The following is a 53419-nucleotide window of genomic DNA, read 5'->3' as shown; positions in this document are numbered from 1 at the left end:
CAGGCTCATAACCTGAAGGTCACAGGTTCAAATCCTGTCCCCGCAACCAAATAAACGCTGATTAATCAGCGTCTTACGAAAAAGCCCCGATCTCCGGATCGGGGCTTTTCTCGTTTTTGGCACATTCTTGGCACACTCAGACCCAAGCTCCTGCCGCCAGCGGCAACGAATCTCAACAGCTCGATAGTCGTCGCCGATCATCGGCAGCAGCGGCTCACCCCCAAAGGGCTGCGCGTCAGGGTCTGCTGAGATTTTATATTTCATGCGGAAAGGCGTTGAAAAATCAATTTTCATGGCTCATCATCGAAATTCACGGAAGGCAACATTCATCAACAAGCCTCAGGGGCCGTCAGCAATTTTCATGAATGCCGAGCCACAGCACCAATTCTCAGGGCCGGTCAGCGTTTTTCACGACCGACGCCTGCCCGAGCGGGCGACACCCGCCGGCTATGCGGCGCTGATCGGCGCCTACGCTCTGGCTGTACCCTTGCCGGCCCGGCTCGCAGCCATCGGCGAGAAGCATCGTGTCTTCGAGGCCGAAGCCTGGCGGCTCTTCACACCGCGCCACGCGCCAGAACCGACTTTGGAAGGCCACCTCGTCTTCGCCCTCAAATATGAGGGGCTCGACCTTGCCGTCCTGCGCCGTCTCTTTCTGGCAACCGGGCCGGAGGCCATCGCCCAATTCGTCCGCGCCAAGCCGACCAGTGCGTATGCCCGCCGCCTTTGGTTTCTCTACGAATGGCTGCTGGGCAAACGTCTCGACCTCGCGGATGCCGACAGGGGCAGCTATGTGCCGGTTGTCGATCCCGAACAGCAGTTCGCCACCGAAGGCGTGCTCTCCCAGCGTCACCGCGTCCGCGACAACCTGCCCGGCACGCCGGACTTCTGTCCCCTGGTCTTCAAGACAGAGCGCCTCCAGGCCTTCGTGGCGCGCGGTCTCAAGGAGCAGGCGCTGCAAGCGGTCGCGGCCGTTCCGAAAGACGTGCTCGCGCGCGCAGCAGCCTTCCTGCTGCTTAAGGATTCCAAGTCGAGTTACGCCATCGAGGGCGAACGCGCACCGCAAGACCGCATCCAGCGTTGGGGCCGCGCCATCGGCGAAGCCGGTCAGAAGCCGCTCGACCTCGACGAGCTGCTGCGTCTTCAGCGCATCGTCATCGAGGACGCCCGATTCGTCAGGATGGGATTGCGGACGGAAGGCGGCTTTGTCGGGGAGCATGACCGCGACACGATGGCGCCGCTTCCCGATCACATCAGCGCCAGGCATGACGACCTCGCCGTGCTGATGAACGGCCTCATTGCCTTTGCAGGTGGAACGGCCGGATCGCTCGACCCCGTCATCGCTGCCGCCGTCCTCGCTTTCGGCTTCGTCTATGTCCATCCCTTCGAGGACGGCAATGGACGGTTGCACCGCTATCTCATCCATCATGTCCTGGCCGAGCGCGGCTTCAACCCGCCGGGCGTCGTGTTCCCGGTCTCGGCCGTGATGTTCGACCGGATCGCGGATTACAAGGCGGTTCTGGAAAGCTACTCGGCCCGCATGCTGCCGCTGGTCGCGTGGGAGCCGACCGCGAAGAGCAACGTCCACGTCCTCAACGACACGCTCGACTTCTACCGTTACTTCGACGCCACGCCGCACGCCGAGTTCCTGTTTGAATGCGTGGCCCGGACCATCGACGAGGATCTCCCGCGCGAAGCGGACTTCCTTCGGCGGCACGATCTGTTCAGGGCGGAGGCCACCGCCATCGTGGACATGCCGGATCGCCTCCTCGACCTTCTGTTCCGCTTCCTGCAACAGAATGACGGCTCTCTGTCGAAGCGGGCGCGGGACAACGAATTCGCCGCCTTGCGGCCGGAGGAGCTGCTTGCACTTGAGGCCAGCTACCGGCGTCTTTTTGACGGCGAGGCCGTGTCTTCGGGTTCCCAGTGAACCCAATCGGCGCAGTCAGCGAAGTGCCGGAATGCGCCCGAGATCAGCGCAGCGGAAAAATTTCCGCCGTGTAAGAATCCGCCCATGGTAAATTACTAGACAGACATCAACCAAAGAGGTGCTGCTATCGAATGACGGTCGCGCGTCCGCCAGCGATGATCATTGAGTCCTGTTCCCTCAAACAGGCGCTCAATCGTCTGGGCGAGACCCTCGAACAGGCAGCACCGCGTTCTTCAATGCGCCCCGCGCCGGCGAACGACAACCAGCCGGACTTCTTCGTTCCCTCGCTGTACGACATCCCGGTCAAGGACGGGGTCGATCTGATGGACGTCGCCGTCTTCAGGTTGTCCAAGCGCCATCAGCGCAAGGGCGATGTGCTGCGATACCAGCTTCACGGCGCCCAGGTCGAAGTGACGGCAGGCGGTTACGGTATGGCCTCGGTCTGGGATTACGACCTGGTGCTGATGTGCATCTCGCACCTGGCTGAAGCCGTAAGGCGTCATCGCGACGGGAAAGGGAAGCCTCCCACGCGCACGTTCCGCCCGCACGTCAAGGAGGTGCTGAAGTTCTGTCGGCTCAGTGATGGCGGCCAGCAATACGAGGCCGTCGAGAAATCGCTCGACCGGCTCAAGAACACCACCGTCAAGATCACGCGCACCAATCGGAACGCAAAGCTCAGGGCAACCGCTGGCTTCGGCCTGATCGAGACCTATAAGGTGATCAGCCGAACCGATACGGGCTGCGTTTCCACGATCGAGATCGTCATCCCCGAGTGGATTTACGAAGCCGTCGTGACCCACGACAACCCGCAAATCCTCACAGTGAACCCCGACTATTTCCTCATCGATAAAGGACTGGCGCGCTTCGTCTATCGCCTCGCGCGGAAAAGCGCCGGCACCGACCGGGCGCGCTATCTGTTCAAGACCATCTACGAACGCAGCGGCAGCGCCGCCAGCTTCAAGGAGTTCTGCCGGATGATGCGCCAGATCGTCGTTGCCAACGACCTGCCGGACTTTCATCTTGCCGAGGAAGTTGGCAAGGACGGCCCCATCCTCTGCATGACGGCTCGCGCGCTCCTCGCGCGGGTTGCCTGACGAATCCCTGTCAAATCAGACGACGAGACCTCAGGCTCTTGAGCGGTCGGTGTGTAATGTACGGATACGGCCCGTTGCCGCCCGATCCTGTGGATGATGCCGTACATTACACACCGGAACCCGTACATTACCCACCATTTTCCGTACATTGCCCACCATTTTCCGTACATTGCCCACCATTTTCCGTACATTGCCCACCATTTTCCGTACATTGCCCACCATTTTCCGTACATTGCCCACCATTTTCCGTACATTGCCCACCATTTTCCGTACATTGCCCACCGGGTGTTTCGCGGAACCGCCCGGATTGCTTCGGGATTTGGGCGGTTAGCCCGGCCTAAAACTACTTAAAACAGATTCTAAAACACCTAAAACGCATCGGCCTGTGGATAGAGCGCCGCAATCGCGGCGCAATACGAATTGCATGGAACGCGCTTTGCCGGACACCGAGGCGAAGCTGCGCCATCGGCAAGGGGCTCCCGAAAGGGGCGGAGTGGTGAACTCCGTTCCTCACTTCCGCTCAATCGACGGCAGGACTGCACCGTCGGTTCAGGAGCCCTTGCGGGTTTGCCCGCCCGCTTCCCGGCGTGCGCGCTTTTCAGCCTCGATCCGGTTTCTCTCAGCGTTGAAGGAATCGGCGTACCTTTTGCGCATCAGCCAGAAGTACAGCCCGACCACCACCACGCCGAGGACGATGATCGTCGTCAGGTTTTCATTTATCCATCTCATCGGCACTGTCCTTTCTTGTGGCGGTTCGGTTTTGAAGGGGCGTGTGGCGCGCTGGGAGCCGCTTCTGTTCATTCGTCGAAGTTTGGAGGAGCCGGAGGGCGGCGCGGCGGCTCGGATGATTCCACGGGCCGCTCAGGCGTTCTGGTAATCTCATCACGGCCGATGCTTGTGGGGGAAGCCGGTGGAGCCGCAGTTTTGCGCGCGCGCATGCGCGCTTGAAGGGCTGCCAACTCCGCCTGGTATTCCGCGTCGCCCGCCAGGTCGGCGTCGGCGGTCGGCGGTTCTTCCGGTTCTGGTTCTGGTTCTGGTGCCGGCGGCGCTGCTTCGGGCCGCGGCGCGCGGATGACCTCGTCGCCGAACTCGGCTTTCTTGGTCTTGACCCACGCGCGCAGCTCATCATTCGCGTAGAAGGGATCGTACATCGTGGCGCGGATTAGATGGCCGTCCTGGACAATCACGCACTCATCCCGGAACTCCTGCCCCATGAGCTGCTGGGGCGAGGCCACCCAGTCCTCGCCGCCCCAGATGTCCTTCCGCTTGCCGAGGCGGTCGGCGATATGGTCCGCCGTATTCTTGTCGTTCGGGCGGAAATAGATCTGGCAGCGGCAGTTCGCGATGAGGCTTCTCCACTTCGGATAGACCTCTTCGAGCTGGGCCATGTCTTGCGTGAACAGCCATAGGCGGATGCGATAGCTCCGCGTGATCGCCACCGCATCCTCGATGATGCGCATGTAGCCGAGCTGTGGCAGCTCATCGAGATAGAACATCATCGGCCAGTCGAGATACCTCTCTGGCAGATTCTTATCCTCGGCATTGCCCTCATCCAGCATCTTGCGGACGCGGATCGCCTCGCCGAGGTGCTGGCCGAGCAGGACGCGCATCACCGAGCGCATCGCCGACATCCGCTCCGGCGAGACCACCAGGTAGATTGTCGCTGCGCTGCCGCGCGTGACGCCGCCGTCCTGCCGTTGATGCCAACCGGGCGCGCGGCCTTCCTTGGCCGCGAAGGTGACGCTGATGTTGTCGCGCACGAGGATGTCCTCGACCGACCAGCCCGGCGTGGAGGTGGAGGTCACCGCCATCACATCATCGGACCGCCAGATGGCGAGTTGCGTGCGCAGGGACGTGGCGATCGAAGCGCGCAGCGCCTCTGACTGGGTCTCGATGATGTTGCCCAACTCGCGCAGCCGCTCATCCTCGGCCGCCTGTAGGTCTTCAATCATGTCATTGAGATCGGCCTTGCTCATGGCGAGCAATCGGCACACCTCGCGCATGTTGCGCCGTCCAGGCGGCCTGCGGCGCTGGACGTAGAAGATGAGGCCCGTGAGCAGGTCGCGAGCGGCATCGTCCCAGAACGGCTCCTTGCTCTGCGGTATGACCAGCAGTTCGGCAAGCAGCCGGGCATCGTCCCAACCCTTCACGCGGTCGAGCGGGTTGTAGCAATCGGAATCCGGCTCACCCGGTGCCCATTTGAAGACTTGCCCGAACAGGTTTCGGCGCCACGCCGTCGCCTTGTAATTCTCACCCTTCGGATCGAGGACGATGGCCGGTCCCTCGAACTCCAGCAGCGTGCGCAGGATGAAGCGCTGCCCTTTCCCCGAGCCCGTCGGCGCCACGGTCAGCAGGTGGCCCTCACCCTGGAACCACAGAGGTTCTCTCGCCCGCTCGCCATTGCCGTCGAATGTCGGCAGGTAGGCCAACTCCAGAGCGTCCATCGGGAAGGGGGCGTTCTTCGGGATGACGATACCCGAACCCACCAGGTCTTCGGCTTTGGCCCAACTCTCCGACTGGCCGGCATACCGAAGACGCTCGCGTTCCTCCTCGGATAGCTGCGGGAAAACGACCCGCCGCAGTACCCGCCGGGCCTCTTCCTGGTCGCCGCTGTAAACCGCCTTTCGGAAGGTGATCCTGTCAACGGAATCGATGTTGCTCGATCCCTCGACCACCCGCACGGCATCCCGCCACATGCGGTCCAGGCTGGCGAACATCTCCTGCAGCAGCTCTGGGTCTGACTTTCTGCCGTTCCCGAACCAATTGCCCCAGACCATCTCACCCCCTGCCGCTAACCGGTGTCCTCCTTGCTGACATTCGGTTGTACCCCGATTTTCCCGATCTTCCTACGCTCAGGCGCGGCCTCGGCTGAGCCCCGTTTAGGGCCGCTCATCGTCAACTGCCGACTATCGCGGGCGGCCATAAGTCTCTGACGCCGCTGACAGGAAGTCATCGAAGTCTCCATTAGCGCGGCCCTGCTTCCTCTTTGGCGGGGTCGTTCTGTTTCTGGGCAACGTGCTTCCCGTTGGCGCGCTTCCTCTCCTTGTCACCGCCCGCAGCCCACGAACCGTCCTCATGGGTTGGCTGACCTGGCAGGGGCGCCAGGTGGCGCAACGGCGTCCGGTCAGTTTCTTGGGCGCTGCGCTACAACAAACAGCCCTCCCGCCGTCTTCCGTTCCTCCAGCCCTGTCGGGTGCGCCGCCCGTCTTGCCCCTGCCTCTCCGGTCGCCATCGGACGGCCGCGATGGGCGCGGTCGCCGGCAAGACAAGGAGAGGAACGATGACCGCACAACGCTTCGACGTTTACACCCAGGTCACGAACAACATCATCGCCGCCATCGAGGCGGGTGCGGGCGGCTGGCAGATGCCCTGGCACCGCAGCGGCGAGGGTCTGAATCGCCCCGTCAATATCGACACCGCCAAAGCCTATCGCGGCATCAACGTCGTCAGCCTCTGGGCCGCCGGCCAGGCCCGAGGCTTCACGACCGGCACATGGGGCACCTACCGCCAATGGCAGAACAAGGGCTGCCAGGTCCGCAAGGGCGAGAAATCCAGCCTTGTGGTCTTCTACAAGGAGCTGGACGTGGAAGAGCAGAACGCCGAGACCGGCGCGACCGAGCACGCCACGCGCCTCATGGCCCGCGCGAGCTGGGTCTTCAACGCCGACCAGGTGGACGGCTACGAGGCCCCCGCGCTCCCCGAGCCCAAGGACCCCGTGCAGGTCATCGACGCGGCCGAGCGCTTCGTCGGCGGCACCGGCGCCATCGTCCGCCACGGCGGCAGCCGCGCCTTCTATCGTCCGTCCGACGACATCATCCAGATGCCTGAGCGCGAACGCTTCCTCGGCACCGGGACCAGTTCGGCGACCGAGAGCTACTACGCCACGCTGCTGCACGAGCTGACCCACTGGACGGGTCACGACCGCCGCTGCGATCGCCAGTTCGGCAAGCGCTTCGGCGACGACGCCTATGCGATGGAAGAACTCGTGGCCGAGCTGGGCGCGGCGTTCCTGTGCGCCGACCTGGGCGTGACGCTCACCCCGCGTCCGGACCACGCCGCCTACATCGACAACTGGCTGAAGGTGCTCAAGGCCGACAAGAAGGCCATCTTCACCGCCGCCTCTCAGGCAGCCAAGGCCACCGACTTTCTCGGTGGCCTGCAATCCGCCGAAGCGGAGGAGGCGGCCTGACGGCCGCCTCTACCTCTTCTGGCTCTATGGTTCACTGGCGGAGCGCGACCATGGTTGAACAATCACGGTCGCCTCGGAAGTAGCAGCGCTTGGTCTCGATGCCCAAGCGGCTCGGCAGATTGCCGCACGCCGTACCGACGAACAGCACGCTGAAGCGGCTTTGGCCATTGGCGGGGATGTTGGAATCCCCGCCATGGATGCTGCGCCGTTCGCCCGCTGTCAGGTCGAACTCGATCCGGCGCAACTCCGCGCCTTCGTTGTTCTTGAGCGTGCCCTTGATTTCGCAGGATAGCTGACCGCCCGGATACACGTCGCGACGCTCCGTCACGGTCAGCTCCACCTTGCCGCTGTCGCCGCAGGCAGCAAGCGCTGTCACTGCGGCGATGGCAAGAATGCTGGCGCGGATGTTCATGGCTTCCACACCAGCTTGTCGTTCTCGAAGAAGATCACGCAGGGGTTCGCCGCGTTGTACTCCGGCTTCTTCTGGCAGCTCTCCAGCGCTTCCTTCTTCACCTGCTCCATCGACAACTGTCGATGCCAACGCGCGCCATAGGCGCCGTCCTTGGACACGGCGAACGCCTTGGGCTGTTCGGCGGGCGCATAGCGCTCCAGGAAGCAGCTCACGCAGGTTTTGGCTCCGCCCGCCTGTTCGAGCGCCGGAACGGCAGCCTTGTAGGCGTCCTGGGCGAGGGCGGGCGAGCCGCCGCCGACCAGAAGCAGGGCGGTCGCGGCGACGAAAAGCTGCGGCGCATGGCGCCGCACAGTGTTGATGATGGTCATGGGATTCTCCTCAGCGAAGATAGGCCGGCCAGTACCGGCCGGAGCGGTCGTGCCAGTACCGGTAGCCGTCGCCGTCGCGGTAGAAGGTGTAGCAAGTCCGCAGTCCCGAACCGGCGTTGGACGTGCAGAGCACGCCATCGTCGCCGATCTGGTACGTGCCGTTCGCGCTCATCCGGTTGTCGGCGTAGCGGTAGGAGCCGTCCTTCGCGAACATGAAGGTGCCTTCGCCTTGGCTCCACTCGCGGTCGATAAAGGTGCTGCGGACCTGATCCGCCGTCAGCCGATTGGCATTGTCTGCCGCCGTGGTCTGGCAAGCCGTAAGCGCGAGCGCCACCAGCATGCCGTTAAGCGCCGCGAGAGCGCGGCGCCGAGAGTGAGGGACAATCAACATTTGAAACCTCCTGAGCAGGGGTAGAAGAACGGCGCCGATCGACCTGCACAGGATGGTGTCGTCACTAATTTGCGTTGCCCCTGTGCCACAGGCCCTCCGGCAAACCGAGTGACAGAATGGGCAATACTGTCGCTCGCTCGGGCGGCCCTGCGTTACGATTCGGAAGCTGAAACAGCCACGGAGGGACGGCCTTCATTCACGCGCGAGGCACTATGGATTGGAGCCTGTTCGACCCGACGGGCCACCGCAAATATCTGACCGCCGCCGAACGGCGCGCGTTCATCAAGGCCGCGATGGGTCAGGCGCCTGAGGTCTACACCCTGTGCCTCGTTCTCAAGGACACGGGTTGCCGCCTATCTGAGGCACTCGCCCTGACGGCCGACCACATCGACACTCGGACAGGCACCATCGTCTTCCGAAGCCTGAAGAAGCGTCGCTTGGGCGTGCATCGTGCGGTTCCGGTGTCCCCAACGCTCTTGAGCGAACTGGAACGAGTACACGGCCTGCGCAGGCTTCAGGATGCACCAGACGGCGGCGCGTCAGTGCGGTTGTGGCCGTGGCACAGAATGACTGGGCATCGGCGCGTGAAAGAAGTGATGGCGGTTGCCGGTGTTCACGGGCCGCATGCAACGGCGAAGGGTTTGCGCCACGGCTTCGGCGTCGCTGCGCTGGAACGTGGCATCCCCATTACGCTGCTCCAGAAATGGCTCGGTCACGCCAAGCTCGCCACCACGGCGATCTATGGCGATGTCGTCGGGGCGGAGGAGCGCCGAATGGCGCGGAAACTCTGGGATTAGCAGGGATTTTTGACGCTTGATTTCTGTGACGGAATTGCCCATTCGGTCACAGAGGGGAAGAGGCCGGCTTCGCTGCTCGGCTCGGGCGAACATCATTCGCGGGAGGTCAGCTACGACAGGCATTCGCCCTTGGCCGGCCAAACGTCAGTTTGATGCAGCGCGAAATTTGTGGCCGACCGCATAATCAAAAGTAAGAACAACAAAAGAGGTTGCGACTGGTGATTTTGGTTTTGAGCAAAGCATTTCAGCGCGGGTGCGCTGCCCAGGCATTTTCAAAAAGATTGACGGCTTTCGGTTTCCTTCTTGCATCGGCCGGTGCATGCCCTGGCTTCATTCCTGATGCTTCCGCTCAGTCGAAGTTCTTCGTCACACCCGGCCGCGGCGGCGGAGAGAGTGCAAAGGGGATGGCTATCATCCAGTTGCTCCTTGAAGAGAACAAACTGCGAAAGGAAGAAACGACCGAGAACCGTGGGAGCATCGAAGCCCTCGATCTTCGCGTTGGAACCACCGAAGACGATATTTCAGACCTTCAGTCAGAGATGGAGGACATAGAGCCACACGCCAAGGAGGCGCTCAGTGCCTGTGCCGCTTCCGGCAAAGTGTTGCATTGGGATGGCGGATCGTGGGTTTGCGCCAACGAGGCGGACCCGACGGTGGGCGTCCATTCACGGGCGACCCACACGCCGCCCTTCTGTCATGAAACGAACGCCAAGCTGATCTGGTCGGTTGAAGGTGGCGGAAGCTGGAAGTGTGCTGCCGACCAGAAGGGCGATGGATCGGCCTACATCACCTCGGAAAGCGACCCCACGATACAAAGTGTCTCGGGCGGGCGCCTTTGTTACGGAACCGGCGCGAAGATTGCCTGCGACAGCGCGGCGCCAACGCTGAACGCTGGCACTCTAAGTGTGAACAGCCTGGCAGCGTCTGGAGACATTACCGGGGCGGCTGCGCACTTTACCGGTGCCGTAAGCGGTGCCCTGCCGACAGCAACCAATCACCTTGCGACAAAGGCCTACGTGGATAGCGCTGTCGTGGCGGCAGGTGGTGGCGGCGGTTCAGCGTCGTTTCCCCAGTGCGCGATTACCAATAGCATGTATGCGGGCTCGGATCTCGGAGGACTGGCAGGCGCCGATCTGAAGTGCGCGGCTGAACTGGGCACTGGGTTTCGACTAGCGTCGGTCGGCCACATGGGCCACTTCGCTGCTCGTACTTCCAACGCTCAAGGACTAGGGCTGGGTTGGTGTGGCGACTACTGCATGAGTGGAGAAGCCAAAGGGAAGCGCTGTGATGTAAGGGGCACAAGCACTGGTCTTATGAACGTCACGATATTCTCATCAGACTATGCGTGTACGAGTGCTGCTCCCCTACTGTGCTGCAATTTCTAGGACGCGGGGAATGGCAAGTCCCCTCCTAGCGGTACCATTGGCCTTGGTCTTGGTAGCGTCCAGTACAGAGCATGCGGCATGGGCGGGCTGTGAAGCGCGTGCGATGCGGGTTCTCGGTACGTCGCTGGAGCCGCGCATCCATAATGGTGCCACTGTGGATGCACTCATCGGTGAGGACTGTGCATTCAGGACCACGAAGGGGAACATCCTACTGTTCGTCAGCGGTGCGCAATCCATCCCGCTTGCGAAAGTCGTAGCCGCGGAACCTGGCGACAGGTGGTCGGTCGGGGCCGATGGCGGCATCATCGTCAACGACGAGCCGTTGCGGAACAGCGCAGGCGCGCCGTATCGCCTCACGGCCGACCGCTCCGCCCTGCTGCGGCTTTACCAGACGGAATATGCCGGCGTCATTCCCGAAGGCACCTACCTGCTGATGGGGGAGCGCCCCGACGGCTCGCTCGACAGCTCCCAGCTCGGGCTTGTCCACCGGAAAGACGTGATTGGAAAAATAGAGAGGGTACATGAGTGAACGCGGCTGCCTCTGCATTGCTTACTGTTTTTCTGGGCGTTTCCGCTAACGCGCAGACACTGACGACGCGCGGCCAGGACCCGGTCCTGACCAATGCGCAACAGGACCACAAGCTCGACCTGCTGGATTCCTTGACCTCGCGCCTCGTGGAGGCGATCGACCAATTGACGCCCCGGGTCGATCAGGCCGAGGACGTTTGCGCCGGCAACGCCCGGCGCCTGACGGTGAATGCGGCCGACCTCGATCAGCTCAGGGCGACCCTTCAGGCCATCCGTGGCGAGGTTAGTGCGGCGCGTGCGCTCAACGACAAGCTCAATGCAACGGTCAAACAGTGCGTCCAGGAGCGGGACGGCTACTACCGTGCCTATGTGGCCTGCACCAACAATCCGCCATGTCCCACCGTTTCCTGTCCCCCTACGACGGGGAGGCGCTGACCATGTGGACCTGGCACCTTGTACTTTCAGTGACGGCTTTCTTTCCCGCCCTCGCACCCGCCGCTGCGCTGGCTCAATCGCAGCCTTCGACGCAACGCGCCGGCCAGATTATGCCCACCGGCACTTTCGCGATTGACGATACCCAGGGGCAGACAATCCAGCATCTGTCCGTATTGGCGACCCAACAGACGGGCCGGGTCGTCCGGTTGCAGACGGACCTTGATGCGGCGTTCCGGGAGGGGCGGGCCGTGGCGCTGGCACTGTCGAATGTCGAGACGGAGGCGGCGCTGACGCAGGAAGAAGCTGCCCAACTCCTGTGCGACATCAAGGCCGTTCGCGGGGAACCCTGCACCGCCCAAACGGCGCGGATCACTTGTACGGGCAGCGCAAGCTGCCGTCAGTGGGTGTCGTCGTTGAGCACGGGCGAACAGTTCATCCTCACCGAGGTGGAACGGCGGCAGATACTCGATGCCATGGGGTACGACTTCATCACCGGAGACCAGCGTGTATTCGACTACCGCACCGCCGACCCGGAGGTGGCTGCCCTGTGGGACAAGCTCGTTAAAGAGGTTCTGGTCAGCCGCCAGAACGGCGAGATCGGCACGGGCAAGGTGAGCAGTACGCAGGCAGTCACTGGCGCGACGTTTTCCGACCGCCAGGTCTGTACCGGTGAGGCCTGCGAGCACACCCTTACCCGCGCCGAGCGGGAGGAGGTGGCCAATCGGATGGGATTCGATGGCGCCTTCGGCCTGGGTCGTTTCGAGGAGTGGCGGAACGCAACACCAGCACGGCAGGAAGAGTTCCAGCGCCTAGTGGATGAGATGGGGCGTTCTGCACGCTGATTGGAGAGGGGGAAGGTCTTCCCCTGCCTGCAACCGCCTGCGGCGTTTTCCGTCACCCCTTCGAGCGGGGATACCCCCAGGCTGTGCAGAAACTCGCGACGGCCCGCCGAAGACACGGCGCAAATGGCCGAGCGGCTCAGGCGGCGCGGACCATTTTCCAGTATCCGAAAGCATTCACAGCATGGAGGACGTTGAACGCCAAGATCGACAGAGCCGCTTCCGCTTTTACCGCCCTTAAACCCCGTGTCAGGAACCGCCCGCCGCCGGACATTCGTTTAATTGTGCCAAACGGGTGTTCGACAGTGCAGCGCCTGATTTTCATCAGATCTGGATCGGCATATATGCGGGCTTCCATCCGATCGAGCGCCGCCTGATCGAACAGGCGATGGATCGTGCGCTGGGCGCCCGGGGTGCATTGCGATTTTATAGTGCACTTTTTGCATGCGGACGTCCGATATCGGATGGCCCTATTGCGAGTATGCTTTCCCGACGGCCGCAGTGTTTCGCCTGCGGGGCAGCAGATGGTGTCGGTGACTTCGTCATAGACAAACTGAGTGGGCCGGAAGTGTTCACTGTTCATCGCGCCGCGCTTAATCGGTGCTGACACCGTGACGGCGTCACGCTCGCACCGGGCTACTTCCTCAGCGTTAGAATAACCCCCATCGGTCAAGACATGGAGCTCGTCGGTATCGAGTACTCGCCGAGCACCCGTCGACATCGGGTAGAGAAGATGACTGTCATTCGCGTCATTGAAGACGTCGTGATGGACGATCAGGCCGCTCTCGACATCGACGACGCTCTGAAGATTGTACGAAGGCACCTTCGGAGCCCGTCCATAGTCCATCGGCTTGGCGTCCGGTTCACCGAAAACGAGCACCTTCTCTTCCCGCTTTTCCAATTCGATCTGACGCTTGGCCAAACGCTCTCGACGTCGCTGTAACGCTGCGACCGCACTCCTGAACGCCTCACGGTGAGCGGGCTTGTCACCAAACCCCTGTTCGACCTGATCGTCGATCGTGTCCAGTCGATCCAGATAATAGCTGATTTCGCGTTCGGTATGCGCGAGGTCCCGCGCCAACCGCTCGGCTCCCGCGATATTTTTGGGACTGGCCACGGCGCGCATCTTCGTGCCGTCGAGAGCGACCGTTTGACCGCCGATCAGCCCGTGATCCCGGCAGAAATGCACAAACGCGGCACTCGCGGCGACGATCGCTTCGGGATTGTCATGCCGGAATGCCGCGATTGTTCGATAGTCCGGGGTGAGCCGCCGCATTAACCAAAGCGCTTCAAGATCACGATGACAGGCGCGCTCAAGCAGGCGGGAAGAGCGCACTTGATTGAGGTAACCCCAAATATAGAGGCGGAGCATATCGGCGGGGTGATAGCCAGGCCTGCCCGTGATAGCGCTAACCGCGCGGTCGAACCCAAGGTCGGCCAAGTCGAGACCAGCGACGAAGGCATCGACCACTCGCACCAGTGCTTCGGGCGCGACATAGTCCTCAATGCAGGGTGGGAGCAGCGCTTGCTGCCCGCGATCCACGCCCTCGATAAACCCCATTCTCGCCTCCCTCCGGTGAGCGCCGGCATACAGAATTGGTCTCTCTAGAACCGGTTGTGCAGACCAACCTCAGTCAACGGTAGTCGAGACGATCTATTACGTGCATTCCCACTTTCGAGGGAACGAATACCCCTATAGGGTATTTATAGAATATGCCGACGGAAAAGGACAGGACAGCCGTTATCAATCGCCTGCGCCGGATCGAGGGGCAGGTGCGCGGAGTCGCGCAGATGCTTGAGCAGGACCGCTATTGCATCGACATCCTGCACCAGATTCAGGCGGTGAAGGCGGCGCTCGCCAAAGTCGAGGACAAGGTGCTGGCCGATCACACCGCCTGCTGCGTCAACGAAGCGATCGCCTCAGGCGATCCCAAAGCTCAGCGCGAGAAGTTCGCCGAGTTGGTCAATTTGTTCGGAAAGATGAAACGATGAACGATATGAGCAACAAGCCCATCGCCGACCCGGCCTCAACCGAAAAGCGGGCGACCGTTTACCGGATGGTGATGGACAAGCATATTTGCCCCTGGGGCCTCAAGACCGTGCATTTGCTGAAAAGCGAAGGCTACGAGGTCGATGACCGCTGGTTGAAAACACGCGAGGAAACCGACGCATTCAAGCAGCAGCACGACGTCAAAACGACACCGCAGACTTTTATCGGTGGTGAGCGCGTTGGTGGCTATGACGACTTGCGCCGCTTCTTGGGCAAGACGGTCAATGACCCCGACGCGACGACCTACACGCCGGTCATCGCGATCTTTGCTATGGGCGCGGCGCTGGCCCTCGCCGTCAGCTGGCTGATGGGAAACGCTCTGCTCAGCGTGATGAGCGCAGAGCTCTTCATTTCAATCACAATGTGCCTGCTCGCGCTGCAGAAGCTGCGCGACGTCGACAGCTTTGCGACGATGTTCCTCGGCTACGACCTGCTCGCGCAACGCTGGGTGCCTTACGCCTATCTCTATCCTTTTGGCGAAGGCCTCGCCGGCGTCCTGATGACCGCGCACGCGCTCAATTGGTTGTCCGTGCCGGTCGCACTGCTGATTGGTGGCATTGGCGCGGTCTCGGTGTTCTACGCGGTCTACATTCAAAAGCGCGAGCTCAAGTGCGCCTGCGTCGGCGGCAATTCGAATGTACCACTCGGATTCGTTTCGTTGACCGAGAACGTAATGATGTTCGCCATGGGCTTGTGGATGATCTTCGCCTGACAGTCTCCAAAAGGAACATGACTGGAAAAACAGATATCTGAGGAGAATAAAATGAATGAGCCGATGTCCGACCACCAGATGATGAAAATGGGTTGGGGGCGCTTCTTGGCGATGATCGCCGTTTCGACGCTTGTGATGTTCCCGCTCATGTACCAGCTCGTCTATAGCGCCGATCATGCGACCTTCAGCCTTACCCGGCTCGTCTCGTCGGTCGTGATGGGCTGCGTGATGGCGGTAATCATGCTCGCCTTCATGTGGAAGATGTATGAGGGCCAGGCGATAAAGCTTGCGGTGTTGATCGGTGCGATCGTGGTCGGCGTCGTCGCGTTGGCGATCAATCGGCAGCAGATGCTGATCGGTGACGTGGACTTTATGAAGTCGATGATCCCGCACCATTCAATTGCGATCAACAACGCCCGGAAGGCTGACATCCGCGACCCGCGGGTGCGTAAGCTAGCAGACGGCATTATCAGAGCCCAGGTGATGGAAATCGCCGAGATGAAGCTGCTGGTCGCCGATATCGAGAGAAGTGGCACTCGCGGCACCACCCCACTGCCGCCCCGTACGGCCGAACAGACGCAGGATATGCAGCCGGAAATCGACGCGGCGGTTAAATAATTCAGGACTCATCGCTCCACCGCGAACCACCTGGTCAGAGGCGATCGGTGTGGAGCACTCGATGCCGAGCTGGACGGTTTTCGCACACCCTGCCCCGCAACGCCCCGGTAGCCGCCGCGCCGGGGCCCGCGCTGCGCTGCCCGTCACGGCGGTATAGGGACGGCCCTCCAGGCCGGCGTTGATTCCTCTTCTTCGCGCTGCGCGCGAGAACCCCTCTGGCCAGCTTGTGCCGACCCCGCCGGGCTTGCCCAAGGTCGCCGTCCGGCCTGCCCGCTCCGTTCCCCCGGATCAAGTCCGGGGTCCCGTGTTGGCCGGATTGCACCCCCTGCGGGGGCGGCTCTCTTGGAGCCCGTCGGATGTCGGCGCGACGCCGCCAGGCCGACTTCGCTAACGCTTCTTCACTGGTTCTCCTGTCGTCGCTCGCCGCTGGGCAGAGGTTCATGCGCGGGGCGTGTGTGCCCTGTGCAGATACCAACGACTGCACGGAGGATTGAAGCGAATGAACGACACGACAACGAACCTTGGCAGCGCATCGGCGCTGCTGACTGACGAGCAACGCGCCCGGTTGCTGGCCAATGGCCATGCCAACCGTGAGCGCATCAGCAAGGGTTTGGACGAACACGACTGGCAGCCCGTGGTGAAGCTGTTCTGCCCGTGGGGCGCGGCAACGTGGCTGTTGTCGGAGCTTGACCCCGAGGACGAGGACATTGCCTTCGGTCTTTGCGACCTGGGCATGGGCTGTCCCGAACTGGGCAGCGTGCGCCTGTCGGAGCTTGCCGCCGTCCGTGGCCCCGGTGGGCTGACCATCGAGCGCGACGAGCACTTCAAAGCCACCAAGAGCCTGTCGGCTTATGCCGACGAGGCCCGCGAACACGACCGCATCCAAGCCTGACCAACCCGCGCCCGTGCTTCGGCGCGGGCGCTCATCCCTATGAAAGGAAATCGACCCATGACCATCCAGACCATCCCCCTGAACAAACTCACCGTTGCCGAGGGCGGTAATCCCCGCCGCAGCATGGATGCCGCCGCGCTTGAAGGGCTGGCCGCTTCCATCAAGGCTGACGGCCTGTTGCAGAACCTTGTCGTCCGTAAGGACGGGCGCAAGTTCCGCATCGTGTCCGGCGAACGGCGCTATCGTGCCCTGTCGCTGTTGGCCGAGCGCGGCGACATCGAGAAGGAGTATCCCGTGCCCGTCGAGGTGCGCGGCGGCCTATCCGAGGCGGACGCGCTGCGGCTGGCCACCGTCGAGAACATCCAGCGGGAGCAGTTGGCCCCGATGGACGAGGCCGAGGCGTTCGCCACGCTCTTGGGCGAGGGTGCCAGCCTTGAGGACGTGGCCGCCAAGGCGGGCGTGTCCGTGCTCACCGTCAAGCGGCGCTTGGCGCTGGCTTCCCTCTGCGACGAGGCAAAAGCCTTGGTGCGGGAGGGGGAGTTTTCCCTGTCGGTGGCCGAGGCGCTGACGCTGGCCACCCATGACCAGCAACGCGCCATCATCGAGCGATTGGAGCAGGACTATCATTACGATGCCGATGACATTCGAGGGATGTTGACGCGGGAGAAGCCCGCCAAGTCCCTCGCCATTTTCCCGCTGGAGCAATACACGGGCACCTTCACCGCCGACCTGTTTGCGGACGAGGACGGCACCTTCTTTGACGATGCCGAGCAGTTCCACCGCTTGCAGGCCGGAGCTGTGGAGGCGTTGGCTGCGCACCACCGTGAGACGGGTGCTGCGTTCGTCGAAGTGCTGACTGAGAGCTATGCCCCATGGTGGCAGTACCGTGAGGCCGGCACAGAGCAGGGTGAGGCGCGCGGCGTGGTCATTCACTTCAAGCCGAGCGGGCGTGTGGAGGTGCGGGAAGGGCTGGTCAGGAAGGACGTGCGCCCGAGCGTGGCCGAGGCGACGGCGCAGGCTCCCGCCGCGCCGAAGCCCCAGTCCGAATACACCGGCCCAGTCGTGCGGATGGTCAACGCCCACAAGAGCGAGGCCATGATGGATGCCTTGCTGGCCGATGCCCGCAAGGCCAAGGAAGTCGCCGTCATCCAGATGATGCGCGGCATCCGCTACAACGGGCGCGTTGCGGTGGATGCCCACCCCGCGCTGGCGTTCTTTGCCGCCAGCGACAAGCCGCCCGTCAGTTACAGCGCCATCGAGCGGACCGCGCAGGAGTTCGTCGCGGCGCTGGGCTTGGAAGGTGGCAAGCGTCCTGCCTACGCCCGCCCGAGCCGGGGTGCGTGGGACGCGCTCTTGAATGACGACAAGAGTGGCAGCCAGCTTTATGCGGCAGTGAAGAGCCTGTCCGACACCGAGCTTGAGCAGCTTCATTTGCTGCTGACGGTTCTGGCCTTCGGGCAGGAGAGCATGGAGGTGCTCGATACCATCGACAGCCTGTTCAATCAGGTGGCGGCGGATTTGGGTGTGGACATGCGGGGCCGCTGGGTGCCGGATGAGGACTTCCTCACCCGCCGTCGCAAAGACCAGCTTGAGGCCATCGCCCGCGAGAGCGGGGCGGTGTCCCGTCTGGGCAAGCTCAAGGACTACACCAAGAGCAAGCTGGCGGATGCGCTGTCCCGGCATTTCCGCCGTTGCGCCGAGGACGACACGACCCTGTCCGCCGACCTGCGGGAGCGGGGCCGCGACTGGCTCCCCGGAGCCATGCTGTTCCCCGCCGTTACGTCGGACGTGCCCGCGCCGGAGGCCGAGGCCGTCGAGGATGCCGACGAAATGGAGGAGCCGTCTGACATCGAGAACGACGAGGAGGAGTACACGCAGGCGGCATAACCAGCGCCGCCCCGCCAGTCATCGCTGGCGGGGCGGACGCCTTGCGACATTCTCAGATCGAACGGTGGATGCGCATGTTAAAATTCATGGAAAACAAGGAAAGTATATTGGACGTGGCGTTTGTAGATGTTGGTTTGTATTTCGACATAGTGAGGTTCCTGGGGAACCACAAAGACAAGATAAGCGGCGACGAACTCACGACGCTACACATCGTATCGGGCGCCTACCTCCTGAAAGAGGATGTGAAGCGTAAAGTCATACTCGATGCGCTGGATATCATCGCGCGATACGAAGGAGCGCAGCAGGCGGTCAGCGTCTCCGATTTCGACCCAGACGACCGCGCTCTCATAGAATCCGCGCTTGCAAACCCTGCCCCGGACGATCCAACGGCGCGGGCAATCGCGGAACGCATTAAAGAGGCGATGGGCCGCTACTGGCGACAGGCCGAGAAACAGGGCCGCGCGCCGACGGAACTGATTCTTGTCCGTCCGAAAACCGCACTCGATGATGTTGCCTGTCGCCTGTTCTTGCAGGCGATCGCCGACACGCTTGGCCACAAGCTCACCATCGTCTGGGTAGACGATCTGCCGCGCGAGCCCGCCCAGCCCGTCGAGTAGCGGCCATCCGGCTGGTTCCTTTGAGAAAGGAGGGTTGTGCCAGTGCCAACGGTTCTCGGCGGTATCGCCGTTCTCATTGTTGCGGCCTACGTTGCCAACGTCACAGGCAGTCCCGACGCCGTGGGCTGGGTGCTCCTCGCCGCGCCGTTTGCGCTTCCAGTCGGGGCGTTTGTCCTTTGGCTGGTTGCGTCGATATTCCGGTTCGTCTTTGTCGGGCCGCGTGCGCGTGACCGATAGCATCTGCACCCTGACATGCCGGTGCGGCCCTGGACTTCTCCGATGCTGCCACCTTGCCTTTGTGCGGGCGGATAAGACTTCTCGCCGCCAGGTGCCTGCGACCGTGGCCTGTGCCTGCCGCCCGTAACTGGCGCGGCTTCGCCGCCATGTCAGGTGAGGGACCACCGAGGCAGCCAAGGCTTCCGCTCCATTGTTTGGGTCGGTCAGCGACCCCTCTGCGTCCTTTCCTGTATGGCCACATCTGAGCCCGTCGCCCGTCCCCGCAACGGCGCGCGGTCAGTTTATTCCCCTGCGGCTACGCCGCATTCCACGCCGACGCTGCGCTCCAACAAACAGCCCGCTTGCCGTCTGCCGCTTCGCTTCGCCCGCTTCGGGGTGCAGGGACGGCCTGATCCGGTCTCCGTCATGGGCCATGGAAAGGTCGCGATGGGCGCGACCGCCAGAACCAAGCAAGGAGACTTTCATCATGGCTACCATCGGCACCTTCACCAAGACCGACAGCGGCTTCACCGGCACCATCCAGACCCTCGGCGTCAAGGCCACCAAGGTCGCGATCAGCAGCGTCGAGAAGACCAACGATTCCGCCCCTGACTTCCGCGTCAAGGCGGGCACCGTCGAGATTGGCGCGGCCTGGCACCGAACCAGCAAGGGCGGCAACGAGTACATCTCGGTCAAGCTGGACGACCCGAGCTTCGCCGCTCCGATCTACGCCAACCTGGTCGAACAGGACAAAGGCTTCGCCCTGATCTGGAGCCGCTGACCACAGGCGACGCCGCCCGCCTCACGGCGGGCGGCACTGCCGCCAGAACATTTTAGCGATTTAACGAAAGGACGTTTTCATCATGATCACTTTGACCAACATCCATATGCAACGCCTGCACGCCGAGGCGGCTCGCCTCGCCGAGGACGCCGAGCATCGGCTCGCGTCCGCCGAGAAATCCGATGATCCCGACGACTGGGATGCGTGGAAAGAGGCCGATGGTCTCGCGGCCGGTTTCAGGCTCGCATTGCAGGAGGTTGTCCGCCAGGCGGCGATCCCCGAGCTTCCCATGTCTGCGCTGAGTTACGATGACTGGCATGCCCAGTACCGGCCCATCGACAACGCCGTGGATCTGATTGCGCCGTTTGAAGGTACGCTGTTTGGAACCTTCGGGCCGGAACTGGATGCTGTGCGCGCCGCCGACCCTTTGTGCGTCTGGACTTTGGTGGAGTGGGGGGATGCCGACAACATGTACGTCCTGAGCGGCTGCCACCTCGTCAATCGTGTTGGTTACTTCATCACCGACCGCCCTCGGGTTGGTGACGAGCCGGTGGGGATTTTCGTCGATTGATGCCCTCCCGAAAGCCTCTGCCGGTCCGCCGGCAGAGGCTTTCGTCATGCCGCTCGCTGCACGCGGTGGCGAGCGTCCTCTCCATCCCGACCCATCGTCCGTTGCTGCCTCCCTCGGATGGTGCGCGTTCGTGGCGGACGGCGCCTAGCCGTCCATGACCAGCCCGCGCCGGCGGGGCGGTGCCCCTCCCGTGTTGGTCAGGACGGCGGCGGCTCATGCCGCCCGCCCTTTCGGTCGCGTCCTTCGGGACGGACATCAACGAACGAAAGGGTATTCTTTATGGGATTGGATATGTACGCCTACGCCACCGCCGACACCTTCGACGCGGAAGTGGACTTCATCCCGAAAACGGCGGCGGAGATCGCCTACTGGCGCAAGCATCCCAACCTGCACGGTTGGATGGAGAAGCTCTATTACGCCAAGGGCGGCCACGACATCGACTTCAACTGCGCCAATGTCGCGTTGACGGTGGAGGATCTGGATCGGCTGGAAGCCGACATCCGCGCCAAGGCGCTGCCATTCACCGAGGGCTTCTTCTTCGGCGAGAGCGACGGGTCGGAGGTCGAAGGCGACCTCGCCTTCATCGTAGCCGCGCGCGCGGCCATCGTTGAAGGGAAGACGGTGTTCTACACAGCCTGGTGGTGAGCCGCGTCGGCCAACGGCGAGCCGCCCGGCAACGGGCGGCTCTGCAGTGCAATCGCGTCCGGCTCAGGCAGGTGTGCCACCTGGCGCGACGGACATCGAGCAGTCGGACAAGCCGCTCTGCCTCAAGCCTCGGTTCCTGAAGACGGCGTAGTTCGGCTCCGCCGAATGGTCGCGGCTTGCTCAGAGAACTAACCTCGATGCCCTGTCCGGCAAGTCCAGATGAGAGGCTGCCGGCATGTTCAGCCGGGGCTTTCCTCCTTCCTCTGGCCGTGACCGGCGGGCCTTCCTGAACTGGGCGAACGTGGCGTCGGCGGCGACCGCCGCAACGGGTCGGGCCGACTTTCTTGTCACTGCGTTCCAACAAAGTCGGCCCTCACCGTCCTCCACTTCGTTCCGTCCCTACGGGTGCGGCTGGTCGCCTATGCCGCCGCCTTTCGTCGCCCATGGAAGGCTGCGGTCGCGGCCAGGACAACGGAAGGAGCAAAGACCATGAACCGACTGAACACCACCGACAACCTCTTGGACCTGACCTGGGACGAATACGTCATCGAGGTCGAGGACAATTATCTGATCGAGACCGGCGACGACATCGACGAAGGCGACTACGCCGACATCGTCCACGCTTACGACCGAGGCATGAGCCCGATCGGTTGCGTGATCGCCCTGATCGAAGGTCAGCGCCGCGCAGGCCGGCCGTTGGCCGCCTGAGCCGGACGCGACCGCACTTCAGCCCCGCCGGCGAACCGGCGGGGTTCGTCGTCCCAGAGCACGGTCAATGACGCGGAAGGGGCGGCAGCGCCCGGCGGGCGGAAACGCGAAGCCCCGCCGGAAAACCTGCGGGGCTGGAGGTAGTGCGGCGGCAGTCTTCGCCCGCAGGCAGGGGCAGCGGTATCCGTCCGGACACTGACGGTACCAGAACGGAGCCGACAGCGTATCCGGGGCGCCAGTCGAGACCTCGGCGAAATGCGGACGCGCCGCTATACTGCCAGAAGGATCAGCCCTGGCCGATCGGTGTCGGCGGCCCCTGTCCGGCCTCTTCTTGGGGAAACAGCAGCCACACCGGCACGGGCCTTCGATAGGGGGCCAATCTGGCATCGGCGTCGCGCGCCGCAATGGGTCGGCCCGACTTTCTTGTCACTGCGTTCCAACAAAGTCGGCCCTCGCCCGTCCTCCGCTGCGCTGCGGCCCTCCGGGTGCGGCACGCTCCTGCGCCGCTGCCTGATCTTGGCCACGAAGGCCGCGCGGTGCGGCCCAAGAAACCCCAAGAGGAGACCGACCATGAGCAAGCCACACGCAATCGACATCTGCCAGAGCATCACACCCGCAGAATACATAGCTTTCGTACTGAGCGATTTCACCGACGGCTACGACCGCGCCCCCAACAAAGACGCAACCGGTGTGCTCCGCTTCTGGCACTCGATCAACGTCCATCCGGAGTGCGCAGCGGACATGCTGGCAGTGTCCGGCTACTGACAGCCGTCGCGCTCCGTCGCGCCAGCCCCGCAGGTTGTCCTGCGGGGCTTCTCGCGAGTCTATCCTGCGGCAGGTTACGGGCGGGCATAGACGGCGTTGGCCCGCCCGCTGGCGCTGTGCCGGTTCCGGCAGCGGTTGTCGTTGATGGCCATTGGCGGGTGTTGTGGCTTGTGGCAGGGGGCGGTTTTGGCTAGTATGGCGTTGTCCATTTCTGGCATTAAGTGACTGTACTGTCAGTCTGAATCGCTGCCATCCTGTGGTCCGACCCCATAAGCGGGGGAGGGTTTGCGTGTTACAGGGTGGAGGCAAGATGGATGTTGTGTTACAAAAACTCCCGCGTCGAGGCTGCCGCCCCGACGCCGGCCGCGGCTTCGCCGGCCGGCCCGACGGGAGTTTCTTCCACCCAACAGGGCGCGCATTCGACCCACTGAAGGGGTCTCAAGCAGCAGCCATCTTGCTCTGCGAGGCCCAAGGGAACGCCACTGAGACGGGGGGTATCTGAGCGATGGCACGGCCAACCCTCGACCCCCAGCGCAGGCGCTCCGAGACGCTCAACCTCCGGCTCGCTCCGACCGAGATGTATGACCTCCGGCGTCGCGCCGCCGAGGCTGGCGTGACGCTCGCCGAGTATGCCCGCGCCACCCTGACCGGACGGCGGCCGAAACCGAAACCGGTCAAGGACCGGATGATGTCGGCGCTCCTCTACGAGCTGTCCTCCATCGCCACGAACCTCTCCCAGCTTGAGGACGTGACCGGCGATGCCAACTTCGCCAAGTGGGCGCGCTATGTCGGCGGTGACCTGGTGGAGCGGGTGACGGACCGGCATGACCTGGCGCTGCTCATCGAGGAGCACCTGGAGGCGATCAACGGCGTGGGTCACATGATCAATGCCATGGCCCGGCGCGCCAATGTGGGGAAAGACCCAGACCCCGGCGAGGTCGAGGAGACCCTCTCCATTCTCGGCCGCGTGCTGGAACCCATCCACAAGGCGGTGAAGCGGCCGGCCGGCGGCAGGGGCAAGGAGCCAGATCCCGGGAGCGGTCGGGATGCGCTTTAAGGTTCCCCAGCGCCAGCCGGAGAGCTTCCGGGCCTCCGCTCTCTATCTTGCCGGCCGCGTGAAGGGCCTGTCGCCCGACCGGGTCGAGTTCGTCGAGCGGCGCAACCTCCATACCGACGACCCGCGCGCGGCGGCGGCCGTCATGGACGCCACCGCCCAGAAGTCGGCACGATGCAAGCGGCCGGCCTACCACTTCATCATCACCTTCGACCCGAACGACGCGGCCGCCGGGAAGGTGACGCCGGAGGTGAAGCGGCGGGTCGCGCGGGAGGTGATCGAGCGGATGGGCCTGACCGAGCACCAGCTCCTGGTCTATTCCCACAAGGACACTGACCATCCCCACCTGCATTTCCTGGTCAACCGCATCCACCCGACCCAGCACGTCGCCTTCAACCGGCACCAGGACGGGCGGAAGCTGACCGGCATCGTGCAGGAGCTGGCCTTGGAACTCGGGCTGAACGTCCTGCGCAACCGGGACCATGAGCGCCAGCTCGACCGGGAGGTAGTGGAGGATTTCGGTCCCAGCGTCTCCGATGCCGAATACTGGCGGGCGCGGCGGGAGGAGCGCGAGGCGCAGCTTCCCTTCGGCAAGGACGCCGTCGCCGACCTGCGCCGCCGCCTGAAAGACGACTTCATCCGCGCGCGGGACTGGGATGATTTGGCCGGGCGGCTGGCGGCCAAGGGCATCACGCTGGAGCGCAAGGGACAGGGACTGATCCTCACCGACGGCGAGCGCTTCGCCAAGCTCTCCGAGATGGGCAAGGGCGTCCGCTTCCTTGTCCTGGAACAGCGCTTCGGAGAGAGCTTCGACGACCACATGGCCCGTCAGGCCGCGCGGGTCGCGCAGCGGGACCGGAACCGCGATGCCGCCGTGCCCGACACTGCCGGCATGGCGCCGGCCGATCGTCGCACGGTGCAGGGAATGTTCGACGAGGAGCCGGACCGCGACCCGGCCGAGAATGCGGTTCGGCGTCTCGACGAGGCGGACATGGATTTCCGCTACTGGAGCCAGATCGAGGCGTCCTATCGGACGGCCGCCGGCAAGGTGCGCTACGCCGAGCGCCAGCAATCGTTCTCCGAGAAGCAGGTTCACCGCGACGAGGCATGGCTTGGCAAGCGCAGCCAAAGTCTCAACGACATCCTTGGGAAGGTTTACCGGGACGCCGCCAAGGCCCGCGCGCTCTGGGACGAGCTGGAGCAGAAGTTCGGCATCCGCGACGCCGAGCGGATGATCGAGAAGGACCCCTTCATCCTCGGGGCGGTGCGCGGCATTCGGCTCGGCGACACCCGCACGGCCGAGCGGCAGGAAGCCAAGCGGTACTACCGCTACATCGTCGAACGCCGGCGCCGGTGGCGGGATGCCCAGAACCGGCTTGAGCATACCCGCGCCGAGATCGAGCGCGCGCGCCAGCGGGTGAAGCTGGCCGTCCGGGACTATGAGATGCTCCAGCAGATCGCCGGCACGCCGCAGGTGCTGCGGGAGGTTGTTCTGGAGAAGATGAAGGCGCGTGCGCGCGCCCTGGCGCGCGTCACTGAGCGCGCGATTGAGAGGAGCCGCCTGTCAGACGAACGGCGCGAGCAGCTTCATCGCGCCTGGCGGCTGGCGAAGGAGCGGCGACTTGAGCGGGAGCGCAAACGCGAACGAGGCCGGGCGTTTGGGCTCGACCTCGATCTGTTCGATGAGTGATCTTCAATCCGCAGTGTATTTGTCAGCCACGCTAATGACGTCAATGTCCCTGCATTCCATTTTCGCCACCGCAGCGCAGGCTATTGAATTTTTGGGCGCCAAGGCTATATTGGATGTATGGAAATCGCTGGCCATCTGTTGAGCAAAAACCTCCGCCGCCTCATCGGCTTGGTGCTTGCAGCAGCTTTTCTCATGGCAAGTTTCGGTTTCGCACATGCCATGCCGATGTCCAGTTCCCATCAACATCCTGTCGAACGCGCGTGCCTTCAGGAAGGGCTGTCCCATCATGCAGACCTCTCCCAAGCGCCGGATTGCGCTGAAAACGCCGCTCAAAAGGATCAAGATGAGCCCACGAGGCATGGCGCCATAGGGAGCTGCTGTGTTGTTACTTGCTCCCCCACGATTCCGGTCGCCGTTTTCTCGGAGTTCGTGATCGTTAGCTTTTCAATGATACGGCTCAGTGCTCATGTAGACCGGTTCGCGGGCTTGGATGCCCCGGACGGTCTTTTCCGTCCGCCCCGCGCACGCGCCTGATCTCCGCGCGGCTGCCCTGGTTGGGCGGGAGTCGGACAACAAGAACTTCACGTTCCTGCTGACCTACGAATTGTGCTCGTTCGAGCGTAGCAGGTTCGGAAGTGCGCTATGGCGCGTTCTGTTTCCCTTCCGATCCGCTTGTCGCGTTCGCCGGTGAATAGCTCCCGGTCAAGGAGGTCTGTGTCCTCAAGCAGCCTCGCTTCTCTCGATGTGACAAATAGGACTCGAAAAATGTCGAAAACATTCCCGAACTTGTTCCGCGTTTCTCTCCTCGCCGGCTTCACGATGACCGCCGCTGCCGGTGTCGCGTTCGCCTCTCCTGGTCATGGCTTGCCGTTCGGCGAGCCAGCCAAAGCCTCGCAGGCGACCCGCACTGTGACGATCACCATGCGCGACAATCTGTATGAACCCGAAAGTCTGACCGTGAAGTCGGGCGAGATTGTCCGCTTCGTACTCGTGAACAAGGGTGAACTGCTTCACGAGTTCAACATCGGTACCGCCGCCATGCACGCCAAGCATCAGGAAGAAATGGCGATGATGATGGAACACGGCATGCTGACGCCGACCGGTATGAACCATGACATGGCGAAGATGGATCATTCAAAGATGGGCGGCATGAACATGGGCGATATGAAGCATGACGATCCCAACAGCGTCCTTGTCGAGCCCGGCAAGACGGCGGAATTGGTCTGGAAGTTCACCAAGCCGGCCGAACTCGAATTCGCCTGCAACATCCCTGGACACTACGAATCCGGGATGGCTGGCCTAATCAAGTTCACGAAGTGAAGGGGAGGAGCAGGCAATGAACAAGCCAATCTCTGGCTTCTCCCGGCGGGACGCGCTCAAACTCGCCGGCGCTGCGGGAATCGCTGGCACCCTCGCGGTCTATCCGGGGCGTCGCAGTTTCGCTTCCTCGACGAAGGAGTACACACTGAACGTAGAAGCTGGCCGCATTGCCGTCGATGGCGTCAGCAGCAACGCCATCCTGATGGGCGGTTCCGTGCCAGCGCCGACAATGCGCTGGCGGGAGGGTGAAGAGATCGTGGTTTATGCGACCAATCGCCTGGCCGTGCCCACTTCCATCCACTGGCACGGGCTCCTCATCGAAGGCGTCATGGACGGCGCACCCGGCTTCAACGGCTATGTCGCCATCCAGCCTGGCGAGACCTACACCTACCGCTTCAAGCTACGTCAAGCCGGCACCTATTGGTACCACAGCCACTCCGCGATGCAGGAGCAGCAGGGCATGTACGGCGCGATTGTCATCGAGCCTTCCGGGCGTGAGCCGGTGCGCGCAGACCGCGACTATGTCGTGGTTCTCTCGGACCATACCCAAGAAGACCCAAAACGCGTGCTGTCCAACCTGAAGGCCGATGCCGGGTACTACAATTACGGGAAAAGGACCCTCATCGACTTCTTCCGGGACGCAAACCGCTACGGGTTCAATACCGCTCTGAAGGACCGCATGGAATGGGGCGACATGCGTATGGACCCGACCGACCTCGCGGACGTCACCGGATACACCTTCCTGATCAACGGCCGTGGACCGAGAGACAACTGGACCGCCCTGTTCAATCCCGGTGAGCGAATCCGGCTCAGGTTTATCAACGCATCGGCCATGAGCTTCTTCGATGTCCGCATACCGGGACTTCCCATGACCGTGTTCTCGGCCGATGGACAGAATGTCCAGCCAGTTCGTGTCGACGAGTTCCGTTTCGGCGTCGGCGAGACGTACGACGTCATCGTGCTTCCACGGGATGACAAGGCGTTCACGATCTTCGCAGAGCCGGTCGATCGTTCGGGCTATGCCCGGGCTACGCTAGCGCCGCGTGAGGGTATGGAGGCTGTTATCCCCGAACAGCGACCGCGCACGATTCTCAGCATGGCAGACATGGGCATGGCACACGGTGGCATGGACCACAGTTCGATGACAGGGATGGACCATGGCTCGATGGCGGGCGGTGCCATGTCCGGTGGCGCCATGGGTGGCATGGACCATAGCAAGATGGGCGGAGCGCCCATGGCTGGCATGGACCACGGCACCATGGGTCATGGCGGAGCGGCGGCCGAGGGCGGAGAACGCCGTCCCTTCGGCTGGGCCGACGCAAGCACGCCGCCGGGGTCGAAGGCTCTGGACTACGCAGACCTGAAAGCGTCGACGCCGAACTCGGACGGCCGTGAGCCGAATCACGAGATCGAAGTGCGGCTGACAGGCATCATGGAACGGTACATGTGGAACCTGAACGGTCGTCCCTTCGGGAAGGACGAGCCGATCCGTGTGGCCTATGGGGACCGGGTACGCTTGAAGTTCGTCAACACGACGATGATGGCGCACCCCATGCACCTGCACGGCATGTTTGTCGAACTGGAGAACGGCCAGACCGACAGGAAGCCGCGCAAGCACGTCGTCGTGGTGCCTCCCGGCAAGACCGTCTCTGCGCTCTTGACGGCGAACGAGCCGGGCGATTGGCCGTTCCATTGCCACCTGATCTATCACATGGAAGCTGGGATGATGACACGTTTCATCGTCGAGCCGAAAAGCGCGTGAGGCAGAACGATGAAATCAATATTTGGACGATACAACCCTCGGCAGAAGCTCGCGTTTCTTGCCGGTTTCATGCCTGCCCTGTTCCTGTTCGGCCCGGCCCAATCCGCCGAGCCTGGTCAGCTGTTCACCTTCTTTCAGGCCGACCAGGTCGAATACCGAGCGAATGATGGGCAGGATAGTCTCAACTGGGATGCCCAGGGCTGGATCGGTAACGACGACCACAAGGCCTGGCTGAAAACCGAAGGCGAGAAACCGACCGACGGGCAGTTGGAAAAGGGAGAAATTCAGCTGCTCTATAGCCGCCGGATTTCCGATTTCTTCGATGCGCAGGCGGGTGTGCGCTATGACTTTGAACCCGGCCCTGAACGGGGGTTCGGTGTCTTCGCCTTGCAGGGACTGGCACCTTATTGGTTCGAAGTCGATGCCTCCGCTTTCGTCAGCAACGAAGGCGAGGTTTCGGCTCGCTTCGAGGTCGAGTACGATCTCTTGATCACACAGAAGCTGATCCTGCAACCGACGGCCGAAGTCAACCTTGCAGCCCAAAGCGTACGGGAGCGGGGCATCGGCTCCGGCATTAACGATGTCGAGCTTGGGCTTCGACTCCGCTACGAAATTGAGCGGAAGTTCGCTCCGTATATCGGCATCAGTTGGGAGCGCAAGATCGGCCAGACAGCGGACCTCGCGCGGGACGAGGGAGAGGATATTGACAACCTCTCTTTCGTCACCGGCATCCGTTTCTCATTCTAACGCAGGGGATGGCTATGTTTCCAAGAGGTCTATCCGCTTTCGCCATCGTACTGATGCTTGGTAGCCCGGCGGCGGCCGGGGAATTACGCATGGAGATGCGCAATCAGTCTGGAAGCGAGCGGTTCGTCTATGAGCCGGACTTTATTCGAGTCTCACCGGGTGACACTGTCGTCTTCGTCCCGATCGACAAAGGTCACAATGCCGTTTCCATAGAAGGGTTTGGCCCTGGCGGCGGTCAACCAATCAATGTCGGCTTCAACAAGGAGGTAGCGGTTACGTTCGACAAGCCTGGCATCTACGGCGTGAAATGCACGCCCCATGTCGGGCTCGGCATGGTCGGCATCATCGTTGTAGGCGAGGTCGAGGTGCCGGAGGCCGCACGTGCGAGCATTGCGAAGCTTCCTCCGAAGGCGCGCCAGCGGCTTGAATTGCTGCTGGGACAGGTCGGGCGCTCCTGATGTCCGTGGCCCGAACAGAGGAGGAGAGGCGCCGGGCGAGCGCCTCTCCGTCCACAACAAAGAAGGGAAGCACGACACTCGGCGGTGCGCGACTTGGCTGGCGTTGGTTGAGACAAGGCGTCCAAGTATTGGGGGTCGTTATCTCTCTCAACCTTCTCGCAGGCCCTGGCGATGCTTACGCTGATCCTCCGCCGTTGTCGTTGGGAAATAGCGTCCAGGTCGAGAACGCCTATGCCACGAGCGGTCCCGCTGGAAAGTCAACGGAAGTCCGGTTTCGACTGATAAATGACAGCGGTACAAGCGTCGTGCTGTTGGGCATTAGTTCCCGGATCGCGAAAAACTCAAGGCTCGTCGCCCGAATCGGAGACCAGGCCACCACCGAACTTCAATCGATCAGCGTGCCAGCAGGGGAGGTGCTCGACCTGACGACATCGCACCTTTGGTATGAGCTATGTCCCCTAGAAAGCAGTCTCGATGCGGGGGATGTTTTTGAACTGGAACTCAGTTTTGTGAACGCTCGTATTGTTGCAGAGGTCCATGTTCACTCACGAATGGGCGAACAAGAATCCTCTCGCATGATTGACTGTTGAGGCGAATGAGATGGATCGAGATTGGGATTCCTGATGGCTGAAGATATTGGATGTAAAGTACATCTACAATGTTCTCCAACCGGATACGTGCCTGTCGCGGCGGTCATAGTTGCCGGCTTGTTGCTCGCAACTCCCCCCGCTCACGCGCAACCGGCCGTTCCCGTGAGCGAACTGTTGCGATCTACGCACATTCACGGCCTCGCGGTCGATCTCGCCGATAGCCGGCGTCTTCTCATTGCCACGCATCACGGCTTACATGCGATGCGCCTCGAAACCGCAACAGTCGAACCCGTCTCCGAGCGACGCGACGACTTCATGGGCTTCACGCCGCACCCGGCCGACGAGACGAAGCTGTACGCGAGCGGGCATCCGGCACATGGCGGAAACCTTGGCTTCGTCGTATCCACGGATGGCGGCAGGAACTGGACTATGCTGTCGCAGGGAATCGGAGGGCCTGTTGATTTCCATCAGATGGACGTGAGCAAAGCCAATCCGAACGTGATCTACGGCGCTCATGGCGGGCTTCAGGTCAGTCGAGACGGTGGACGCAACTGGAGCCTTGTCGGGCCGGTGCCGGACGGCCTGATCGATCTCGCCGCATCGTCCACCTCCGTTACGCGGCTCTACGCTGCGACACAGCAAGGACTGCTCGTCAGTGAGGATGGCGGCCGTGTATGGCAGCCTGCCCACCTTTTGCGCCGCGCGTTCAGCATGGTCGAGGTCGCGACAGACGGGGCAGTCTATGCGTTCATGCTTGGCCGCGGCCTGCTTCGCGCGGAGGAGCCATCTCTCAATTGGCAGACCTTGAGCAACGGTTTCGGGGACAGATACCTCCTACATTTCGCTGTCGATCCCGTTGATCCAGCGCGTCAGTACGCATCGACACAGAATAATGAGCTGCTGACCAGCGATGACGGGGGCCGGACGTGGCGGCGGCTCGGGGCGCCGTGAAGTGGACGGTGATCCTCGTCGGGACTGTAGCAGCCAGTACCGTAGTGGCTGTCGCGGTCTTCCTCGGCAGTGTTGACCAGCGCTCACTATCTGGCCGGGCCGATCCGAAAGACCCGCAAGCGGTTGCGATGGGCGAACGCGTCTATCGCGAACATTGTGCCGCCTGTCACGGAACGAATCTGGAAGGCCAGCCGAACTGGCAGATGCGTCGGCCCGATGGGCGGTTGCCGGCTCCACCTCACGATGAGTCCGGACACACTTGGCATCATGCCGATGAAGTTCTGTTGCGCATCACGAAGGAGGGCGTCGGCGCCTTGGTACCCGGCTACGAGAGCGACATGCCGGCCTATGCGGACATACTGACCGACAATGAAATCCTGGCCGCGCTTGCATTTGTCAAGAGTCGATGGCCCCAGGCCATCCAGGCACGACAGGCGGACATTGATCGCCGAACTAGGCAAGATGGACGCTGACGGCTTGTAGGAAGAGGGGGTTACGTATGCCCGGCAAGACGAAGCGCGCCGCCGCCAACGCGGCATTCCAGCTCAAGGTCCAGATCGAGGGCATCGAGCCGGCAATCTGGCGGCGCGTCATCGTTCCGGCCGCGCTGACCCTGCGCGAATTGCATGCCGTCCTGCAGGGGGCCATGGGCTGGCAGGATTATCACCTGCATATGTTCGAGATCGACGGAAAGCGCTTCGAGGTGCCGGAGGACGACAGTCTCGGTCCGGAGGACGGCTACGCGGACGAGCGGAAGCACACGCTGCGGGCGGTCCTCACCAAAGGGATGCAGTTCCTTTATGTCTACGACTTCGGCGACGACTGGAGGCACTTGGTCACGGTCGAGGATATTGTCGCTCCCGCCGCCGTGCGCCAACTGCCGCGCTGCATCGCCGGCGAGCGCGCCTGTCCCCCGGAGGATTGCGGCGGTGTCCATCGCTATCCGGAATTCTTGGGCGCACTGGCCGATCCCGAGCATCCGGAACATCGGGACATGTTGGATTGGGCGGGCGGTTTCGAGCCAGAGGTATTCAGCCTGTCTCAGGCGAATGCGCTGATTGGCGCGGTCTGCGCCCTGTACCACGCACGCGACTGGGGCTTCCGCGAGTCATGACAGTCTTGGGGATGGCGAGATTCACCGGCCGATATCTGCCTCCCGCGACTGGTTACCGGCACTCTTTCGGAGCGATGAGAAGTAGTGCCTGATCCCGGTTCTGCACCTCTATAAACGCGCGCAGGTCATGATTGTCGCACCATTCAAGAAACGCTGACAGCGCGTGGGTTCCAAGGAAAGCGTTGTCGAGCGGAAGCCCGAGAATACGGCCCCCGCGCGATAGACAGGATCGAATCCCATTCGGCACGTCCTCAACCTTCATTCGCTCCAGACACTCCCTGGCGCGGGTCTCCCGCTCGACCGCTGCTTGATGAAAGTCCCTGGCGGATTGGAGGATGTCCTCTCTCGCGTCTGCTTGTCGCCACTTGTTCGCCAGACCCTGCATGGCAAAATAGCCTCCCGCAAATTTCATGCAGTGTCTTATGCAATCAGACCCGAACAGCGTGAATGACAGGGAGGACGACAAATGACCATCCTTGCGCTTGCTTACCAAGGGCTTCCTCACATCGACGATGTCGCACCTGTTTCCGAAGCGGATCGGGCTTGCCTCGACGATATTCGAGCCGTGCTCGTTCGCCACGGAAGGATCGAACGTTTCAGCATCTGTCTTCTGCACCAGCATTTCCCAGTCGGGGATGGCGAGATTCTGGTGGAAACCTGCAATGAGGAAGAACAGACCCTGACACTGCGGCTGGTGAACAAGGATAGTCTGCCCGCTCACTCTGTCGTAGAGACCGTGTGGCGGTTCGACAAGCCAGGAGCAGCGGCAGCGTGCTAGAAGGCGTGTGTCGCCGACGGGCCAGCCGGCTCCCATCGTAAAAGCACGTTCAGGGCCGAGGCTATACGCCGACCGCTTGATGGCGTGAGTTGTCCTGCTTCCGCAGGTCCGCTCTGTTGAGGGCGCGACGATCTCTATTCGTCAGATGCTCAATAGCTGGCGTATCGTCGCCATGGGCAGGAAGAGACGCCGTTCGCTGCCAGTGAACGCGATGAAGCCGTACTTGCGATAGAAGCTGGTGGCTGCGTCGTCTTTCGCATCGACGATCAGGGCATGAACGGCCAAGGTCTGCGTTGCAAGCAGGATGCGATTCAGGGCATCCATGAGCAGGAAAGCGCCCAGCCCTTTGCCCTTCATGCCGTCATCCACGGCCAGTCGGCCGAGCAAGGCGGCCGGTACGGGGTAACGCGGCAAGCGCTTCGCCTGGTCGGCCGGGAGACTGTCCCGCTGAAAGCTGGTGGCGCTCAGGCTGTAGTAGCCGCACACGGTCGGCTTTCCGGCTTGCAGGGCGACGAAGACGCGGGCCACGTCCCGCTTCACATCCTGCGAAGCGTGCTCCCGGATGTAGCGGTCGAGCTCAGGCGCGCCGCAGGAGAAGGCCGTTCGATCATGCGCCTTGCTGTCGAGCGGCAGGACCTGCCATGGCGCTTGCGCCCGGCTCATCCGGTCGCCTTCTTGTACTTGGCGAATGCCTTGCGCAGCGCCGCGTTGGGCGCCGGCGGATTGGTCAGCGCGTCATAGAAGACTTTCCAGTCCGGGCCGGAAAGAGTGACGACCTCGTTCTCGCGGATCACCTTCTCGGCTTCTTCCATGGCCGTCGCGAGCACGAACTGGCTGACCGTCTTGTGCCGGTAGCTTGCCGCGCGCTGAAGCACACTTTTCGACTCGGCGTCGAGGCGCACCTGTAGCCGGTCATCCTTGGTTTCCGCAGCGCGGGGCATGGCCTTACTCCTTCTGTGGACTCTCCTATAATGTACGCACAAATGGAGTACATTGCAAGGGCCGGCCCTATGGAGGCGGCAACAGGCTTTCCCCTGTCCAGAAGGGAATGCCGTTCCGCCGGTCATGCCAGCCGATGATGAACCTCAGGTGGACTTCCCCATCGCTCGTCGCCACAGTTGCCGTGCAACGCCGGTAATCGCGGTTGACGCCGCCAATCGCTTCCGATGCGGCGTAGAGACCGAGAACAGTTCGGCCGCCTTGAGCTTCGAGCGCCCCTCTCACCTGATCGAGGGACCGCGCTTCGTCGCAACGGGGCAATTCCATCTGGCTTCCATGCGCGTCGCGATGGAGGAAGACAGCCAGCGGAATGGCCCAGACCGTGGCGAGGAGCAGGCCGACGAACGCATAGGCGCCAGTATCATGATTGAACGATTTCATTAATTCATCCTTTCGTTATTTCATCATGGTGGCGGCTATCAGCGCATCGGGATCGTCCTTTGCCGCTGCCATCCGCCACGGCGTCCAGCGCCCCTTGAAGGCGCGTTCCTCGAAATAACGGAGCTTCTCTGCCAGGATGGGCCGGCAGCCTTGTACGAAGAGGAGCTGGCAGCTTTCCGGCAGCAACATGATTTCGGACGGAGCCAGCAGTGGCCGCCCAATCTCGTTGTGCTGTTCGCTGTAGTTGGATGCCAAGGCCAGCAATGGGAACCGCCCGCTCTTGCCGCCGCTGGAGACTTTCACCGTGCGTTGGCCGAGCATGAGCGAAAGCAAAAGCGCCGTCTCATCGTCCTGAACGTTGAAGGCTTGCCGCACCGCGCAGTTGGCGATCATCGAGCGCCACTTGCGATAGGTCTTCTGGAGCTGGTCGAGGTCCTGGACGAATAGCCATAGATGCGCCCCGTAGCCGGCCAGATAGCCGATCCCGTCCTCAATCGGCCGCATCGCGCCGAGGGCGGGCAGCTCATCGAGCAGGAACAGCACCGGATGTCGGGGTATCCGCTTGTTGCGGGTCATCGCAGCCGTGGTGAGGCCAACCATCAAGCGCAGAAAGGGCTGATAGACGGAGACATACTCCGGCGGGATGATCAGGAAGACCGACATGACGCCGTTCTTCAGGTCCTCCAGCCGGAAGGTGGAGCGGCTGGTGATCGCTCCGAGCTGCGGGCTGTCGAACACTTCCGTCCTGGTCTGGGCTGTCGAGATGACTGCCGAGCGCTCCTTGTTCTCCTTCTGGGAGAACCCCTCGGCAATCCGCTGAACGATGGGGTGCTTGGCATCGACCATGCCGGCGAGGACGCCGTCGAACCCCTCGCGCGACCGCATGAGCAGAACCCGCAGCTCACGCAGGTTGCGCCGGTTGGACGGGAGGTCATGGGCAATGTGAAGCAGCAGCCCGGTGACAAGCACTCGCGCCTCGCGCTCCCAGTGGTTCGGCTCATGGCCGTCGGGCGCCACGATCATTTCTGCGATCAGTCGCGCATCGTCCACATCGTTGACGGTGCCGGTCCGGATGAACTCCACCGGGTTGTAGCAGGCGCTTTCGATGTCCGGGTCGAACGGTGCGAAGGCATATACCGGTCCCAGCGTGCCGCGGTGCCGCGCGGTGATGCGGAAATTCTCACCCTTGATATCCGTCACCACCACCGAACCCGGATGGTCGAGCAGGTTGGGAATCACAACGCCCACGCCCTTACCCGACCGTGTTGGTGCGAAGGTGAGCATGTGACCCGGCCTATCGAAGCGGACGAAGCGTCCACCCTTCTTGCCGAGGATCACGCCATGCGACCGCAGTCTCGCGCGGCCGATATCGGCAGACGTTGCAAACGCGGCCGTGCCATGCGCGTCAGAGGGCGTTTTGAGGAGTCGGTGCGCGAAGTAGAGAATTGCCGCAAACGCGATTGTCCCGGCCGTGCCGAGCACGAGCAGCCGGTCAAGCCCGTAAGTGAGATTGTCGATAATCGACCAGATGAGTGCTGCGATAAGCAGGCAGATGGGCAGCTCGACGAGGACAAGCCTGACGAGGCGCCACAGCAGACGTATATGCCCCATGGTGCATTCCTTGGTAGTTGACTTTGCCAAGGGCTTATGGGGGAGACAAAAATTACATTGGCTGACGTGTGGTAATTCGTCTCGATTGAGACAATAATGGAAGTGTTGCCGATCCCGTTCGTCGCATTCCTGTCTGACGACTTTGCCAAATGAGGGGTCGGCAACGCCTTCCTGATACTGTTATTGGGATGAAGTATTCGCAGCGTAACCTGTAAACCTTCACAGCTTGTTTTTCGCCGACGAATACCTATATGGCGACTGCTTTTTAGCCGCGCCGCTGCTTAACGAGCGCGAAACCTTCCTTCAAAATATCCAGCATCGAGACGCCTTGAACTGCTGCGTAGGCTTTGAACTCGCGGTGAAACTCCGGGCTGACCTTGAAATTGAGCGGCTTCAACGTGCCGGCTTCGGCGCGGTCGAGGTTGTGAACGACCTGTGCGGGCGCAGGGGGCAATCCTTTGCCGGTTCGATGGGGCGGCAGAATCTTGGTCATGTTATGCAGCCTCCCTGTCGGCTCTTGTCTCGATTAAGTCAGCAATCTCGTGAGCGATGGCTTCCGCCCGCTCGTTGAGGGAGGGGAAGCGCGTTTCCGTCGGGGCGCGGCCTTCGTCACTGGCGCGGCGGAAGCCCGTCTTCTCTGGCAATACATTTGTCAGGTGCCGGTATCCGGCCTGTCGGACATAGGCGCTTGCCTCGGCAAGCTCGCTTTCGCTGTCGCCGACGCGAGAGAACGCGATCGCGATCCTGTCAACCGGCACCCCTTTCATGGTCAGTTCATGAGCGAGCAGAACCGTGGGCTCCAGATCGTCGAGCGCAAGTCCTGTGGGCAACACGACCAGTGTGCTCGCTTCGGCAATTTGGAGAGTCCCCATCGTGGCGTGCGGCGGGCCGTCCAAGATCATCAGATCATAGCCAGCCGCCGCCTTCACGGCCTGGCCGACTGTGCCGAAGCGTTCGACTGCCACGACCGGATCGACGCTGCGCTGAAGACGCCGCGCCTGCCAACTGAAGCTGGTGCCCTGTTGGATGTCGAGGTCGGCGATCTTCACGTTCCAGCCCGCCAGCGCGTACTCGCGCGCGATGAGCCGTGCCAGCGTGCTTTTGCCGACGCCGCCTTTTTTAGAAATGGTCCCGATGAAGAGAGTCATGTCCGATCTTTCTTGTTGTTGTTTTTGTCGATAGGACGAATTCACTAAATGATGACATACACAATTCGTCATTTCACGAATTTTTAGCGCGACCCATATGTATTACGACAACCTCATGCGAGGAGGGATCGCGCATCCGGCCGAGTATTGCCGCTTTTCTTGACAGGATACGCCAGGTCGAAGACGTGGCGTCGCTTGAAGGCGCGTTCTCGAAAGCGCTCTGGGATCTGGGTTTTCGGGAATGGGCGTATCAGGTCATTCGCACCGACGCGCTTCCGGACGAGAAGCCCCTCATCCTCACCACCTTCTCCGATGCCTGGTACAACCATTACATCGACAGCGGCTATCACCGTGTCGATCCGGTCATCCTGAACGGACCGAACCAGGTCGCCCCCTTCACCTGGAGCGCGATGTCGTTTGGCGTCGAGTCCTCACCGGCGCAACGTCGTCTCTTCGCCGAAGCCGCAGAGTACGGGGTGGGTGAGGGGGTCGGTATTCCGATCCATGGCGCGCGCGGCGCGCTCGCGATGGCGTCGATGGTCTCCGATCATGGCACCGAGAGTCTTGACCGCCTCATGTCCACAGTCGGGCATGATGTTCACCTGTTGTCGCTGGCCTTTCACAATCATGCACGAGAGCTGCTCGCGCTGGGTCGAATGGGCCGCACCACCGTCAGCCTGACGCCGCGTGAACGTGAGTGCCTGCTCTGGACCGCAGCCGGGAAGTCGGCGTGGCAGACCGCTCAGATACTTGGGATATCCCACCGGACGGTCTACTTCCACCTGGAAAATGTGCGCTCCAAGATGGGGGTGACGAACGTCTATCACGCCGTGATGAAGGCGATCATGGAAGGCATTATCTCTCCCTGAAGGCGCTTTACTCGCCAGTAACCTGTGGAGGTTCACAGGATGGCAGGCGCCGCGTTCTCTGGCTCAATGCTCCCAAACAAGATTGGGAGGGAAGCCATTGCTTCACGTTATTTCAAAGGAGAATGCACACTTGCATTGGGATGCGCTCGCATCCATGCACCAACTGCGCCGATCGGTCTTCAGCGAGCGGCTTGGCTGGAACGTCAACGTCATCAACGGGCTGGAGCTGGACCAGTTTGACCTGCCCGAAGCGCACTATCTGGTTCACTACGCGCCCGGCGGCCGTGTGAACGCTTGCACTCGGCTCCTGCCAACGACAGGCCCGTACCTGCTGGCAGACGTGTTTCCCATTCTGGTGGAGGGAGAGATTCCTCGCGCACATGATATCTGGGAAAGCACCCGCTTCTGCGCCGATCGCGCCACTGCGCCGGTGAACATCGCCGCAGTCCTCATGGCCGGCATGCTGGAGTTCGGCCAGTTCCTTGGCCTGCGCGCATATGTGTCCGTGTCGGACATCCGCATGGAGCCGATCATGCGTCGCGCGGGCTGGAATCCAGTTCGCTTGGGCGCAACCGTGGAAACCGGTACCGACACGGCGGCGGCCGAGTGGCTGGAGGTATCGCCCGAGTATCTGGCCCGTGTCCGCCGACGCGCAGGCGCGACGGGTTCGGTTATCGCCAATCTCGGTGAGCTTCGTCAGGAAAGGGTGGCGGCATGACACATGACGCTGATTGGCCCGCATCATCGCCGCTTGGCGGTGCGCGACCATCCCGTATCGAAGCCAACCGGCTCGCATGGTGCATCCGGTATCTTGCCGATGAGGCTCGCCGCAGCGGGTTCGACGAGACAGCGGCGGCATTGGAGGCTGTAGAACTGCCTCGCAAAAAGGACCGATACTGACGAGACGGTTGTTTTGAGAAGGGCGGAACGTATTTCCGCTCTTCTGTATTTCTCAAAACTGTGCGTCGAAACCTGATACACTGTCCGAGTTAAATTTACGGATTTTGAGAGAGTGAATATTGGTTACGCGAGAGTTTCGACAGCGGAGCAAAATCTGACGCTTCAAACGGACGCCCTTGACGCGGCCGGGTGTGAACGCATTTTCGTGGAAACCGCGTCCGGTGCGCAGCGCGACCGGCCTGAGCTTCTCAAGGCGCTGGACTACATGCGGCCAGGCGACACGCTTGTGGTTTGGAAGCTCGACCGCCTGGCCCGTTCCATGCGGCAGCTCATCGACACGGTGGAGCTTCTCCAGTTGAAGGGCATAGGCTTCAGTTCCTTAACTGAATCCATCGACACGATGACGCCCGGCGGCATGCTGGTGTTCCACATCTTTGGCGCATTGGCGGAGTTCGAGCGTGCCATCATTCGCGAACGGACAAAGGCAGGTCTGGATGCCGCCCGCGCCCGAGGCCGCAAGGGTGGCCGTCGGCCGAAGTTGTCCAAATCAGATATCCGCGATGCCAGAGCCCTATTGCGCGACCCTGAGATTGGCGTTGCCGAAGTCGCCCACCGCATCGGCGTCTCGCCCGCGACGCTCTACCGCTACTTGCCCGGCGGTCGATCAGGTGCAGTCTGAACGCCCATCATCCGTCCTAAATGCGCTTGTTGGCGATTTCACACAGTGTCCGGAAGCGGTCCGCCACGTCCCGTGTCACGATCTGCTTGGGGTCCGTACCCATTTTCGCAAGCAACAAGCGCATCGGCCTGGTTTTGTGAAATTCCAAGCCGGCTGTTTTGAATGCATCTTCGAAGCGCTTCGCGATACGCGGAATTTTGTCGTTCACCTTGAGGGAGACGCCCTTTAGCTCTTTTGCGTAACTTTCATGTACCAGCGTTTCGTACACCTTGGGATCAATCAGGTCTTCCATATCGGCTTCCTTCGGCGGCGACGAGCCGAACGCATCTGCAATGAAGATCACGTTCTTGTCGCTGATGAGCTTCGACTTCACCAGCTCATCGCGTGTGGTCTTCGCGTCCTTCTCATGATCGAGAAGGGCCAGCACGTTCAATTGCTCCGATGAAAGCAAGGCGACCATGTAGGGGATCTTCTGTGCACCGCCTGCTGGCGTGATCGTGATGTCCCCTCTCAGCCCACCTTCGCCGTTGGAATTCAGGTATTCGGAGATCGAGGACAATGCCCAGTAGTCGGTGACGCCTTCGACAACAAGATTGTTCGGCCCGATGAATAGGCTCTGTGCCAGGTCGTAGCCAAGCGCTGCTTGCAGCGGAAACAGTGTCCGCGCGTCCCCAGAGGGGTCGTTCGACACGGTGGTTCCGACTTCTTCAGCAATGCTGACCGTGCGAACGGTATCTAGCCGATGCGTCGGAACCATGAACGGGGAATGTGTCGTATACAGAATCTGGTTCTTAAAGTCGGCCTCGAAGTGGTTCAGCAAATCTCGTTGCGATTTTGCATGAAGATAAAGCCCCGGTTCATCGAGGAGAAGGATAGCGTCTTCGGCCGCACCGCCTTTCGTGTCGGCTGCAAAAGTCACATAGAACGAAAAGAACCACTGAAAGCCGCGACTCCGCTCGTTGAGGTTTACCTCGACATCGAAGGTAGCATTCGGGTCGGATACGAAGGTGTTGATATGCTCGGCATCCGTATCGAAGCGGACCTTCAATGGGCGGTCTTTCCAAAGCCTGCGGATTTCTGACGTAATAACTGCGCTGGCCCGATTGGCGAGCTGGTTGCGCGTCTCATGTTCTTTCTGGCCAAGGAGGCTTTGCAGTTCCTGAGGTCGAAGTCCCGCAACCTTGCACATCTTCTCGAAATTGACGTCGGCAGGCATCTGCTGGTTCTGTTCTTTTCGCTGAAGAAATTCCGCGACATTCTGGTGGCCGTTCAGTTCGGGATATTCCTCCAGATACATGAATACGGGCATCTGTGCGATCGCCCATTGGCGCGCGTTCTTCTCGCCTTCTATGTCCCCGGCGATTGTGTTGGCGAGGTCCTCCAGCTCGACCACATGAGCGTCCTGTGTGTCGGTAAGTTCGGCATCGGCTGTAGCCATTGCCTGACGCAACGCAGCAAGAGCAGGCTTCGCCTTGTTGGCCCATGCAAGCGCATCTGCCGACGGGGCAACGTCCGCGTCAAACTTGTCAGCGGCAGCCTCCAGAACGGTACGCACTTGTTCGTCCAGCTTGGCGGCTTTGGCTTTTACTGCTGGAACGATCTTGCGAATTTTCGACTTGATCGCGGCAGTATCAAATTCCTGGGCGGACACGCCCTCGAATCCCACTGTCCTCCTGTCGCCATAAGCGCGGCCAATTCGGACCGCTGTGGCGGTTCCACCGCGCGCCCATAGCTTGCCCAGTTCAGTCCTGTCCGCGTTGTCCAACTCCCACAACGTGGCGACGACAGGGGTGGTGTCGGAACACTCCTCAAGTCTGCGATGCCGGGGAAAATCCTTCACCTTGCTGAGCGCCTTGAAGCCGTCGCTCGGGTTCAAGCTGTGAAGCGCGCGCAGGAGGTTGGATTTGCCGCTTTCATTCCGGCCGAGAAGTGAGGTGAGTTGGCCGACATGAATAAGCCCGCTGTCGGTGATCGAGCGGTAGTTCTGGATGCGGAACTGCTTGAGCTTCATGATCGGCCCTTCCTTGCGTCTAATGCTTCATGTCTTTGGGCGGGTTGGGGTCGTTGCCAGGCGCAACCGTATCGGAATCGCGCCACTTTCCGTCGCGGCCCTGAATCCGCACTTCGCCGCCTCCCGCCTTTTCCACGATCTGCTTGGCCGTGCGCTCGGCATCCGCCTGTCGCTCGTGGACGCTACTGGCCCGCTCCGCGCCAGCACCTTTCACGGCCCAGCCCTTCGGGTGCTTGACCACGTATCGGTCGTTCTTCGACATCGCTCTCTCCAAATGCGTTGACGGCGATTCCCTCATGGGATAAGAAAGTATACGGGCAGCGTTACGCTGTCAATAAAGTTACTGTACGGATTGGAGCGCACATGTCGGGAGGTGGCCCAGAGCTACGGTGGGGGGTCGAGCAACGGCTTGAGTTTATTGAGTTCCGCCTCTTCTGGGAGGGCGGCATCAACCGCTCAGACATCACCGGATTTTTCGGCGTATCGGTGCCGCAGGCGTCGAAGGACCTGACCCAGTACCAGGAGCTTGCGCCCGACAACGTGCAGTATGACCGCAGCGAGAAGCGCTACTTCGCGACCGAGTCGTTCCGCCCGCGCTTCCTGAAACCGGACGCGGATCGCTACCTTGCGCAGCTTCTGTTCGCGGCCGATCCCTCTCTCCACGGTGAGCGGACATGGCTGACCAGCCCCCCGAGCGTGGATACCATGCCCGTGCCGCATCGCCGGGTGGACATCGCTGTCCTCCGTATGATCCTGGCTGCGGTCCGGGGCCAAGCCTCGGTTGAGGTTCTCTATCAGTCGATGAACGAGCAGCGGCCGGAGCCCCTTTGGCGGCGTATCAGCCCTCATGCCTTCGGCAGCGATGGCTTTCGCTGGCACGTCCGCGCCTTCTGTCACATCGACAACAGGTTCAAGGATTTCCTTCTCTCGCGATGCCTAGAGGTCCGGTCGCTCGGGGAGCCCGGGGCGCGACCCGAAGATGATAAGCAGTGGGCAGATTTCTTCGACGTGGAACTTTCGCCCAATCCGAAGATCGGAGAGAATCAACGAAAGATAATCGCGCAGGATTACGGCATGCGCGATGACAGCATCGCAATCCCCGTCAGGCGGGCGCTGCTTTACTACTTCCGAAAACGGTTGCGTTTGGACGTGGCGGATGTTCTCGACGATCCACACGAGACGCCCGTCGTCGTCACGAACCGTGCGGAATTTGATGCCGCCTTGGCTGAGGCGATGAAGTGAAACGGGGAGACGCCAGCTTGAAGGGCAAGAACAACATAATGGGGTGGGGCAAATCATGCTGACCGGCGAAATCCGCAGCCAGATCGATAGCATTTGGAACGACTTCTGGGCTGGCGGGGTCGCCAATCCGCTCTCCGTCATCGAGCAGATGACCTATCTGCTGTTCATCAAGCGCCTTGACGATCTGCACACTCTGGAAGAGCGCAAGAGCCAGACGCTCAAGATTCCGATGGAGCGCCGCATCTTCCCGGAGGGACGGGACGACAAGGGCCGCCCCTACGACGATCTTCGCTGGTCGCGGTTCAAGAACTTCGAGCCACGCGAGATGATGGACGTGGTCGATGAGCACGTCTTCCCGTTCCTGCGCGCTCTCAACGGCAGCCAGTCCAGCTACGGCAAGCTGATGCGCGACGCTCGGCTTGGGTTCTCCAATCCGGCTCTGCTGGCGAAGGTGGTCGAGAAGCTCGATCGCATCCCGATGGAGGATCGCGACACCAAGGGCGATGTCTACGAGTACATGCTCGCGAAGATCGCGAGCGCTGGCCAGAACGGCCAGTTCCGCACACCACGGCACATCATCCGGCTGATGGTCGAGATGACCGCGCCGAAGCCGACCGACGTGATCTGCGATCCTGCCGCCGGCACCTGCGGCTTCCTGGTGGCGGCAGGCGAGTATCTTCGCGAGAAGCATCCCGAGCTGATGCGCGACCCTGCATTGCGGAAGCATTTTCACGAGGGGCTTTTTCACGGGTTCGACTTCGACACGACGATGCTCCGCATCGGCGCCATGAACATGACGCTGCACGGCGTCGAGAACCCGAATGTCACCTATCGCGACAGCCTCGCCGAGGACCACGCCGAGGACGCGGGCGCCTATTCGCTGGTGCTGGCGAATCCGCCTTTCGCCGGATCGCTCGACTACGAGGCGACCGCCAAGGACCTTCAGAAAATCGTCAAGACGCGGAAGACGGAGCTTCTGTTCATCGCGCTCTTCCTGCGTCTCCTGAAGACCGGGGGCAGAGCGGCGGTGATTGTTCCTGATGGCGTCCTGTTCGGTTCGTCCGGTGCGCACAAGGACATCCGCCGCATGCTGGTCGAGGATCACAAGCTCGATGCGGTCATCAAGCTGCCCTCGGGCGTGTTCCGCCCCTATGCGGGCGTCTCCACCGCCATCCTGCTCTTCACCAAGACTGGCGTCGGTGGCACCGAGAATGTCTGGTTCTATGACGTAACAGCCGATGGCCTAAGTCTCGACGACAAGCGCGCTGACCTCTTGCCGCCCGGAAAGCAGGGGCCGACGCCCGGCGAGCCGCTGACCGAGGCGGAGCATGAAAAGAACAACCTGCCCGACATCTTGGCCCGCTGGAGGAACCTCGCAGCCGAGGCCGAGCGCCCCCGCACCGCACAGAGCTTCATGGTGCCCGTGGCCGATATCCGGGCTACGGGGTCATGGGATCTGTCGCTGAACCGCTACAAGGAGGTGCAGCACGAAGAGGTCGCCCACCAGTCTCCGCGTGAGATCATCGCCGAGTTGCGCGCGCTTGAGGTCGAGATCGCCGAAGGCCTGGACCGGCTTGAGGAGATGCTTGGATGAACTGGCCCATCGTCGAGCTGCAAGAGGTTTGCAAAACGGGAAGCGGCACGACTCCGCCGCGAAACAGGCCCGAACTCTATGAAGGCTGTATCCCTTGGGTGAAATCCGGGGAGCTTCGCGAAAACGAAATTCTTGAAACAGAGGAACATATTTCCGAAGTCGCGCTAAACACAACTTCGTTGAAAATGGTACCGGCAGGAGCGCTTCTGGTTGCAATGTACGGTGCGACAGTTGGCAGGGTAGGCCTACTTGGCATCGACGCGACCACAAATCAGGCTGTCTGTCATGTAATTCCCGACCCGAAGAAGGCGGACAAGCGCTACATGTTTCACCTTCTTCAAGCACGCGCTCAGGAACTCGTGGGCAGGGGAGTGGGTGGGGCACAGCCGAATATCAGCCAAGGCACCATCAAGCAGCTTAAGATTCCCCTCCCGCCCTTGGACGAGCAAAAGCGGATTGCGGGAATACTGGATCAGGCGGACATGCTCCGCCGCCTCCGCACCCGCGCCCTGGACAAGCTGAACACCCTCGGCCAGGCGATCTTTCATGAGATGTTCGGGGACCCGGCGACAAACCCAAAGGGTTGGCCAATGGGCGTCATTGGCGACCTGCTAAAGGAAGCGAAATACGGCTCGTCCGGTAAGGCAAACTCCGAAGGACGCGGTTTACCGATGCTGCGCATGGGCAATGTAACTTACGACGGACGCATCGACTTGTCCGACCTGAAGCACATCGAGCTGTCCGACAAGGAATTTGACAAGTACACAACATGCCCGGACGACCTTCTTTTCAACCGAACCAACAGCAAGGAACTCGTCGGCAAGACTGCGGTGGTCATTCAGCCAGAACCCATGGCCATTGCCGGGTATCTCGTTCGTGGACGGGCAAATGCACGAGGGAACACCCATTATATCAGTGGCTACCTGAACTCGACCCACGGCAAGGCAGTGCTGCGCAATATGTGCAAGAATATTGTGGGTATGGCCAACATCAATGCGAAGGAATTTCAATCGATTCCGATAGCGATTCCTCCCGTCGAACTTCAACGCGCATACGCCGATAAACTGGTGTCCCTCAGAGCTGAAGAGACCCAACTTCAAGCATCCTTGGACATTGCTTCAGCACTCTTCACCTCCCTCCAGCACCGCGCTTTCAAGGGGGAGCTATAGCTATGTCCAATGTGCCGGTTCTCACAGATGCCCAGCTTGAGCAGGTTGCCCGCCTGCTGGGTGACTGTGCCACCGGTTCGGAGATCACCCGTGTCCTGAACAGCCTGGGGCTGGACGACGTTTCAGGGGAAAGCACGAAGTGGCGGCGCCTATATGGCACGTTCCTTCACTATCAGCGGCAGGACCGGGCGGCCAGCAAGCTGATCGACTTCATCCGCACCCTGCTTGATCCGGCCGGATTTGTGGGGCGCCCGGACGAGTTCGAGGCTGTGCGCCAGCAGTTGAATGCGGTCCTAGCCTTCGCTGGATTGCAGTATGGAGAGGATGGAAAATTCCGGCGGGCAACGGCGGCGCAGACGATCGAGGAGGCCCACCAGCGGGCCAAGACGCTGCAAGCCAAGTTCAGGGGGCGCCGCATCCATTCCGAGGTCGTCAAATACTGCAAGCCCGAGCTGCTACAGGATAACTATTTCCATGCCGTGTTCGAGGCCGCCAAGGGGTTGGCGCAAAGGATCAGGGAGTTGTCAGGTGCGGATGGAGACGGCGCTGCGCTGGTCGACAAGGTGTTCTCCATCGAGCGCCCGATGCTCGCCATCAACACGCTCCAGACCGAAACTGAACGGTCGGAACACAAGGGCTTCGCATCGCTCCTGAAGGGGTGCTTTGCAGCCGTGCGGAATCCTTTGGCTCACGAGCCAAAGCTCCTTTGGAAAGGCGAAGACGACGCTGCTGATTACCTGTCGCTGATATCCCTTCTGCATCGGAAGCTGGACGACTGCGCAAGGACTGGACTCGGGGGGATGTGATGAGGGGGGAGATTATCGGGGTCTGGTCGGAGACCTGGCGTGAAATCTGGTCGAAGCTGGCGAAGCACCCGGATGCGCCGGAGGACATGTTCTGCGAACTGTTCCGCGAATTGAACGCTGCCTGCTCCGCTCCGCTCGACCCCGCCACGGAATTGGCCGATACCGTCGATAACCCCGATCAGGCCCGCACGGCGTTCCGCCGAACCAGGGCATCTGCGTTGATGGGCGAGATCGCGTTGCTGGAGTTCATGGAGCGCGCGCATGGCGTGATGGTCGACCTCGGAGGCGACCCGATGGCGAACCGCTTCTTTGTGCTGACCGAGGCTTTCCTGAACAAGTACAGCCTGCGCTATGACCTCCGCCGGCCCTTCAGCCTCAACCCGACGCTGCCGGGTGTATTTGCACGCCTCATGCGCGACCTGAAAGACGCGACGGCGCAGGACGCGGCTTTGCACCCGCTGATGATGGAGTTCGAGGATGCCATCCGCGACCTTCGTGCGGACCGCTCGGCGGGCCGGATCAAGACCTGCATTCAGAAGCAGGTCAACCTGCTGGAGGCCATCGGCCAGCGCTGCCCCGGTGTGACGACCAACACGCTTGGCCAGATTTGCGAGCAGGTCGGGACATGGCCGCACAACAAGGTCAAGGACGCGATGAAGTGCCTGTATGGCTTCGCGTCCGACTATCCCGGCATCCGGCATGGAGGCAACGCCAACAACAGCATCAGGGAGATCGAGATGCGCGACCTTGTGGGCATCACCGTGCTGCTCGCGGGGTTTGCGCCGTATCTCACCAACCTGATCAATTCTGACACCATTTACCGCGGCTCATAGGGGGAAGGATCGTGTCTCAATTTCAATTCCTCCAAGCCGAATTTTCCGAGGTGCACGAGCATGCCGTGAAGGCGGAAAGCCTGGCGCTTTCCGATCCGCGCAGTGCCTGCTTCTACGCGCGGTTGGCGCTGGAGGTGGCGGTCAAGTGGATGTACCGCCACGATCGCGCGCTTCGGTCGCCCTATGAGACGACACTATCCGCGCTGATCCACGAGCCGACGTTCCGGAAGCTAGTGGGCGATGCACTGGTCGCCAAAGGGAAGGTGGTCAAGGACCTTGGCAACGCAGCGGTTCATGAAGCCAAGCCCGTCGCCCCCGCACGCGCCATCACCGCGGTTAGGGAGTTGTTCCATATCGCCTACTGGCTGGTCCGCACCTATGCGAAGGGCGCGAAACCGGCCGCCGCAATCGCGTTTTCGGCTGATGCGTTGCCGCATACCACTCAGGTGGAGGCGTCCACTCTCGGGAAGCTCAAGGAAATCGCGAAACGCTTCGAGGAGGCAGCCAGGGAACGAGATCGCGCCGAGCAATTGCGCCTGAAAAGCGACGGCGACCGGCTGAAGCTGGAGACCGAGATTCGGCGCCTTCAGGACGAAATCGCGAAGATCAAGAAGGCCAACCAAGCCGTCCCCGACGGGCACGACTACAATGAGGCGCAGACGCGGGATGCTTTCATCGACCTGTTGCTGGCGGAAGCTGGGTGGATCTTCACCAAGCCCGGCCACGATACGGAGTATCCGGTCACCGGCATGCCCAATGCTGCGGGCGAGGGCTTCGTCGATTATGTGCTCTGGGGCGACGACGGGCGACCGCTCGGCTTGGTGGAGGCGAAGCGCACCCGCCGAGACGCGCGAGAAGGGCAGCGTCAGGCCGAACTGTACGCCGACGCGCTGGAGCGCCAGTTTGGGCAGCGGCCGATCATCTTCTATTCCAACGGCTATGAGCACTGGATCTGGGATGACCGCCGCTATCCGCCGCGCCCAATCCAGGGTTTTCTCAAGAAGGATGAGCTGGAGCTTGCGATCCAGCGGCGCGCGACACGCAAGCCGCTGGCGCCGGAGGACATCAACTCAAAAATTGTCGAGCGTTACTACCAGACTCGCGCCATTCGCCGAGTTGCGGAGGCCTTTGAGAAGGACAATCTGCGCAAGGCGTTGTTGGTCATGGCGACGGGTTCGGGCAAGACGCGCACCGTCATCGCACTTTCGGACCTGTTGATGCGCGCCAATTGGGCGAGACGCATTCTTTTCCTTGCTGATCGTGTCGCGCTCGTCAATCAGGCATCGAACGCTTTCAAGGGGTTCCTGCCGCAGGCTTCGCCCGTGAACCTGGTCACCGACAAGGCTGCCCATGGACGGGTCTACGTTTCCACCTACCCGACCATGATGGGGCTGATCGACGAGACGAAAAGCGGTGTGAGGCGCTTCGGGCCGGGGCACTTCGACCTCATCGTTATCGACGAGGCACATCGCTCGGTCTATCGGAAGTACAAGGCGATCTTCGACTACTTCGACAGCCTTCTGGTCGGCCTCACTGCGACGCCGAAGGATGAGGTGGACCGCGACACCTACGCGCTTTTTGACCTGGAGCGCGGTATCCCGACTGACGCCTATGGGTTGGACGAGGCCGTCAGTGACGGCTTCCTCGTGCCGCCCAAGGCTGTCTCCGTGCCGCTCAAGTTCCAGCGGGAGGGCATCAAATACGACGACCTCTCGGAAGAAGAGAAGGAAGCGTGGGACGCCATCGAATGGGATGAGGACGGCGCGATCCCGGACCGCGTTGAGGCGGCGGCCGTCAACAAGTGGCTGTTCAACGAGGACACCGTTGACAAGGTGCTTGAGCACGTCATGACCCATGGTCTGAAGGTCGCTGACGGCGACCGGCTGGGGAAGACCATCATCTTCGCCAAGAATCATGACCATGCGCAGTTCATCGCTGAACGCTTCGATGCGAACTATCCGCATCTCCAAGGGCGTTTTGCCCGCGTCATCGACTTCAAGACCGAATATGCCCAATCGCTGATTGACGATTTTTCGTCTGCGGACAAAGAGCCTCACATCGCCATCTCGGTGGACATGCTCGATACCGGTATCGACATCCCCGAGGTGGTGAACCTCGTCTTTTTCAAGATTGTTCGCTCGAAAACCAAGTTCTGGCAGATGATCGGGAGGGGAACGCGGCTGTGCCCTGACCTGTTCGGCATTGGTCAGCATAAGGATTTTTTCCAGGTCTTCGATTTCTGCCAGAACTTCGAGTTCTTCAACCAAAACCCCGACCTATCCGAAGGATCGTCTGGCGCTTCACTGAGCGAGCGCCTGTTCGCGGCGCGCGTCGAGCTGGTCGGTGAGCTCGACAGGCACGGGCATCCGGATGGCGATGATCCGGCCGCGGTGCTGCGCCGCGATGTTGTCGCCCAGCTTCGTGCCGAGGTAGACGGCATGAACGTCGAGAACTTCATCGTTAGACCCAAGCGGCGGATCGTGGAGAAGTATCGGGCGGACGATGTCTGGTCGAAGCTGGGTCTGGACGAGCGCACCGAGCTCATCGACCACATCGCCGGGCTTCCGTCTGCCGTAGTCGATGACGACATTTCCGCCAAGCAGTTCGATTATCTCATGTTGCAAACACAGCTAGCGGTGCTGCGGGCGGAGAGGGCATTTGCTGGCTATAGGAAGCGCATCGTTGATCTGGCATCGGCGCTTGACGAACTCGGCAATGTCCCGATGGTCGCGGCCGAGATGGCATTCATCCTAGAGATTCAGACCGACGAGTTCTGGCAGGACGTGACGCCGCCGATGCTGGAAACCATCCGCCGCCGTCTGCGGAGCCTTATCAAGCTCATCGAGTTGAAGAAGCGCCCACACGTCTACACCGACTTCGAGGATGAAATCGGAGGCCCGACCGAGGTCGAGCTTCAAGGCGTCGCCGTTGGGACCGATATGCACCGGTTCCGAATGAAAGCCAGACACTTCCTGAAGGAACATGAGAACCATATAGCGATCCAAAGAGTTCGCCGAAATGAGCCCCTGACGGCACAAGACTTGGCGGAACTGGAGCGCATCTTTGTTGAAGCCGCGGTCGCCGCTCCCGACGAGTTGGAGCGCGTCCGCAATGATGGCGGGCTCGGAATTTTCGTCCGCTCTCTGGTCGGCCTCGACCGCGAGGCAGCAAAGCATGCGTTTGATCAGTTCCAGTGCAAGCGGGCGCTGTCGGCCAACCAGATCGAGTTTCTCAACATGGTGATCGATTACCTTACTGAGCGTGGTGTGATGGACCCACGGCTCCTCTATGAGAGCCCCTTTACCGATTTTGACGCGATGGGGATTGAGGGTGTTTTCGAGAATGCTGATGTCGTTGAACTCATCGGCATCCTGGAGGAAGTGCGTCGGCGTGCGGCGGCCTGACGTGGTTTTCGACAGCGGGGCGCACATTTCCAGCCGAGAAAGAAGCCCCACCGCGAGGGTGGGGCTCCAGTCGTCGATTGGGGCCGGTCAGGCCGCGGGCTTCAACGGCTTCGGAGCCAAACGCTGGCTCTCCAGCCACTTGTTGAATTCGGCGCGGTCGATATAGACCCGGCCACCGATCTTCAGCAGCGCGGGTTTCAGTCCATTCGTCTCCGCATGGAATATCCACCAGCGCAGCGTGGCTTCCGTGATGAACGGCGCTTCCGCCGCTACCTGCCTCACGGTCGCCAGGTCCCTATAGTCCACCATGGGTTGCCTCATGGTTCGGGGCCTATAAACAGCAGGAACCTTCTCTATGCCTCAGAACAGCTTTTCGTTCAATTCCTTGACCACGCCCTTGACGTGGCTCTCCGACAGGTGGGCATAGCGCCGGACCATCTGGAGGGTCCTGTGGCCCAAGATTTCCGCGATTTCCACGAGGCTCGCCCCGTTCATGGCCAGGTAGGACGCCGTGCTGTGCCGCAGGTCGTGGAACCGGAAGTCGGCGATTTCGGCCGCGTCGCGGGCGTTTTCCCAAGCCGCCCGGATGTCGATAGGAGCTTTCCCATCCCGGCGCGGGAACAGCCAGCGTGGCCCCGGCGGTGAGCCCAGTTCCTTGTAGGTGTCCTTGACCTTATCAATCTGCGCCTCCAGCACATCGCGCAGGTGATGGACCACCGGCACCGCCCGCGTGTCACCATTCTTGGTGTCCCGAAGAACGGCGGTGTCGCGATCGAGGTCTAGGTCGGCCAGCGTCAGCCCGAGGATTTCGTTCTTCCGTGCTCCGGTCGAGAGGGCGAAGACCACCACCGGGTACAGGTGCTCGTTGTCGCTGGCTTTGCAGGCTTCGAGCAGGCGCTTGCGCTCGGCATCGCTCAGGTAGCGGATGCGCTCGTTCCTGATCTTGGTGATGCGGTTCACGCCTTCCAGCGGGCTAGAAGCCGTCCAACCCCATTGGATCGCGTATTTGAAGAGCACCGCGAGCGTGTCGCGGTAGTGCTTCATGGTCTTGCGGCTCTTTGGCTTCGGCGGCGCCTTTGGCGCCTTAGTGGTTGAGGTGCCCTCATCCTCGTCAGTTGCCTTGCGCCGGCCATCACCCGCAGCGGCCAATTCGGCGAGCTTGTCGCTGATCATGTCGGCCGTGATGTAGGCAAGGGCATAACTGCCCAGTGACTTCTCCCAGTAAGCGACGAAGGAGCCTTCCGCTCGCTTGGTGCTCTCCGCGCGGTGGATGAAGACCTCCTTGCGGAAACGGTCGATCACGTCCTGAAGCGTCTTGCTCGCTGCCGTGCGGATGACGTTCTTGAACTCACCCTTGCGGATGCCGCTCTCGGTATCCGACGCCCACTGCTTGGCGTCCGTCAGGCGCTTGAAGCTGCGCACCTGATCGGGGAAGCCCTTCATCCGAACCATGACCCGATAGGACGGGCCTTTCCTGCCTTCACGCTTCTGGATGGTCGCCATGTGAGCCTCGGGGAGCCGAGTTGGGGGAAGATGTGCCAAGATGTTTTTGGCACATTTTTGGCACAGTGAGAACCCACAAACCTCAAAAATAACCAAGAGGGCTCAATACAAAAATGTCTGATTTATAAGGGTTTATTTGTTGAGATGTGTTGGCAGAGTGTGCCAAAAATGGGTTTCCGCTTGGCTCATAACCTGAAGGTCGCAGGTTCAAATCCTGCCCCCGCAACCAAATTAAGCCCGCAATGTCATAGACTTGCGGGCTTTGGTGTGTCTGGGGCCATAGCGGCGTAGCAAGCAGGTAAGCGGGAGGTAAGCAACAAAGCTTACCCAATTCGGCTATCCGCTGTGATGAAGCGGTGGGATTCACCGTCAGCCGCTAGGCCGAAGGCTACACTCGGGGCATGAAGACCCGGCCGTCATCGATCACGACCTGCTGGTGGCGCTGCTCAATTCCGGTAGAATCAACGCCGAGGAACAGGCGTTCTTTCTGGAGAGCTCACTCAATGAGCATTGGTAAGAAATATACAGCATCGCCGGACTCTATGCCGGAGAAGACCGGCGAATCCAAAATGACGAATGTCTCGCCAAACTCGACAGCGCCTATCGCAAGGCCCTTTATCAGGACGGTGGGACAGGCGGAAAAGAGCCCGGAGCTGCAGGAGAAGCTCAGAGGCATTTTCTCGGGCGCCATTCGGATGGATTAAAGGCTCGATGCGCCTCGCAGCGCAGTAATCCGGTGGTATGCAGGCAACGGAACATTGTGGTCCCGCTTGGCGTGGGGCTCTGTTGCGGCAGGCATGGCAGGCAAATGACGAAAGGACTCTGCTCTCAGCTGGATGAGCTTAGGGGCTCACGTCACAGCCGGGCCAGGAAAACCGGCCCACAGGGCGAGACGGCCTCTGCCTCCTAAGTCCCGATGTGCCTGGGTCGTATCGGCACCCAGTCTGAGGCGGGGCGCCGCCAGTCTGGGGCGGTCTCG

58 protein-coding genes are annotated in these 53419 nt (G+C 61.5%); 39 read left to right on the top strand and 19 right to left on the bottom strand.

The annotated features are described in order from the left end of the window. Window positions 1-27 precede the first annotated feature (27 nt). Window positions 28-294 (bottom strand): hypothetical protein, encoded by a 267-nt coding sequence (locus AUP43_RS18890; RefSeq protein ID WP_157089200.1) that lies wholly within the window; start codon window positions 292-294, stop codon window positions 28-30. A 67-nt stretch (window positions 295-361) separates the two neighbouring features. Here AUP43_RS18890 and AUP43_RS02745 point away from each other — a divergent pair, with 67 nt between their 5' ends. Together AUP43_RS02745 and AUP43_RS02740 are read left to right on the top strand one after the other, a co-directional pair. Next, on the top strand, window positions 362-1927 hold the full coding sequence (locus AUP43_RS02745) for a Fic family protein (RefSeq protein WP_067552334.1): 1566 nt from the start codon (window positions 362-364) through the stop codon (window positions 1925-1927). 131 nt (window positions 1928-2058) lie between these two features. Continuing rightward, the gene (locus AUP43_RS02740; protein WP_232314860.1) at window positions 2059-3021 is read left to right on the top strand and encodes a replication initiator protein A; all 963 of its coding nucleotides are present in this window, start codon (window positions 2059-2061) and stop codon (window positions 3019-3021) included. Window positions 3022-3570: 549 nt separating this feature from the next. On the opposite strand, the gene AUP43_RS02735 is transcribed toward AUP43_RS02740, so the two are convergent. Both AUP43_RS02735 and AUP43_RS02730 read right to left on the bottom strand, forming a co-directional pair. After that, on the bottom strand, window positions 3571-3750 hold the full coding sequence (locus AUP43_RS02735; RefSeq protein ID WP_067552328.1) for a hypothetical protein: 180 nt from the start codon (window positions 3748-3750) through the stop codon (window positions 3571-3573). A 68-nt stretch (window positions 3751-3818) separates the two neighbouring features. Beyond that, on the bottom strand, window positions 3819-5798 hold the full coding sequence (locus AUP43_RS02730; protein ID WP_067552325.1) for a type IV secretory system conjugative DNA transfer family protein: 1980 nt from the start codon (window positions 5796-5798) through the stop codon (window positions 3819-3821). A 503-nt stretch (window positions 5799-6301) separates the two neighbouring features. On the opposite strand from AUP43_RS02730, the gene AUP43_RS02725 reads away from it, so the two are divergent. Then, window positions 6302-7210 carry an ArdC family protein gene (locus AUP43_RS02725; RefSeq protein WP_198154802.1) on the top strand — a complete coding sequence of 303 codons (909 nt, stop codon included), beginning with the start codon at window positions 6302-6304 and terminating at the stop codon, window positions 7208-7210. 31 nt (window positions 7211-7241) lie between these two features. On the opposite strand, the gene AUP43_RS02720 is transcribed toward AUP43_RS02725, so the two are convergent. Genes AUP43_RS02720 through AUP43_RS02710 form a run of 3 tightly spaced genes read right to left on the bottom strand, consistent with a single transcriptional unit; the run spans window position 7242 to window position 8381 of the window. Then, a complete protein-coding gene (locus AUP43_RS02720) occupies window positions 7242-7622 on the bottom strand; it encodes a hypothetical protein (RefSeq protein WP_067552318.1) in 381 nt (126 codons plus the stop codon). Further along, window positions 7619-7990 (bottom strand): hypothetical protein, encoded by a 372-nt coding sequence (locus tag AUP43_RS02715; RefSeq protein ID WP_067552315.1) that lies wholly within the window; start codon window positions 7988-7990, stop codon window positions 7619-7621. The genes AUP43_RS02720 and AUP43_RS02715 overlap by 4 nt, the downstream gene beginning before the upstream one ends. Window positions 7991-8000: 10 nt before the next feature. Then, the gene (locus AUP43_RS02710) at window positions 8001-8381 is read right to left on the bottom strand and encodes a DUF995 domain-containing protein (protein ID WP_157089199.1); all 381 of its coding nucleotides are present in this window, start codon (window positions 8379-8381) and stop codon (window positions 8001-8003) included. Between the two features lie 212 nt (window positions 8382-8593). Between AUP43_RS02710 and AUP43_RS02705 the strand changes: the two genes are divergently transcribed. The 5 genes from AUP43_RS02705 (at window position 8594) to AUP43_RS02690 (ending at window position 12368) form a co-directional block, all read left to right on the top strand. Continuing rightward, window positions 8594-9178 (top strand): tyrosine-type recombinase/integrase, encoded by a 585-nt coding sequence (locus AUP43_RS02705; protein WP_067552311.1) that lies wholly within the window; start codon window positions 8594-8596, stop codon window positions 9176-9178. Between the two features lie 218 nt (window positions 9179-9396). Beyond that, complete coding sequence (locus AUP43_RS18885; protein WP_198154801.1) at window positions 9397-10563, top strand: hypothetical protein; 1167 nt, start codon at window positions 9397-9399, stop codon at window positions 10561-10563. Further along, window positions 10520-11092 (top strand): signal peptidase I, encoded by a 573-nt coding sequence (gene lepB, locus AUP43_RS02700; protein WP_084462481.1) that lies wholly within the window; start codon window positions 10520-10522, stop codon window positions 11090-11092. The genes AUP43_RS18885 and lepB overlap by 44 nt, the downstream gene beginning before the upstream one ends. Continuing rightward, window positions 11089-11526, top strand: coding sequence for a hypothetical protein (locus tag AUP43_RS02695; protein ID WP_067552304.1), 438 nt, complete (start codon window positions 11089-11091; stop codon window positions 11524-11526). The genes lepB and AUP43_RS02695 overlap by 4 nt, the downstream gene beginning before the upstream one ends. Before the next feature lie 2 nt (window positions 11527-11528). After that, a complete protein-coding gene (locus AUP43_RS02690) occupies window positions 11529-12368 on the top strand; it encodes a hypothetical protein (RefSeq protein ID WP_067552302.1) in 840 nt (279 codons plus the stop codon). Window positions 12369-12504: 136 nt separating this feature from the next. On the opposite strand, the gene AUP43_RS02685 is transcribed toward AUP43_RS02690, so the two are convergent. Beyond that, the gene (locus AUP43_RS02685) at window positions 12505-13926 is read right to left on the bottom strand and encodes an IS1182 family transposase (protein WP_067552299.1); all 1422 of its coding nucleotides are present in this window, start codon (window positions 13924-13926) and stop codon (window positions 12505-12507) included. A 152-nt stretch (window positions 13927-14078) separates the two neighbouring features. On the opposite strand from AUP43_RS02685, the gene AUP43_RS02680 reads away from it, so the two are divergent. The 13 genes from AUP43_RS02680 (at window position 14079) to AUP43_RS02620 (ending at window position 25571) form a co-directional block, all read left to right on the top strand. After that, window positions 14079-14357: a metal-sensitive transcriptional regulator gene (locus AUP43_RS02680; protein ID WP_067552296.1), complete on the top strand. Its 279-nt coding sequence runs from the start codon at window positions 14079-14081 to the stop codon at window positions 14355-14357. Beyond that, window positions 14354-15127 (top strand): glutaredoxin family protein, encoded by a 774-nt coding sequence (locus tag AUP43_RS02675; RefSeq protein WP_269746853.1) that lies wholly within the window; start codon window positions 14354-14356, stop codon window positions 15125-15127. The genes AUP43_RS02680 and AUP43_RS02675 overlap by 4 nt, the downstream gene beginning before the upstream one ends. A 51-nt stretch (window positions 15128-15178) precedes the next feature. Next, the gene (locus tag AUP43_RS02670) at window positions 15179-15745 is read left to right on the top strand and encodes a DUF305 domain-containing protein (RefSeq protein ID WP_232314859.1); all 567 of its coding nucleotides are present in this window, start codon (window positions 15179-15181) and stop codon (window positions 15743-15745) included. Window positions 15746-16244: 499 nt separating this feature from the next. Further along, entirely contained in the window at window positions 16245-16637 is a 393-nt protein-coding gene (locus tag AUP43_RS02665; RefSeq protein WP_067552293.1) for a DUF2958 domain-containing protein, read from the top strand. A 57-nt stretch (window positions 16638-16694) separates the two neighbouring features. Beyond that, window positions 16695-18524, top strand: a complete 1830-nt coding sequence (locus AUP43_RS02660) for a ParB/RepB/Spo0J family partition protein (protein WP_067552290.1) — start codon at window positions 16695-16697, stop codon at window positions 18522-18524. Between the two features lie 74 nt (window positions 18525-18598). Beyond that, window positions 18599-19141, top strand: a complete 543-nt coding sequence (locus AUP43_RS02655) for a hypothetical protein (RefSeq protein WP_157089197.1) — start codon at window positions 18599-18601, stop codon at window positions 19139-19141. 703 nt (window positions 19142-19844) lie between these two features. After that, window positions 19845-20138, top strand: a complete 294-nt coding sequence (locus tag AUP43_RS02650; RefSeq protein WP_067552275.1) for a DUF736 domain-containing protein — start codon at window positions 19845-19847, stop codon at window positions 20136-20138. An 82-nt stretch (window positions 20139-20220) separates the two neighbouring features. Continuing rightward, window positions 20221-20709, top strand: coding sequence for a hypothetical protein (locus tag AUP43_RS02645; protein ID WP_067552272.1), 489 nt, complete (start codon window positions 20221-20223; stop codon window positions 20707-20709). Between the two features lie 279 nt (window positions 20710-20988). Next, complete coding sequence (locus AUP43_RS02640) at window positions 20989-21354, top strand: phosphoglycerate kinase (protein WP_067552269.1); 366 nt, start codon at window positions 20989-20991, stop codon at window positions 21352-21354. 489 nt (window positions 21355-21843) lie between these two features. Continuing rightward, window positions 21844-22062, top strand: coding sequence for a hypothetical protein (locus AUP43_RS02635; RefSeq protein WP_067552266.1), 219 nt, complete (start codon window positions 21844-21846; stop codon window positions 22060-22062). Between the two features lie 570 nt (window positions 22063-22632). Beyond that, window positions 22633-22827 carry a hypothetical protein gene (locus AUP43_RS02630; RefSeq protein WP_067552263.1) on the top strand — a complete coding sequence of 65 codons (195 nt, stop codon included), beginning with the start codon at window positions 22633-22635 and terminating at the stop codon, window positions 22825-22827. Window positions 22828-23332: 505 nt separating this feature from the next. Beyond that, window positions 23333-23884 carry a plasmid mobilization protein gene (locus AUP43_RS02625; protein ID WP_067552260.1) on the top strand — a complete coding sequence of 184 codons (552 nt, stop codon included), beginning with the start codon at window positions 23333-23335 and terminating at the stop codon, window positions 23882-23884. After that, complete coding sequence (locus AUP43_RS02620; RefSeq protein ID WP_067552257.1) at window positions 23874-25571, top strand: relaxase/mobilization nuclease domain-containing protein; 1698 nt, start codon at window positions 23874-23876, stop codon at window positions 25569-25571. The genes AUP43_RS02625 and AUP43_RS02620 overlap by 11 nt, the downstream gene beginning before the upstream one ends. A gap of 3 nt (window positions 25572-25574) precedes the next feature. On the opposite strand, the gene AUP43_RS02615 is transcribed toward AUP43_RS02620, so the two are convergent. Next, complete coding sequence (locus AUP43_RS02615) at window positions 25575-25859, bottom strand: hypothetical protein (RefSeq protein ID WP_157089196.1); 285 nt, start codon at window positions 25857-25859, stop codon at window positions 25575-25577. A gap of 477 nt (window positions 25860-26336) precedes the next feature. Here AUP43_RS02615 and AUP43_RS02610 point away from each other — a divergent pair, with 477 nt between their 5' ends. From AUP43_RS02610 to AUP43_RS02580, 8 genes are all read left to right on the top strand, one after another. Next, window positions 26337-26891 carry a cupredoxin domain-containing protein gene (locus tag AUP43_RS02610; RefSeq protein ID WP_198154800.1) on the top strand — a complete coding sequence of 185 codons (555 nt, stop codon included), beginning with the start codon at window positions 26337-26339 and terminating at the stop codon, window positions 26889-26891. A gap of 16 nt (window positions 26892-26907) precedes the next feature. Beyond that, a complete protein-coding gene (locus AUP43_RS02605) occupies window positions 26908-28653 on the top strand; it encodes a copper resistance system multicopper oxidase (RefSeq protein ID WP_067552251.1) in 1746 nt (581 codons plus the stop codon). A 9-nt stretch (window positions 28654-28662) separates the two neighbouring features. Beyond that, on the top strand, window positions 28663-29400 hold the full coding sequence (locus AUP43_RS02600) for a copper resistance protein B (protein WP_232314858.1): 738 nt from the start codon (window positions 28663-28665) through the stop codon (window positions 29398-29400). A gap of 89 nt (window positions 29401-29489) precedes the next feature. Further along, window positions 29490-29858: a pseudoazurin gene (locus AUP43_RS02595; RefSeq protein WP_067552248.1), complete on the top strand. Its 369-nt coding sequence runs from the start codon at window positions 29490-29492 to the stop codon at window positions 29856-29858. Next, window positions 29858-30448: a copper chaperone PCu(A)C gene (locus AUP43_RS19665; protein ID WP_084462475.1), complete on the top strand. Its 591-nt coding sequence runs from the start codon at window positions 29858-29860 to the stop codon at window positions 30446-30448. The genes AUP43_RS02595 and AUP43_RS19665 overlap by 1 nt, the downstream gene beginning before the upstream one ends. A 162-nt stretch (window positions 30449-30610) precedes the next feature. Further along, complete coding sequence (locus tag AUP43_RS02590; RefSeq protein WP_198154798.1) at window positions 30611-31399, top strand: beta propeller repeat protein; 789 nt, start codon at window positions 30611-30613, stop codon at window positions 31397-31399. Beyond that, entirely contained in the window at window positions 31396-31872 is a 477-nt protein-coding gene (locus tag AUP43_RS02585) for a c-type cytochrome (protein ID WP_232314857.1), read from the top strand. The genes AUP43_RS02590 and AUP43_RS02585 overlap by 4 nt, the downstream gene beginning before the upstream one ends. A gap of 26 nt (window positions 31873-31898) precedes the next feature. Next, the gene (locus tag AUP43_RS02580) at window positions 31899-32513 is read left to right on the top strand and encodes a plasmid pRiA4b ORF-3 family protein (RefSeq protein ID WP_067552242.1); all 615 of its coding nucleotides are present in this window, start codon (window positions 31899-31901) and stop codon (window positions 32511-32513) included. Window positions 32514-32565: 52 nt separating this feature from the next. On the opposite strand, the gene AUP43_RS02575 is transcribed toward AUP43_RS02580, so the two are convergent. The 7 genes from AUP43_RS02575 to AUP43_RS02545 all read right to left on the bottom strand — a co-directional run bounded on the left by AUP43_RS02575 (window position 32566) and on the right by AUP43_RS02545 (window position 37430). Next, window positions 32566-33234, bottom strand: a complete 669-nt coding sequence (locus AUP43_RS02575; protein ID WP_067552240.1) for a hypothetical protein — start codon at window positions 33232-33234, stop codon at window positions 32566-32568. 198 nt (window positions 33235-33432) lie between these two features. After that, complete coding sequence (locus AUP43_RS02570) at window positions 33433-33954, bottom strand: GNAT family N-acetyltransferase (RefSeq protein WP_067552237.1); 522 nt, start codon at window positions 33952-33954, stop codon at window positions 33433-33435. Next, on the bottom strand, window positions 33951-34232 hold the full coding sequence (locus AUP43_RS02565; RefSeq protein WP_067552234.1) for a type II toxin-antitoxin system TacA family antitoxin: 282 nt from the start codon (window positions 34230-34232) through the stop codon (window positions 33951-33953). The genes AUP43_RS02570 and AUP43_RS02565 overlap by 4 nt, the downstream gene beginning before the upstream one ends. A 67-nt stretch (window positions 34233-34299) precedes the next feature. Continuing rightward, on the bottom strand, window positions 34300-34671 hold the full coding sequence (locus AUP43_RS02560) for a hypothetical protein (RefSeq protein ID WP_067552231.1): 372 nt from the start codon (window positions 34669-34671) through the stop codon (window positions 34300-34302). A 15-nt stretch (window positions 34672-34686) separates the two neighbouring features. Then, entirely contained in the window at window positions 34687-36282 is a 1596-nt protein-coding gene (locus tag AUP43_RS02555; protein ID WP_067552228.1) for a type IV secretory system conjugative DNA transfer family protein, read from the bottom strand. Window positions 36283-36547: 265 nt separating this feature from the next. Next, window positions 36548-36775, bottom strand: coding sequence for a hypothetical protein (locus tag AUP43_RS02550; RefSeq protein ID WP_067552225.1), 228 nt, complete (start codon window positions 36773-36775; stop codon window positions 36548-36550). A 1-nt stretch (window position 36776) separates the two neighbouring features. Then, entirely contained in the window at window positions 36777-37430 is a 654-nt protein-coding gene (locus AUP43_RS02545; RefSeq protein WP_067552222.1) for a ParA family protein, read from the bottom strand. Between the two features lie 185 nt (window positions 37431-37615). Here AUP43_RS02545 and AUP43_RS02540 point away from each other — a divergent pair, with 185 nt between their 5' ends. The 3 genes from AUP43_RS02540 to AUP43_RS02530 all read left to right on the top strand — a co-directional run bounded on the left by AUP43_RS02540 (window position 37616) and on the right by AUP43_RS02530 (window position 39878). Then, window positions 37616-38299, top strand: a complete 684-nt coding sequence (locus AUP43_RS02540) for a helix-turn-helix transcriptional regulator (protein WP_067552219.1) — start codon at window positions 37616-37618, stop codon at window positions 38297-38299. A gap of 130 nt (window positions 38300-38429) precedes the next feature. After that, window positions 38430-39017, top strand: coding sequence for an acyl-homoserine-lactone synthase (locus AUP43_RS02535; protein WP_198154797.1), 588 nt, complete (start codon window positions 38430-38432; stop codon window positions 39015-39017). A 294-nt stretch (window positions 39018-39311) separates the two neighbouring features. Continuing rightward, window positions 39312-39878 (top strand): recombinase family protein, encoded by a 567-nt coding sequence (locus AUP43_RS02530; RefSeq protein WP_067552214.1) that lies wholly within the window; start codon window positions 39312-39314, stop codon window positions 39876-39878. Window positions 39879-39894: 16 nt separating this feature from the next. Here AUP43_RS02530 and AUP43_RS02525 read toward each other — a convergent pair whose 3' ends face one another. Further along, the gene (locus AUP43_RS02525) at window positions 39895-41889 is read right to left on the bottom strand and encodes an AAA family ATPase (protein ID WP_067552211.1); all 1995 of its coding nucleotides are present in this window, start codon (window positions 41887-41889) and stop codon (window positions 39895-39897) included. Between the two features lie 19 nt (window positions 41890-41908). Next, the gene (locus AUP43_RS02520; RefSeq protein WP_067552208.1) at window positions 41909-42151 is read right to left on the bottom strand and encodes a DUF2188 domain-containing protein; all 243 of its coding nucleotides are present in this window, start codon (window positions 42149-42151) and stop codon (window positions 41909-41911) included. Between the two features lie 101 nt (window positions 42152-42252). Between AUP43_RS02520 and AUP43_RS02515 the strand changes: the two genes are divergently transcribed. The 6 genes from AUP43_RS02515 to AUP43_RS02490 are packed head-to-tail and all read left to right on the top strand — an operon-like array spanning window position 42253 to window position 50937. Further along, entirely contained in the window at window positions 42253-43131 is an 879-nt protein-coding gene (locus AUP43_RS02515; protein WP_067552205.1) for a WYL domain-containing protein, read from the top strand. 55 nt (window positions 43132-43186) lie between these two features. Beyond that, a complete protein-coding gene (locus AUP43_RS02510) occupies window positions 43187-44725 on the top strand; it encodes a type I restriction-modification system subunit M (RefSeq protein WP_067552202.1) in 1539 nt (512 codons plus the stop codon). Continuing rightward, window positions 44722-45894 (top strand): restriction endonuclease subunit S, encoded by a 1173-nt coding sequence (locus AUP43_RS02505; protein WP_084462471.1) that lies wholly within the window; start codon window positions 44722-44724, stop codon window positions 45892-45894. The genes AUP43_RS02510 and AUP43_RS02505 overlap by 4 nt, the downstream gene beginning before the upstream one ends. A gap of 2 nt (window positions 45895-45896) precedes the next feature. Continuing rightward, window positions 45897-46700 (top strand): TIGR02391 family protein, encoded by an 804-nt coding sequence (locus AUP43_RS02500; protein ID WP_067552195.1) that lies wholly within the window; start codon window positions 45897-45899, stop codon window positions 46698-46700. After that, the gene (locus tag AUP43_RS02495; RefSeq protein ID WP_067552192.1) at window positions 46700-47533 is read left to right on the top strand and encodes a hypothetical protein; all 834 of its coding nucleotides are present in this window, start codon (window positions 46700-46702) and stop codon (window positions 47531-47533) included. Before AUP43_RS02500 ends, AUP43_RS02495 begins: the two co-directional genes overlap by 1 nt. Window positions 47534-47544: 11 nt before the next feature. Continuing rightward, window positions 47545-50937 carry a DEAD/DEAH box helicase family protein gene (locus AUP43_RS02490; protein ID WP_067552189.1) on the top strand — a complete coding sequence of 1131 codons (3393 nt, stop codon included), beginning with the start codon at window positions 47545-47547 and terminating at the stop codon, window positions 50935-50937. 87 nt (window positions 50938-51024) lie between these two features. Here AUP43_RS02490 and AUP43_RS02485 read toward each other — a convergent pair whose 3' ends face one another. Both AUP43_RS02485 and AUP43_RS02480 read right to left on the bottom strand, forming a co-directional pair. Next, complete coding sequence (locus AUP43_RS02485) at window positions 51025-51246, bottom strand: MerR family transcriptional regulator (protein ID WP_067552186.1); 222 nt, start codon at window positions 51244-51246, stop codon at window positions 51025-51027. Between the two features lie 51 nt (window positions 51247-51297). Then, entirely contained in the window at window positions 51298-52440 is a 1143-nt protein-coding gene (locus AUP43_RS02480) for a tyrosine-type recombinase/integrase (protein WP_067552183.1), read from the bottom strand. 503 nt (window positions 52441-52943) lie between these two features. Here AUP43_RS02480 and AUP43_RS18880 point away from each other — a divergent pair. Beyond that, window positions 52944-53144 (top strand): hypothetical protein, encoded by a 201-nt coding sequence (locus tag AUP43_RS18880; RefSeq protein ID WP_157089194.1) that lies wholly within the window; start codon window positions 52944-52946, stop codon window positions 53142-53144. The last annotated feature ends 275 nt before the right edge of the window (window positions 53145-53419 follow it).

The sequence above is a fragment of the Oceanibaculum pacificum genome (assembly GCF_001618175.1).
Classification (GTDB): domain Bacteria; phylum Pseudomonadota; class Alphaproteobacteria; order Oceanibaculales; family Oceanibaculaceae; genus Oceanibaculum; species Oceanibaculum pacificum.
This window is presented reverse-complemented; position numbering and strand designations above follow the sequence as displayed.

What these genes read in the sequence shown, in the direction of transcription:
- AUP43_RS02500 (WP_067552195.1), top strand. Translation starts at nt 45,897, where the DNA reads ATGTCCAATGTGCCGGTTCTCACAGATGCCCAGCTTGAGCAGGTTGCC.
- AUP43_RS02615 (WP_157089196.1), bottom strand. Translation starts at nt 25,859, where the DNA reads ATGATGGGACAGCCCTTCCTGAAGGCACGCGCGTTCGACAGGATGTTG.
- AUP43_RS02600 (WP_232314858.1), top strand. Translation starts at nt 28,663, where the DNA reads ATGAAATCAATATTTGGACGATACAACCCTCGGCAGAAGCTCGCGTTT.
- AUP43_RS02665 (WP_067552293.1), top strand. Translation starts at nt 16,245, where the DNA reads ATGAACGACACGACAACGAACCTTGGCAGCGCATCGGCGCTGCTGACT.
- AUP43_RS02705 (WP_067552311.1), top strand. Translation starts at nt 8,594, where the DNA reads ATGGATTGGAGCCTGTTCGACCCGACGGGCCACCGCAAATATCTGACC.
- AUP43_RS02520 (WP_067552208.1), bottom strand. Translation starts at nt 42,151, where the DNA reads ATGTCGAAGAACGACCGATACGTGGTCAAGCACCCGAAGGGCTGGGCC.
- AUP43_RS02650 (WP_067552275.1), top strand. Translation starts at nt 19,845, where the DNA reads ATGGCTACCATCGGCACCTTCACCAAGACCGACAGCGGCTTCACCGGC.
- AUP43_RS19665 (WP_084462475.1), top strand. Translation starts at nt 29,858, where the DNA reads ATGTCCGTGGCCCGAACAGAGGAGGAGAGGCGCCGGGCGAGCGCCTCT.
- AUP43_RS02525 (WP_067552211.1), bottom strand. Translation starts at nt 41,889, where the DNA reads ATGAAGCTCAAGCAGTTCCGCATCCAGAACTACCGCTCGATCACCGAC.
- AUP43_RS02510 (WP_067552202.1), top strand. Translation starts at nt 43,187, where the DNA reads ATGCTGACCGGCGAAATCCGCAGCCAGATCGATAGCATTTGGAACGAC.
- AUP43_RS02625 (WP_067552260.1), top strand. Translation starts at nt 23,333, where the DNA reads ATGGCACGGCCAACCCTCGACCCCCAGCGCAGGCGCTCCGAGACGCTC.
- AUP43_RS02630 (WP_067552263.1), top strand. Translation starts at nt 22,633, where the DNA reads ATGAGCAAGCCACACGCAATCGACATCTGCCAGAGCATCACACCCGCA.
- lepB (WP_084462481.1), top strand. Translation starts at nt 10,520, where the DNA reads ATGCGTGTACGAGTGCTGCTCCCCTACTGTGCTGCAATTTCTAGGACG.
- AUP43_RS02595 (WP_067552248.1), top strand. Translation starts at nt 29,490, where the DNA reads ATGGAGATGCGCAATCAGTCTGGAAGCGAGCGGTTCGTCTATGAGCCG.
- AUP43_RS18880 (WP_157089194.1), top strand. Translation starts at nt 52,944, where the DNA reads ATGAGCATTGGTAAGAAATATACAGCATCGCCGGACTCTATGCCGGAG.
- AUP43_RS02645 (WP_067552272.1), top strand. Translation starts at nt 20,221, where the DNA reads ATGATCACTTTGACCAACATCCATATGCAACGCCTGCACGCCGAGGCG.
- AUP43_RS02715 (WP_067552315.1), bottom strand. Translation starts at nt 7,990, where the DNA reads ATGACCATCATCAACACTGTGCGGCGCCATGCGCCGCAGCTTTTCGTC.
- AUP43_RS02685 (WP_067552299.1), bottom strand. Translation starts at nt 13,926, where the DNA reads ATGGGGTTTATCGAGGGCGTGGATCGCGGGCAGCAAGCGCTGCTCCCA.
- AUP43_RS02740 (WP_232314860.1), top strand. Translation starts at nt 2,059, where the DNA reads ATGACGGTCGCGCGTCCGCCAGCGATGATCATTGAGTCCTGTTCCCTC.
- AUP43_RS02640 (WP_067552269.1), top strand. Translation starts at nt 20,989, where the DNA reads ATGGGATTGGATATGTACGCCTACGCCACCGCCGACACCTTCGACGCG.
- AUP43_RS02655 (WP_157089197.1), top strand. Translation starts at nt 18,599, where the DNA reads ATGTTAAAATTCATGGAAAACAAGGAAAGTATATTGGACGTGGCGTTT.
- AUP43_RS02550 (WP_067552225.1), bottom strand. Translation starts at nt 36,775, where the DNA reads ATGACCAAGATTCTGCCGCCCCATCGAACCGGCAAAGGATTGCCCCCT.
- AUP43_RS02545 (WP_067552222.1), bottom strand. Translation starts at nt 37,430, where the DNA reads ATGACTCTCTTCATCGGGACCATTTCTAAAAAAGGCGGCGTCGGCAAA.
- AUP43_RS02670 (WP_232314859.1), top strand. Translation starts at nt 15,179, where the DNA reads ATGAATGAGCCGATGTCCGACCACCAGATGATGAAAATGGGTTGGGGG.
- AUP43_RS02480 (WP_067552183.1), bottom strand. Translation starts at nt 52,440, where the DNA reads ATGGCGACCATCCAGAAGCGTGAAGGCAGGAAAGGCCCGTCCTATCGG.
- AUP43_RS02735 (WP_067552328.1), bottom strand. Translation starts at nt 3,750, where the DNA reads ATGAGATGGATAAATGAAAACCTGACGACGATCATCGTCCTCGGCGTG.
- AUP43_RS02560 (WP_067552231.1), bottom strand. Translation starts at nt 34,671, where the DNA reads ATGAAATCGTTCAATCATGATACTGGCGCCTATGCGTTCGTCGGCCTG.
- AUP43_RS02610 (WP_198154800.1), top strand. Translation starts at nt 26,337, where the DNA reads ATGTCGAAAACATTCCCGAACTTGTTCCGCGTTTCTCTCCTCGCCGGC.
- AUP43_RS02720 (WP_067552318.1), bottom strand. Translation starts at nt 7,622, where the DNA reads ATGAACATCCGCGCCAGCATTCTTGCCATCGCCGCAGTGACAGCGCTT.
- AUP43_RS02605 (WP_067552251.1), top strand. Translation starts at nt 26,908, where the DNA reads ATGAACAAGCCAATCTCTGGCTTCTCCCGGCGGGACGCGCTCAAACTC.
- AUP43_RS02675 (WP_269746853.1), top strand. Translation starts at nt 14,354, where the DNA reads ATGAACGATATGAGCAACAAGCCCATCGCCGACCCGGCCTCAACCGAA.
- AUP43_RS02485 (WP_067552186.1), bottom strand. Translation starts at nt 51,246, where the DNA reads ATGGTGGACTATAGGGACCTGGCGACCGTGAGGCAGGTAGCGGCGGAA.
- AUP43_RS02620 (WP_067552257.1), top strand. Translation starts at nt 23,874, where the DNA reads ATGCGCTTTAAGGTTCCCCAGCGCCAGCCGGAGAGCTTCCGGGCCTCC.
- AUP43_RS02710 (WP_157089199.1), bottom strand. Translation starts at nt 8,381, where the DNA reads ATGTTGATTGTCCCTCACTCTCGGCGCCGCGCTCTCGCGGCGCTTAAC.
- AUP43_RS02555 (WP_067552228.1), bottom strand. Translation starts at nt 36,282, where the DNA reads ATGGGGCATATACGTCTGCTGTGGCGCCTCGTCAGGCTTGTCCTCGTC.
- AUP43_RS02495 (WP_067552192.1), top strand. Translation starts at nt 46,700, where the DNA reads ATGAGGGGGGAGATTATCGGGGTCTGGTCGGAGACCTGGCGTGAAATC.
- AUP43_RS02635 (WP_067552266.1), top strand. Translation starts at nt 21,844, where the DNA reads ATGAACCGACTGAACACCACCGACAACCTCTTGGACCTGACCTGGGAC.
- AUP43_RS02730 (WP_067552325.1), bottom strand. Translation starts at nt 5,798, where the DNA reads ATGGTCTGGGGCAATTGGTTCGGGAACGGCAGAAAGTCAGACCCAGAG.
- AUP43_RS02680 (WP_067552296.1), top strand. Translation starts at nt 14,079, where the DNA reads ATGCCGACGGAAAAGGACAGGACAGCCGTTATCAATCGCCTGCGCCGG.
- AUP43_RS02745 (WP_067552334.1), top strand. Translation starts at nt 362, where the DNA reads ATGAATGCCGAGCCACAGCACCAATTCTCAGGGCCGGTCAGCGTTTTT.
- AUP43_RS02565 (WP_067552234.1), bottom strand. Translation starts at nt 34,232, where the DNA reads ATGCCCCGCGCTGCGGAAACCAAGGATGACCGGCTACAGGTGCGCCTC.
- AUP43_RS18890 (WP_157089200.1), bottom strand. Translation starts at nt 294, where the DNA reads ATGAAAATTGATTTTTCAACGCCTTTCCGCATGAAATATAAAATCTCA.
- AUP43_RS02570 (WP_067552237.1), bottom strand. Translation starts at nt 33,954, where the DNA reads ATGAGCCGGGCGCAAGCGCCATGGCAGGTCCTGCCGCTCGACAGCAAG.
- AUP43_RS02725 (WP_198154802.1), top strand. Translation starts at nt 6,302, where the DNA reads ATGACCGCACAACGCTTCGACGTTTACACCCAGGTCACGAACAACATC.
- AUP43_RS02515 (WP_067552205.1), top strand. Translation starts at nt 42,253, where the DNA reads ATGTCGGGAGGTGGCCCAGAGCTACGGTGGGGGGTCGAGCAACGGCTT.
- AUP43_RS02580 (WP_067552242.1), top strand. Translation starts at nt 31,899, where the DNA reads ATGCCCGGCAAGACGAAGCGCGCCGCCGCCAACGCGGCATTCCAGCTC.
- AUP43_RS02505 (WP_084462471.1), top strand. Translation starts at nt 44,722, where the DNA reads ATGAACTGGCCCATCGTCGAGCTGCAAGAGGTTTGCAAAACGGGAAGC.
- AUP43_RS02660 (WP_067552290.1), top strand. Translation starts at nt 16,695, where the DNA reads ATGACCATCCAGACCATCCCCCTGAACAAACTCACCGTTGCCGAGGGC.
- AUP43_RS02690 (WP_067552302.1), top strand. Translation starts at nt 11,529, where the DNA reads ATGTGGACCTGGCACCTTGTACTTTCAGTGACGGCTTTCTTTCCCGCC.